Here is a 57114-nt window from a genome sequence, read left to right as displayed (position 1 = left end):
GCATTATCGCCCCATTGGCGTAGCCGGCCTGATTACCCCCTGGAACTTCCCCATCGGCATGATTGCCAAGAAGCTGTCTGCAGCCTTGGCGGCGGGTTGCCCGTCGGTGATCAAACCGGCCAGCGAGACGCCGTTGACCATGATTGCGCTGTTCGCGCTGATGGACAAACACGTCGACCTGCCAGACGGTATGGTCAACCTGGTTATGGGCAAAGCCAGCGTGATCGGCAAGGTGCTGTGCGAAAGCCCCGATGTGCCCATGCTCAGTTTCACCGGTTCCACGGAAGTGGGCCGCAAGCTGATACTGGATACGGCAGATCAGGTGAAGAAGCTGGCCCTGGAGTTGGGTGGCAACGCGCCCTTTATTGTCTTTGACGATGCGGATCTGGATGCCGCAGCCGATAACCTGATCGCCAACAAGTTCCGGGGCGGCGGCCAGACCTGTGTCTGCGCCAACCGGATTTTCGTTCACGAGAAAGTGGTGGATGAATTCGGTCAGAAACTTGCCGACCGGGTCAATCGCATGACCGTGGGTAATGGTTTGACGGAAGACGTTGACCTCGGCCCGCTGATCAACAAAGCCGGGTTCGACAAGGTCAAGCGCCACGTGGAAGACGCCCTTGAGCGGGGTGGTGAACTGGTGGCTGGCAAAAAACCGGCAGACCTGGGGGATGGCCACCTGTTCTTCCCGCCGACAGTCATTTCCGGGGTGACCCGGGACATGTGCTGCTCCCGCGAGGAAACCTTCGGGCCGCTGGTGCCCATGGCCACCTTCCGCACTGAGGACGAGGTTATCGATGCCGGTAACGACACCGAATTTGGCCTGGCGTCATACGTGTTCACGGCCGACGCGGAGCGCGCCCAGCGGGTGGCCGCCGGGCTGCGTTTTGGTCATTGCGGCTGGAATACCGGTACCGGCCCCACGCCGGAAGCGCCGTTCGGGGGCATGAAGGCGTCCGGTACTGGTCGCGAAGGCGGCCTGGAAGGCCTGTTCGAATTCGTCGAAGCCCAGACCGTCCCGCGCGGTTTCTAGGGTTCCGGCGTCAACAGGACCTTAACGGAATCATCCACCAGGGTGGAATCGAGATAACCGATACTGCCCAGGGTGGATGACACCACGCTCTTCATGCTGTTCGCCGAGGATACCTCCCTCGGCGGATGGCCCTTCCCGGTCAGAACCTGCCGCGACCAGAACGACTTCAGCCAGGCGTCATTGCGCTCGGTGATCAGGTCATTGAACTCATCCCGCATGCTGTTGCCCGCTGGAAGCTGGAACGCCACCACGCGCTGGCCGTCAGGCATTCGTGAGCTGCGGTTCAGGTAAATGTCCTTCACCTGCTGCACGGAGATGGAATCCGGGCCACCGTGGTGGCCGATGATCACCAATTCTGCCCGCGAGACACTGCTCAACAGGCATAACGCGATGAGCAGTGCGGGCACGGATACGCGTCGAATCGCCATGGTGTTCCTCCTGATCAAAATGCGGCATCAAGCCGGACGGTGTATACGTCGGTGCTGTCGAATCGGCCGCCGGGATTGCCGGCCAGGGCATCCAGCTGGTTGCCAATCAGGCCACCAGTGGTTTTGCCAAAGCCCCGGGCGTGGGTCCAGTCCACCTTCATGGCAACCGAGGTGGTCATGTCCCAGCGGAATCCCAGGCTGTAGGCCTGGCGACGTACGTCCAGTACCTCCAGTGGTGTGCCGTCGCGCTCGTAGTTGTCCTGGCTTTCGACCCAGGAGGCCGTGATATAGGGCGTGACTTCCTTTACCCGGTAGCCGAGAGTGATGTAGGCGGAGTCGGTGTCCTGGTAAAAGCCGTCCACCTCAACCCGTGTCAGTTCCGACATCAACAGCCAGCTGCCATCGTCATAGGACAGGCCCACTCCCATGAACTCGGTTTTCTCTTCGTCGCCCAGCGGTGGTGTTCCGCCGATGGTGGCTTCTGCATGGGCGTACACGCCACGGAAAGTCCACAGGTAATTGATCCAGTTGGCGGTCAGGCCGGTGATATTGCGCAGTTCCACGCTCACGCTCCGGCCGAGGGAATCGGCATCGTCGTCCAGGTGGCCGGCAAAAGCGCGGGCCTGGATAGAGGAACTGGAAAGGTTCAGCGTGTAGGCCGCATCGGCACCCAGGTAGCTGCGGACCGGCACCGGATCGTAGACCGCCTCCGGTGGACGTGCCCAAGGCTGGCCATAGCCGATTTCCAGAGTCTCGGACTCCATAAACAGCGGCAGGCGCATTTTACCGGCTCTCAGTTCGGAGCCATTGGCGAATTGGTGTCGCAGGTAGCCCCATTCCAGTTCGGTGTCCCAATCCTCGTTGCCACGGGACACCAGCTGCATTACCGCGTCGGTGTTGCGGCCCAGGGCAAAGGTGGTCTGCAGGCCAAACAGGCTGAGTGTTTCAAGGTCGGATTGTTCCGTTGCCTCGTCGTAGCCGGCGTCATTATTGGAACGGGTATAGCCGGTGCTGAAAAAACCGTTAAGGCGAACCTTTTCCAGGCTGGATTCGGTCATCTGCTTTTGCATGGAATCCAGCCGTTGTTCCAGCTGGTCAATTCGCTGGCTGTCATCGGCCATGGAGGGAAACGACAGGGTGGCGGTCAGTGCAAGGGACGTAAAGGTAACGCGGGCAGTGCTTCGGTATACGGAGTACATCGTACATCATCTCCTTTGATGTCTGGTCGCAAGATGCGGGCGCCTTCCTGGCTTCAGGGGACTTATGTCTTGCCCCTGCAAATTGTCTGGTGCGGGAAAACGGTGGCCAGCGGAGGAACTGAAGGTTCTTCCGGGCAACCCGCGGCGGCGAGTATACCCAAGTTGACGACAGTTTCATAAAAAGTGTTCACATTTTCTGTATCGGCACCCTACATGTGTGCGGTAAACCCAATACACCCCCACCCGGCAAACCCTCCTTTCTCCTGTTATAATTCCGCACCTGTTCATTTAACCAGTAGCGACCGGATCTCTATGGATGTCTCCCACATTATCGACGCCCTGAACGACGCCCAACGTGAGGCGGTGACGGCCCAGAATGATCATTTGCTGGTGCTGGCCGGTGCTGGCAGTGGCAAGACCCGGGTGCTGGTGCACCGGATTGCCTGGCTGATGCAGGTGGACGAAGTACCGCCGACGGGCATCCTCGCGGTGACCTTCACCAACAAAGCGGCGAAGGAGATGCGCTACCGCATTGAGCAGATGATGCACATTCCGGCCCGAGGCCTCTGGTTCGGCACCTTTCACGGCATTGCCCACCGGTTGCTCAGGGCGCATTATCAGGACGCAGGCCTGCCGGAGAACTTCCAGGTGCTGGACAGCGACGACCAGTTGCGCCTGATCAAGCGCGTGATGCGTGAACTTGAGATTGATGAAAGCCGCTGGCCGCCGAAGCAAGCCCAGTGGTTTATCAACGGCCAGAAAGATGAGGGGCTGCGAGCGGAACATATCCAGGAAAACCCCGGCGACCATTTCACCAGCACCATGCTGACGGTCTACCGCCAGTACGAAAAGCTTTGCAACCTGAGCGGACTGGTGGATTTTGGCGAGCTGTTGCTGCGCTCCCACGAACTGTGGCTGTATCGTCCGGAACTGCTGAGCCATTACCAGAGCCGTTTCCAGCAGATCCTGGTGGACGAGTTCCAGGACACCAACACCATCCAGTACGCATGGCTGCAGATTCTGGCCGGAAACCGGGTGCCGCTGACGGTGGTGGGGGACGACGACCAGTCCATCTACGGCTGGCGGGGCGCGAAAATCGAAAACATCCAGCAGTACCAGCGGGACTTTCCCAACGCCCGTATGGTGAGACTGGAGCAGAACTACCGCTCTACCCAGATGATTCTGAAAGCTGCCAACGCGGTCATCGCCAACAATCAGGGGCGCTTGGGCAAGGAGCTGTGGACTGATGGAAAAGATGGTGAGCCCATCAGCCTGTATGCGGCTTTCAACGAGCAGGATGAAGCCAACTACATCGCTGACACCATCAGCAGTTGGGTTAGTGAGGGCAACCTGCGCAGCGAGTCGGCGATTCTTTACCGCTCCAATGCCCAGTCCAGGGTGCTGGAAGAATCCCTGATCCGACAGGGCATTCCTTACCGGGTTTATGGCGGCCTGCGATTCTACGACCGCCAGGAAATCCGCAACGCCATCGCCTATCTGCGTCTGGTGCACTATCGCCGGGATGATGCAGCGTTCGAGCGCGTGGTGAACATTCCCGCCCGCGGAATTGGTGCCAAGAGCCTGGCGGACATGCGGACGTTCGCCACTGAGCGCAGCATCTCATTGTGGGAGTCTGCCGAGCGTTTGCTGGAGGCTGGGCAGGTAAAGGGCCGTGCCAAAACCGGTTTGCAATCCTTCATGGGCATCATCGAACGCCTGACGGAAATGGTGGACGACGCGTCCCTGCATGGGCTGATGAAGAGCACCCTGGAACTGAGCGGCCTCAGGGATTATCACGCCAACGAGAAGGGTGAGAAAGGTCAGGCGCGGGCAGAGAACCTGGACGAACTGGTGAATGCCCTGTCGGACTTTGAAGCGGAGGAGGGGGTTGATCCGTTATCCGAATTTATCGCCCAAGCGGCTCTGGATGCCGGCGAGGCCCAGGCCGAGGTCAACGAAGACTGCGTCCAACTGATGACCCTGCACTCTGCCAAGGGCCTGGAATTTCCGCTGGTGTTCCTGGCGGGCGTGGAAGAAGGCCTGTTCCCTCACAGTATGTCTCTGGAAGAGCCGGGGCGGATGGAAGAAGAGCGGCGCCTGGCTTACGTGGGCATCACCCGGGCCATGCAAAAGCTGGTGCTTACTTACGCCGAATCCCGCCGTTTGTATGGTCAGGAGAAATTCCACGCGCTGTCGCGCTTTGTTCGCGAGATTCCCGGTGACTGCATCCAGGAAGTGCGGCTGCGCAACACGGTCAGCCGGCCAGCCATGATGGCCCGGCCCAATGAGGGCCTGTTCAGCCAGGAACCGGACGTGGGCACGGGGTTCAGCTTGGGCCAGCGGGTACGTCATCCCAAGTTTGGTGAGGGCATTGTGATGAACAGCGAGGGCAGTGGTCACCACACCCGGGTGCAGGTGAACTTTGACGAAGGTGCAAAGTGGTTGGTTCTGGCGTATGCACCTCTGGAAGCCTGCTGATGTCCTGTCATCAACCTGCGGATCGCTCCCTTTCAGGATTGTGATCCGGGATTAGTCCGGTAGCGCGGCGACCACCATGATTTCAACTTTCCATTCCGGTTTGGCCAGCCGTGCTTCGACACAGGCCCTGACCGGTGTTCGTCCTGGTGTTACCCAGGCATCCCAGGCACTGTTCATGCCGGAGAAGTCGGCCATGTCTGCAACCCAGATTGTTGCGCTGAGCAGGTGCGCCTTATCGGTTCCCGCCTCTGCCAGCAAGCTGTCGAGTCCATCCAGAATCTGTTGAGTCTGGCCCTGGGCGTTGGCACTGGCGTCGGTGGCAACCTGTCCGGCGGTATGAACGGTGCCATTGTGGATAATGACCTGACTCATGCGAGGGCCTGATCCAAGGTATCTGATTGTCATCGTACTCTCCTGTCTAATGTTGGCGATGTTGGGTGAAACCATCGATAAAAGCCGCCAGGTTAATACCCAGCGTGTCGGTTGGATATCCTCCTTCCTGCACCAGAATACAGGGGTGGGGCAGGGCCGCGAGTCGGGCGCCGATGTCGAAAAAATCGGAAATCTCGAGGGCCAGGCCGGCCAGAGGATCATCCTTGTGGGCGTCCAACCCGAGCGCGACGACGATGGCTTCAGGCTGGAACATCCTCAGCCCGGAGATCAACGTCTCGAGGCCAAGCATGAATGCGGTGCCATCACTCCCCAGTGGCAGGGGGACGTTAAGGTTACAGCCCAGCCCGTCTCCGGTGCCTTGCTCGCCGCTACTGCCCCAAAAAAAGGGATAGAACACTTCGGTGTCCGCATGCACGGATCCGGTCCAGACGTCGCCTCGCGAATAGAAGATGTCCTGTGTGCCGTTGCCGTGATGCAGGTCCACGTCGATGATCGCAACGCGGTCCAGCCGTTCCCGCAATACCGAGGCGGCCAGAGCGGTATTATTGATAAAGCAAAATCCTCCCGCGCTTTCCGGACCTGCATGGTGGCCAGGGGGGCGGCAAAGAGCGTAGGCATCGCCCTGTCCGGTTTTGACAAATTCGGCGGCGATTTCAGCAGTCGCTGCGCTGGCACGAATGCCCTGATAGCTGGTGGGGCCAATCGGACACGCCATGTCATGCAAATGCCAGCCAGCCTGTGCGACCGGGTGTGAAGTATAGCGCTGCCCGCCTCCGGTGGGGTGCACATTGGGGGTCACCACGTCAGATGCACCGGGCAGGTCTTTCCAGCGTTGATGAATAGTCTGCAGGAAGGTCAGATAGCGGGCCGTGTGGATCCGCTGCAGCCGCTGGTCCAATGAGTCCGATCCTCCACCGTTGTGTGTGTTCACCTCGTGCCCCGATGACTCCAGAGCAGCCAAAAGCCGGTCGGCGCGACCGGTGTGCTCCGGCGAGGGCGTTGGCTCACCCCGCACCAAAAACGTGCTTGGCGAGTGAGCTTTTTGTTCGGAAGAATAGAAAAAGTGCATTAATAATCCGTCCTTCAGTCCAGGAGTGAGGGAATCCAGGTGGAGAGCGTCGGGAACTGTGCCAGCAGGACAATAACAATCAGGAACGACAGATAGAATGGCCAACTGGCAATGATCGTGCGTTCATAGGGCACCTCTGCGATCCGTGCTGCGGTCATGAGCGTCATCCCTACCGGGGGAGTGGCATTGGCCACATTAAGTGTCACGATCATAACGATGGCAAAGTGCAGCGGATCGAAGCCAAGATTGACCATGGCCGGCACGATGACGGGCGCGACCACCACCAGGGCAGGCAGTACATCCATCACGGTGCCGATCAGAAGTAACAGCAGGCAGACCAGCAGAATCTGGATCAGGGCGACGTCGCTGAATGCGGTAATGGCTTCCGCCGCATCACGGGCAATACCCGAGCGGGTCACAAACCAGCTCAGGACCGCAGACGTTGCCAGCAGGAAGAACACCACACCGGATAGCCGCACTGTGGTCACCAGAGAATCCCATACCTTGCGCCAGGTGAGATTCCGGTACACCACAAAGCCGATGAAAATGGCGTACACCGTCGCAAAACCGGACGCTTCCGTGATGGTTGTGGCGCCGGTCAGAATGCCGCCCAGGATGATCACGGGTATGAACAGTGCAGGCAGGGCGCTCAGGAAGGCGATCAACGCGGCCTTCAGGGACGACCCTGCCATGCGCGGGTAGCGACGCTTCCAGGACAGAACAATACTGGTCCCCAGCAGCACGGCGGCCAGAAGCACGCCGGGCACGATGCCACCTGCAAACAGATCGATCACCGAGATATCTCGCAGCATGGAGGCGTAGACCACCATCACGACACTGGGCGGAATGATCGGCCCGATAATGGACGAACAGGCGGTGATGGCAGCGGCGTATTCGGCGTCGTAGCCCTGTTTTTTCATCTCCGGGATCATGATCTTGCCGATGGCAACGGTGTCTGTGATGGCAGCGCCGGTGAGGCCGGCAAAAAACAGCGAGACTGTCACGTTGGTGTGAGACAGCGCACCGCGAATCCGGCCGAGCAGGGCGTTGTTGAACGTGATCAGCTTTTGCGTCAGCCCACCCTGGTTCATCAGTTCGGCGGTGAAAATGAAGTAGGGCACGGCAATCAGTATGTAACCGGAGACTCCGGAAAACATCCGGTCGGCAACGATACCCAGCAGCCGCTCACCGCCGAGCATGAAGCTTCCGGCCATGCCGGAAACAGCCATAACAACGGCAACTGGTGCACCGATCAGCAGGATGGCAACGAAGACAATGATGGCAGCGGTCATGACGTGGTCTCCCGTGAGTCACCCGCCAGCGCCTCTTCAATGGCAGTCTCGTGGCCGGTGAAATGTTCGAGCAGCGTAAAGCCGTGGCACAGGTGAATCAGCATGATGGCGCCGGTCAGTGGTACGGCAATGGTGGTCCACTTGTAGGAGATCTGAATATGGGCAGATACCATGTAGGACTGGCGGGCGTTGCTGAAGAATTCCCAGCCGTACCAGATCAGCGCAAGGGCAAATCCCGCCAGTATGATGAGGCAGGCAATCGCTGCCACCCTGACCAGGCTTTTTGGCAAGGCCCGCATCAGTAGTGTCATGGCAACGTGTTCACCGGAGCGCAGGGCCACGGTGGATGACAGCAGTCCAATCCAGGGCAGAAAAAGCCGGGCCAGAGAATAGGTCCAGCTGAGTGCCTGATCTGTGAACAGCGTGTAGAGAAAACCGATAAACGAAATTGCCAGCATGCCCAGGATGCAGGCAATACAGACGATGGTAACGGCCTGATTGACGCCATCACTGAGCGTTCTCAGGCGATTGAGCGCAGAGTTCATGCCGTGCCTCCGGAGGTGGGTCGGACAGTGGCCTCGCCAGATCCGGCGAAGCCACAGTCAGGGTTATTTTCCGTAGCGGGCAAAATCCTGCTGTTTCAGATCCTCGCCAACACGGTCGACTTCAGCCCACAGATCGTCGACCAGCTTTTCCTTGATACCGAAGTCGTTCACGATCCACTTTTTCCAGGCCGGGCGTGCGATGTCAGCCATGCGCTGGCGCTCAGCCGTCGGCATCAGGTAGCACTCCTCAAACACTTCGCATGATTTCTGCCAACTGGCGGTGGCGAAGGCACCGGACGCCCCGTGGCTCATGCTGATGGCTTCGCGTGCCGTCTGAACAACGATGCGCTGGTATTCGTCAGGCAGTGACTGGAACCAGGTTTCGCTGACCATCCAGCTGGCACTGTTGTATACGTGGCCGGTGAGCGTGGTGTAGTCGGTCACTTCGTTGAAATTGAACGTAGTGTTGAGCACCGGGGCATTGAACTGCCCGTCTGCCAGGCCGGTCTCCAGAGCGGTGATCAGTTCCCCCCAGGGCAGTGGCGTGGCGGAGGCACCCAGAGCGCTCATCATGGCAACGTGAGCCGGGTTCTCTTCAACGCGGATGTTCAGGCCCTTGAGGTCGTCCACGGTCTTGATCAGTCGCTTGTTATTGGTGAAGGCAACGAAACCGCCACCATCATCGAAGGTACCCAGGTAACGCATGTCGGCGTCATCAATGGTGCCACTCATAAAATCGGCGAACCATTTGCCATCAAAGAAGGACCAGGCCTGACGCCAGTTATCGAACATGAACGGGGTGGTGACAACCTGATACCTGGGATAGAACGACGACATGGCGCCGGAGGTAAGAATAGTGGATTGCAGTGCCCGGCCACCACTTTGTACCTGCGAACCGGTTTCCACTTCTGAGCCCAGCTGACCGCCGCCAAAAATGTTCACTTCAAGTTCGCCGTCGGTGCGGGTTTCAACCTGATTCTTGAAATGTACGAGGGCGGGGTATATGGAGTTGTTGTTGATGTTTTCGGGAATCAGCGTGGCGATGGCCATTTCGTATTCGGCTGCCTGAGCCAGACCCGACTGAAGACTGAGGCTAAGGCCACCAGCCATCAGCAGTGACTTCCATCCAATACGATCTTTCATACTTTTCCCCCTGAACACGATTCTTGTTGGTGTTATCAGACTCACGTCTCTTTTAACTTTATGACGCTTGAACGAGGGGTGCTTGCCCGGTTGTCAGATGGTTTTGCCTGAGAATCAGGCACACAATCCGCGTATTCTGATCAGGAAGGGGGTGGAGTCAGGTGCGCAGGTGTGAGGGTGCATTACCAAAATGGCGCCGGCAGGCTCTGGAAAAGCTGCCCTGGTCCCGAAAGCCGACCTTTTCGGCAATGACGCTGAGTTGCAGGTCGGTGTGGGTTAACAGGCTACGGGCTGTTGCCATGCGGCGGTTCATCACGTAAGCCATGGGGGTCAGCCCAGTGTAATCGCGGAATGCCTGGTAGAAGTAACCGGGACTAAGGAAGCACAGTCTAGCCAGGTCGTCGACACGAATGTCATGGGCCAGATGCTGGTCAATGTGTTCGTCGATCAGATGCAGGCTCTGGTCGCACAGGCGACCCGTATGACGAACCTGCTCCGGGTTTGGTGGTGCAAGTGGATGATCAAACTGACCAAGGTAGATCGAACGCAGGATCAGAAGCGCAATTTCGTCGTGTAATCCCGGCTGTTTACCTGCCTGATCCGCGAGCGCTGAACCCATCTGTTGCAGTGGAGGAGGCACTTTGTAAAAGGCCGGTTTTTCAAAAAGACGTTCGACATCATCACTGTGTGTGAGCAGGGGCAAGCGGTTGGTGGGCAGGTTGATCACCAGAGTGTTGTTGGCGCCATCTCCGATGTAATCATGATGATAGCTGGAGGGAATCAGGCAGCCGGTATCACCGGTAATCCGATTGCCCCGGCCTTCAATGCTCAGCTCCGTGGTACCGCAGGTCGCGAAGATCAGCTGGTGATAGTCATGGGAGTGTGACACCCACTCTGGCTGCAGGGTGCACGCCTGTAAACTGACGATAGACATGGTGATTCACGTTTCCCTGAGAAGGTGACCGCCTCACTGCGCCTCACTGAGAGGACTCAACGTTTTCAGTGATCGACTATTCGAGTAGCTATCAAGGATAGACTACTCCATTTTCGATCTGAACAAAAATCACTCAATCTGGCGGCTGTAGCTGAGTGATCCTATCGGCCGCCGGCATGGCTCTCTGTGCGATAAATCTGGGCTTTTCCTGAGCCTCAGGCAAATATCTGCTGAGGCTCAGGCAAGCAGTCAACCCGGAATTTGACTAGTCTGAAACGAAAAACGGCCCGAATGAACCGATGTTGTCGGTGCACAAAACCGGAAGTTCGGGTGTTCAATCGTCTGCTGAAAGGTGTCGCATGGTAAAACTGGCTGCGGATGATGCCGTGCCTGCCAGTTCCACAGGGTTTTACTGGCATGAGCGCTGTTTCTGGCATGACCCCGGGGCCATCGGGGTGTTTTCGTCTCTGGCAGAGTTCCAGCAGCCGCAGGCGGCTTCGGAAAGCCCTGAGAGCAAACGCCGGCTCAAGAACCTGCTGGAAGTGTCGGGGTTGATTGATGAGTTGGTGGTTACCAAACCGCGGCCAGCCTGCCGCGAGGAACTTGAGTACTTCCATACCTCACGCTATCTGGACGAACTCGAACGCGGTGATCGTTATGGTGGCGGAGACGCCGGCGACTGTGCGCCCTACACCGCCGGAAGTTTACTGGCGGCCAAACAGTCAGCAGGGCTGGCAATTGCTGCGGTAGGCGACGTGGTCTGTGGGAAGTGTCGCAATGCTTATGCGTTGTGTCGCCCTCCAGGGCATCATGCCGAGGCGGATTGCGGGCGCGGTTTTTGCCTGTTGGGTAACATTCCTGTCGCGATCAAGTGTGCGCGGGCACGCGGACTGGTAAATCGTGTCGCTGTGCTGGACTGGGATGTACATCATGGCAATGGCAGTCAGAGTGCGTTTTATCAGAACCCGGATGTTTTCACGGTGTCGATCCATCAGGCTGGGAACTATCCGCTGGAGACAGGAACGTTTGCAGAGCAGGGGGAGGGGGCAGGTTGTGGAACCAATCTCAACCTGCCGCTGCCCCCGGGCTGTGGTATCGGTGCCTATCGCTATTCTATGCAACAACTGGTGCTCCCCGCCCTGGAGGCTTTCCAGCCTGACCTGATTATTGTTGCCTGTGGTTATGATGCCTGCGGAAAAGATCCGTTGGGCTCAATGCTGCTCAACAGCAGTGCGTATGCCGAGATGACGGGCCAAGTCAAAGCTCTGGCGGAGCGTGTCTGCAATGGCCGTCTGGTGATGGTCCATGAAGGCGGCTATTCGGAAGGTTACGTGCCCCTGTGCGGTCATGCGGCAATATCAGCCTTGTCCGGCAGTAATACCCGGGTGCCGGACCCGCAGGACGCTGAAATTGCCGCCTGGGGCTACCAGGAATTGCAGCCTCACCAGCGTGTGCTAATTGACGGCTGGCGAAGTGACTGGTGCGGTGCGACTGGAGGATAAACATGCAATCGATCAGTGATCGCGATGGTTGGTTCTGGCTGGATGGGGAGTGGCTGGAGTGGCGTGAGGCACGAGCACACCTGCTCACTCATACGCTGCACTATGGCATGGGGTGCTTTGAGGGCGTTCGTGCCTATGAGGGGGCAGGCGGCACCCACCTGTTCCGAGCCGATGCCCATATAAGGCGCCTTCTGGACAGTGCCCATGCCCTGGATATCCCGGTGGATTACACGTCTCGGGCACTGATTTCAGCACAATGTGAAGCGCTGCGGCGTAATTCACTGGGGGATGCCTATCTTAAACCGACGGTTTTCCTCGGTGCAGAGGGTATGGGGCTACGCGCGGCCGGGTTGACGACCCACATAATGATTCCCGCCTGGCACCTGGCGCATTACATTGCGCCTGACTCCGCCGAGCAGGGTCTTCGTGTGCTGACCTCATCGTGGAGCCGGCACCATGTCAATATCAGCATGTGCCGGGCCAAGACCAATGGCCACTATGTCAATTCAATGCTGGCACTCAATATGGCCGTTAAGGCAGGTTTCGATGAAACCCTGATGCTTGACCCGGAAGGTTATGTTGCAGAGGGTTCGGCTGAAAACGTGTTTATTGTCCGTGACGGTGTGCTGCATACCCCGGCTGTGACTTCGTGTCTGCAGGGCATCACCCGTGACTCTGTCATAACACTGGCGCGCGAACGTCTGGGGATGGAAGTTCAGGAGCGCCAGATCACACGCGACGAAGTCTATATCGCCGATGAAGCCTTCTTTACCGGCACCGCTGCGGAAATTCTGCCGATTCGCGAACTCGACGGGCGGAGCGTCGGACGAGGCGGAAAGCGACCGGTTACCCGCCAGTTGCAAATGCTCTATGGGCGATTGGTGCGCGGCGACCTGGGAGACGACCTCGTTGCCTACCAGGACTGGCTGCAGGTGGTGTAATCCTTGATTCAGCAGACTCATGACAGGGGCTGATTGACACATTGTGATATGTCCGCGGCTCCAGCCCCGAAATCAGGCCGGAAACCGCCCCCGGGTTTGATTGGCAATTCGAACGAGAACTAGCATCAACGGAACCTCAACCAGAACGCCAACCACCGTCGCCAGCGCCGCCCCCGATTGCAGGCCGAACAGAGCAATGGCGGCCGCGACTGCCAGCTCAAAGAAATTACTGGCGCTAATCATGGCCCCGGGTGCAGCGATGCAGTGACGGACGTTCCAGAGCCGTGCCCAGCCGTAGGCCAGGAAGAAAATCAGGAAGGTCTGCACAATCAGCGGCACGGCTATCAGCACGATATGCAGCGGATTGTTCAGGATGACATCGCCCTGGAACGCAAACAGCAGTACCAGGGTGAAGATCAGCGCTGCCGGCGTGACCGGTCCCAGGCGTTTCATGAACACCTCGTCGTACCAGTCTTGCCCCCGCTTTGCGATCAGGACGCGGCGAGTAAGGTAGCCGGCGGTCAGGGGAATGACAATGTACAGCACCACGGAGAGGATAACCGTGTTCCAGGGTACCTGAATGTCGGAAATGCCCAGCAGGAACACCACAACGGGCGCGAAGGCGAAGAGCATGATGATGTCGTTCAGGGACACCTGCACCAGGGTATAGGCGGCATCGCCTTTGGTGAGATAGCTCCAGACAAACACCATGGCGGTGCAGGGCGCCGCCCCCAGGAGGATTGCGCCGGCCAGATACTCACTTGCCAATCCGGGGGCGATCAGCGGCTCGAACACCACCATCAGGAAAAACCAGGCAATAGCGAACATGGTGAACGGCTTGATCAGCCAGTTAGCAATGGTGGTGATGGCCAGACCTTTTGGCTCCTTGCGCACGCCCACCACTGCGCTGAAATCGATCTGGGCCATCATCGGGAAGATCATGGCCCAGATCAGAATGGCGATGGGGATCGACACCTGTGCGTATTCAAAGCGGGACAGGGTTTCCGGAACCGCAGGTGCCAGTTGCCCAAGGGTCACGCCAGCGATGATCGCAAGCGCTACCCAGATCGAGAGGTATTTCCCGAACAGATCCATGCCTCCGCCGGAGTCTTCGATTGTGGTTTCTGCGTTGCTACTCATGACTTCTCTCTTACATGGACCGTTGATTGACGCGTTTTGAGACTTCAGCGGCGCTTTCCACCCGCTCGGAATAGCGGTCCGTTAGAAAGTCGCTGCGGTCCCGTATCAGCAGGGTGAACTTCACCAGCTCCTCCATGACATCCACGATACGGTTGTAATAGGGCGAGGGCTTCATACGGTTATTGTCGTCAAATTCCATGAACGCCTTGGGTACCGACGACTGGTTGGGGATTGTCACCATCCGCATCCAGCGCCCCAACACCCGCAACTGATTCACCGCATTGAACGACTGGGAACCACCACACACCTGCATCACCGCCAGGGTCTTGCCCTGGGTAGGGCGTACGCCGCCGATGGATAGGGGAATCCAGTCGATCTGGGTTTTCATGATGCCAGTCATAGCGCCGTGGCGTTCCGGCGAGCACCACACCATGCCTTCCGACCACTGGGCCAGTTCCCGCAATTCCTGAACTTTTGGGTGCGAGGCGTCTTCAGCATCGGCAAGGGGTAGACCGCGCGGGTCGAATACGCGGGTTTCCGAACCCATGGCCTCCAGCAGCCGGGCAGCTTCCTCAACAGCTAACCGGCTGAATGACCGCTCCCGCAGTGAGCCGTACAGCAACAGTATCCTTGGACGATGTGAAGAAGGCGGAGTTGCAAAAACCTGTTCCTCAGTCGGTTTGCGGAACTGGTCAGGGTCGATATTGGGGAGGTCACGGGTGCTCATTGTAATGAAAGGGTCCTTTACTCGTTAAAATCTTCCGGATAGTATGCAATAAAATAGATATGCATGAAAACGAATATATGGGAATTTGCATATGAAGCGCCACGTTTTGTTCGTCTGTACCGCCAACAGTGCCCGATCATTGATGGCGGAAGCCTTGCTAAGGGAGCTGGCCGGTGACCAGTTTGAAGTGGCGAGTGCCGGAACCGAGCCTGACAAACCCCATCCAATGGCGTTGCAGGTGCTCTCAGAGTCGGGCTTTTCCGTCGATGGTTTGCAGAGTAAATCGCTGGCAGGCGTTGAAAGTGAGCATTGGGATTACGTGATCACCCTGTGTGAAAAAGCCGCCAGCGAGTGTGGCAACGTCTGTCAGCCCGCCCAGCAAATCGCCTGGGACTTCCCGGACCCGGTGCCAAGTGGGCGCCATGCCACCTTCGCACTGACCCTCAAGGAAATCCGCGAGCGCATTGGCCTGTTTACTCTGGTGCACAGGAAAGAAACCGGTATGAAGCCGGTGAGCTTTAACCCGGTAACGGTGTTCAAGGCGTTGGGTGACGAGCTTCGCCTGGCTGCGCTGATGCTGGTTCGGCAGGAAACGAAACTGTGTGTGTGTGAACTCACCGCCGCCCTCGATATTTCCCAGCCCAAGGCCAGCCGGCACCTGGCCACCCTGCGGGAGGCGGGCCTGCTGGATGCTGAGCGTCAGGGTCAGTGGATGTACTATTCCCTGAATCCCCGGATGCCGCAGTGGCTGTCGCGGGTCCTGAATGAAACCGCCGATAGCAATCCCGCCCTGATCACCTCGGAACTTGAGCGGCTTTCAGCCATGCCCGACAGGCCGGTTGTGCGGTGTATTTAATGGATAACGCTTTCTGGAGCACATCATGAGCAAGATCAAAGTCGGAATAAATGGATTCGGTCGAATTGGTCGCCTGGCCCTGCGGGCAGCGTGGCAGTGGCCGGAGATGGAATTTGTAGCGATCAACGATCCGGGCGCCGATGCGGAGACGCTGGCGCATCTGCTGAACTTCGACAGTATTCATGGCCGCTGGGACCGCGAAGCGGGTGTGAACGGCGACAGTATCGTTATCGACGGTAAATCGGTTCGCGTCACCCGCAATAAAACCATTGGGGAGACCGACTGGTCTGGCTGCGATCTGGTGATTGAAGCCAGCGGCAAAATGAAAAAAGTGGACGTGCTCCAGGCGTATCTCGATCAGGGCGTCAAGCGCGTGGTGGTGACCGCTCCTGTGAAAGAGGCAGGGGCCAAAAACATTGTGGTGGGCGTGAACGACGGCATTTTTGACCCGGCCAATGACCGTATTGTCACTGCTGCTTCCTGCACCACCAACTGCCTGGCGCCGGTGGTGAAGGTCATCCACGAGAAGCTGGGTATCAAGCATGGTTCCATCACGACGATCCATAGCTTGACCAACACCCAAACCATCATCGATGCGCCCCATAAGGACCTGCGGCGGGCCCGTGCCTGTGGCAGTTCCCTGATTCCGACCAGCACCGGTTCCGCCACCGCGATTATCGAAATTTTTCCGGAGCTGAAGGGCCGTCTGGATGGCCATGCCGTGCGGGTGCCACTGACGAATGCCTCGCTGACCGACTGCGTATTCGAGGTGGAAACACCCACGGATCGCGATACCGTAAATCAGTTGTTAAAAGAGGCTGCTGAGGGCGATCTGAAAAACATTCTGGGCTACGAAGAGCGCCCGCTGGTGTCCATCGATTACCAAACCGACCCTCGCTCCTCCATTATTGATGCACTCTCCACCATGGTGGTGAATGGCACCCAGGTGAAAATCTACGCCTGGTACGACAACGAATGGGGCTACGCCAACCGCACCGCAGAACTGGCGCGCCGGGTAGGCTCTGCCTGATATGACTGCTGCCATCCGACAGTACCTGGTCATCACCGGCAATTACTGGGCCTTCACCCTGACGGACGGCGCCTTGCGGATGCTGGTGGTGTTGCATTTCCATCAGCTCGGCTATTCACCGCTGGAAATTGCCCTGCTGTTCATCTTCTACGAGTTCTTCGGGGTGGTGACCAACCTGGTGGGTGGTTACCTGGGCGCTCGCATGGGGCTGAACCGCACCATGAATATCGGGCTGTTCCTTCAGATTGCCGCTCTTGCCATGCTGGCGGTGCCGGCGGCCATGCTGACGGTGCCTTGGGTGATGGCGGCTCAGGCCATCTCCGGTATCGCCAAAGACCTGAACAAGATGTCCGCCAAGAGCGGCATTAAGCTTCTGGTGCCAGATGAGCAGCAGGGCACTCTGTACAAATGGGTGGCCATCCTCACCGGATCGAAGAACACCCTGAAGGGCGTGGGCTTTTTCCTCGGTGGTGTGCTGTTGATGGCTGCTGGGTTCCAAGGCGCGGTTGTTATCATGGCGGTAGCCCTGAGTGTGGTGTGGCTGGCCAGCCTTTTCCTGTTGGGGCAGGACCTGGGCAAGAGCAAGGCAAAGCCGAAGTTTCGCGAAATTCTGTCCAAGAGCCGGGCCATCAACGTTCTGTCTGCCGCGCGTATGTTCCTGTTCGGTGCCCGGGATATCTGGTTTGTGGTGGCTCTGCCGGTTTATCTGCACACCGTGTTTGGCTGGGATTTCTGGAAAGTGGGCGGTTTCATGGCCGCCTGGGTGATCGGTTACGGCTTTGTCCAGACCATCGCGCCACGCATTACTGGGAATATGGAAGGCAAACAACCCGCGGTGCTCTGGGCGATGGCCCTGGCGCTTATCCCCGCGGCTATCGCGTCTGGTCTGATGGTGGGCTGGACGCCCCAGGTGGTGATTATCGGTGGCCTGTTTTTGTTCGGTGTGCTGTTTGCCATCAACTCCTCGCTGCACAGCTACCTGATTGTCAGCTATGCGCGAGGGGATGGTGTCTCGCTGGATGTGGGCTTCTATTATATGTCGAACGCTGCCGGGCGCTTGCTGGGAACGATCCTGTCCGGCTGGGTGTACCAAGCCTACGGGCTGGAAGCCTGCCTGTGGATCTCTGCCGGGTTGGTTGCCGTAGCGGCACTGCTCTCAGTGCTGCTACCCGACAGGCGAGCGGTCTCCACCGCCTGATCAGGCGGTCTGGGCCGGTACTTCACGGATGCGGCCATGCTCGTCAATGGCCACATAGATGAATAGCCCCTCTGTGACCTTGCGGGCGGTTTTGGCTGTGCGGTCCAGGGTCCAGACCTCAATGTTGATTTTCATGGAGCTGCGTCCCACTTCCACCAACTCACCGTAACAGCCAACCTGGGATCCCACCCGCAACGGTGAAAGAAACTCCATCCTGTCCATGGCCACAGTGGCGTTGCGGCCCTGGGAAATCCGGCCCGCGAGCGTTGCCGCAGCAATGTCCATCTGTTTAACCAGCCAGCCGGCGAACACATCGCCGTTGGGGTTGGTGTCTGAGGGAAGGGGGATTACCTGGATTACCAGTTCGCCCCGGGGCGTGGGTTTGTCGTCATCAAGCGCCGTCATGGATTCAACCTTATCAGTTCGGAATTGTTTTAGTACCCCGCATGTTAGCGGCCTGCGCCGCGTCTGCAAGAAAAATTGAACGTCCTGTTCTATATTTCAGTGGCTGTAACAAAGTTGTCATAGAGTGCCTTTATTGTTCACACATCGGTGAAGCAAACCCGACAATAAAGTCAACGTGACAAATGGAGACTCAACGTGATCAAACTTAGAACAGCCCTTTCAACTGTGGCACTGGCCGGTAGCATCGCCGCCGTGTCGACTCCTGCCATGGCGCGCGACACCATCAGCATCGTCGGTTCCTCTACTGTTTATCCGTTCGCGACGGTTGTGGCTGAGCGCTTTGGTTCTTCAACTGACTTCCCGACTCCGAAGCTTGAGTCAACCGGTTCTGGTGGCGGCCTGAAGTTGTTCTGCGCCGGTATCGGCACCCAGCATCCGGACATCACCAATGCGTCACGTCGCATGAAGACGTCTGAGTACGATCTTTGCCAGAAAAACGGTGTAAAAGACATCACCGAATTCCGCATCGGTTCTGACGGCATCGTGATTGCCAGCTCGCAGAAAGCCGATAACCTGGACATCACCCTTGAGCAGCTGTTCCTGGCCTTGGGCAAGCAGGTTCCTTCACCGGACGACGAGACCAAGCTGGTTGATAACCCCTACGAAAATTGGAGCGACATTGACTCCAGCCTGCCAAACGTTGCCATTCGTGTGATGGGACCGCCTCCGACCTCCGGTACCCGTGATTCCTTCAACGAGCTGGCCCTGCAGGGCGGCTGTGAAGATCTGCCAGCGGTTGCCGACATGAGCGAAGACGACATGGAAGGCGTGTGTCAGAGCGTTCGTGAAGATGGCGCGTTCATCGAAGCCGGCGAGAACGATAACCTGATCGTTCAGAAGTTGATCGACGACAAAGGCCTTTACGGTGTGTTCGGTTACAGCTTCCTGGAAGAGAACGCTGACCGTCTGCAGGCTGCGACGCTGAACGGCAAGGTACCGACGGCTGAAGCCATTGCGGCAGACGAATACCCGGTTGCCCGTTCACTGTTCTTCTACGTCAAGAAAGCCCACGTTGGTGTGGTTCCGGGTATCGCGGAATACGCCGAGTTCTTTGCGAGCCCGAACGCCATGGGCAAGAATGGCTACCTGAAGGACGTTGGCCTGATCGTTCCTCCGCGCGACGCGCTGATGAAGCTGCAGGACAAGGCATCCAACATGCCTAACCTGGCCAAGGAAGAACTGATGTAAGCCAGTCGACAAGGTGTTGACTGACAAGGGTGCGGGTCTTTGAAAGGCTCGCGCCCTTTTGCACGTCTGGAGAGTGGCATGTGCGTACCGCTTTCCAAATGATTACACTTGTGGTCCTTTTTAGCTTGTTACGGGAATTTTCATGCAACCGGCCAATCTGCTTTTACTGACCATCGTGCTGTCGATGGTTGCCTACGGCTTGGGCTATGCCCGATCGCGGTCACTCGCGATGCCGATGGGGGGCATTCGTCATCTCAAGTCCTTGCCCTTCTATTACGGGGCGCGAGCGGCTTTGTGGTGCGGCATTCCCGCGCTGCTGGTGCTTGGGCTCTGGGCAGCGTTCCAGGGAAAGGTTATCCAGACCCTGATTATTGGCTCCCTGCCACAGGAAATGTTGCCGTCGTCCGAGGGCGAGGCGAGTCTTCTGTTGAGCAAAATCAGCAACGTGGCCAGTGGTAGCCTGCCTCCGGGATTTGCAGAAGCACCGATTGTCGAAGCTGCGGAGCGACTGAAGGCGCTGAGGGAACAGAGCCGGATGTTCATGACCACCCTGGTGGTGTCCGTATCAGTGCTGGCGGGGTTCCTGGGCTGGCTCCGGGTTCGCCCGGCACTGAATGCCCGAACGCAAGTGGAGTCGATTCTCAAGTGGCTGTTCTTCGCCTGTGCCGCCCTGGCGATTCTGACCACCATCGGAATCATCTTCTCCGTCGCGTTTGAAACCTTCCGGTTCTTCCAGAAGATTCCGTTCACCGAGTTTATCTTCGGCTCCCAGTGGAGCCCGCAAACCGCATTGCGAGCAGATCAGGTGGCAGCCCAGGGTGCCTTTGGCATGATCCCGCTGTTCACCGGCACGCTGCTGATTTCGGCGATTGCCATGCTGGTTGCCGTGCCGGTGGGATTGCTGTCGGCGATTTACCTCTCGGAGTACGCCAACAAGAAAGTACGCGGTGTGGTCAAGCCATTGCTTGAGATGCTGGCGGGTATCCCGACGGTGGTCTACGGCTTCTTTGCAGCACTTACCGTCGCGCCGTTCATCAGTAACTTCGCGGCCTCTCTGGGTATCGATGCGTCGTCCCAGAGTGCGCTCGCCGCTGGCGGGGTCATGGGCATCATGATCATTCCGTTTGTGTCTTCGCTGTCGGACGACGTTATCAACGCGGTACCGCAAACCCTGCGTGACGGCTCCCTGGCTCTGGGCGCTACCCAGTCGGAAACCATGAAGAAGGTGATTTTCCCGGCGGCACTGCCCGGCATTATGGGCGGGGTGCTGCTGGCGGTCTCCCGTGCCATTGGTGAAACCATGATCGTAGTCATGGCCGCGGGCCTCGCGGCGAATCTGACGGCCAATCCACTGGAAACCGTCACTACGGTTACCGTACAGATTGTCACCCTGCTGACCGGCGACCAGGAATTCGACAGCGCCAAGACCCTGGCGGCCTTCGCCCTCGGCGCGATGCTCTTCCTCGCTACCCTGTTGCTGAATGTGGTGGCCCTGAAAATCGTTCGCAAATATCGGGAACAGTATGACTGATCAACGTTCACAGGCGGAGCTCGTCCGCCAGTCACTCAAACGGCGTTACCGCAAGGAGCGCCGGTTCCGGGCCTACGGCATACTGGCGATTGCGATTGCGCTTTCCGCCCTGGTGGTGCTGTTCGTCGACATTATTGGTAAAGGCTACACCGGCTTCACCAAAACCACGATCACCATGGAAGTCGAGCTCGATGGTGAAATGATGTACCTGGACGACGCCACGGACAAAAAGCAGATCAAGATGGCTGATTTTGTGGAGCCATTGGTGCAGGCGATGATCAAACAGGTGCCGGGTGCAACGGAAGAGAACAGGGATGCCGTCCGTGATCTGCTTAACCCCTACGCGTCCAATGAGCTGCGTGACATGCTCGAGCAGAACCCCGAGTGGCTTGGAACCACCCAAACACTGACTGTTCTGGCTCACACCGACGTGGATGTCTACGTGAAGCATGCAGGTGACGACGCCTATTCCATCAAGCTCAGTGACCGGCAACAGCGCTGGGTGGATCAGTTGGTGGAAAATGAGGTTGTGCAGACGTCCTTCAACGATGTGTTCTTCAGCAGCGGCGATTCCCGTGATCCGTCCCGCGCCGGTATTCTTGGAGCGATCGTCGGGTCCTTGCTGACCATGCTGGTGACACTGGTGCTCTCGTTCCCCATCGGGGTTGCGGCTGCCATTTACCTGGAAGAGTTTGCACCCCAGAACAGGCTCACGGATTTCATTGAAGTGAACATCAATAACCTGGCTGCGGTGCCGTCGATTATCTTCGGTTTGCTGGGCCTGGCGGTGTTCATCAACCTGTTCGGCATGCCTAGATCGGTGCCGGTGGTGGGCGGTCTCGTACTGACGCTGATGACCCTGCCAACCATCATCATTTCCAGCCGGGCGGCCATTAAAAGCGTACCGCCGTCAATCCGGGAGGCTGCCGAAGGTATTGGTGCCTCCAAAATGCAGGTGGTGTTACACCATGTATTGCCGCTGGCCATGCCGGGAATGCTGACCGGTTCCATTATCGGCATGGCGCAGGCACTGGGCGAGACCGCCCCCCTGTTGCTGATCGGGATGGTGGCGTTCATCGTTGATGTTCCGGACGGCTTTTTCGATTCGGCGACGGTACTCCCGGTTCAGGTCTTCCTGTGGGCGGGCAGCCCGGAGCTCGCCTTTATAGAACGTGCGTCAGCAGCCATCATGGTATTGCTGGCATTCCTGGTTAGCATGAACGCACTGGCCATTTGGCTTCGCAAGCGCCTTGAGCGTCGGTGGTAAGGAGATAAGCGATGAATACGATGAACCCAACGATTACCAAAGAAGCCGATCATCAAGAGGTTGAGGCGGTTGCTCCGGTGCGGGAGCAGCCCGAGGAAACGATCATTGAGGAAGGCAAAACGGTGGGAGAGCCTTTTGCCGACAATGCCAAATTCAAGCTTCGCGATGTCAATGTTTCCTACGGTGATACCCGGGCGATCAAGAACATCAGCCTGGATGTGGCGAAGAACGAGGTCATTGCCTTTATTGGACCTTCAGGGTGCGGCAAGTCCACGTTCCTGAGGTGTCTCAACCGGATGAATGACAGCATCGAAATCTGCAAGGTGACGGGGTCACTTCAGTTGGACGATCAGGACATCTATGACCGTCGCCGCGACGTTGTCGAATTGCGTGCGCGGGTGGGCATGGTTTTCCAGAAGCCAAACCCGTTCCCCAAGTCCATTTATGACAATGTGGCCTATGGCCCCCGGATTCATGGCCTGGCCAATCGAAAATCCGATCTTGATGACATCGTCGAGAACAGCCTGCGCAAGGCGGGGCTGTGGGGCGAGGTCAAGGACCGTCTGGATGCGACAGCCACCGGAATGTCGGGCGGCCAGCAGCAGCGTCTGTGCATTGCGCGCGCTATCGCGGTGAGCCCGGAGGTTATTCTGATGGACGAGCCTTGCTCTGCACTGGACCCCATTGCAACCGCGAGGGTGGAAGAGCTGATGGCGGAAATGTCGGAGAGTTACACCATCGTGATCGTGACCCACTCGATGCAACAGGCAGCCCGTGTATCGAATCGAACGGCGTACTTCCACCTGGGGCATCTGGTGGAAGTAAACGAAACCAACAAGGTGTTTACGTCGCCCGAGCACGAACTCACCGAATCCTATATCACCGGCCGTTTCGGTTAACGCCGGTATTGTTGAACACTGGAGAACACAGTCATGCCAGATAAAAAGGACGATGTTTACGGCGATCACATTTCGCACAAGTTCAATGACGAACTGATGGCCCTGAAGAGCGAGTTTCTTGAGATGGGCGGCCTGGTGGAGTCCCAGGTCGACCGTGCGATTACCTCACTGGTGGAAAATGATGGCCACCTGGCGGACGAGGTCCGTGCCACGGACAAGAAAGTCGATCAGATGGAAATCGACCTCGACGAGGAAGCAACCCTGATTATCGCCCGTCGCCAGCCCACCGCGCGTGATCTGCGGTTGGTGATTTCGGTGATCAAGATGGTGGCGGACCTGGAGCGGGTTGGTGACGAGGCCAAGAAAATCGCCAAGTTTGCCATCAAGCTGTCAGAGGAAGGTCAGGCGCCTCGTGGGTACGTGGAAGTGCGCCACATTGGCAATCATGTTCTTAGTATGTTGCACGATGCCCTGGACGCCTTTGCCCGTCTCGATTCTGAGCAGGCGCTGCGGATCATGAAGGAAGACAAGCGGGTAGACGAGGAATACCAGGCGGCCACGCGGACGTTGCTGACGTTCATGATGGAAGATACCCGTAACATTTCCCGCTGTATGTCGGTGATGTGGATTCTCCGCGCCCTGGAGCGGGTGGGGGATCACGCCTGCAACATTGCCGAGAATGTGATCTTCATGGTCAAGGGTGAGGATGTTCGGCATACGCCGGTGGAGGAAGCTGAGAAGGTCGTCGGGCGCTGAGTTCGTAGCCTTCTGGTGCGGGTGTTCCCGCAGGGCAGGAGGCACCGTTCAGGACACCCCCGTGAATACGTCCATGTAGGGCTCGGTCGCGCCATCCCTGGCGCTCCACGGTCCTGAACAGTGCCTCCCGCCCGGCTTCGTAAATATCTCAGATATCGCCGGCGCTCAAGGCGATCAGCCTTGTTTCAATTTATCGGTATACGGCGGCCAACCGAGGGGCTTGCCGGCCAGCAGGTGCAGGTGGATGTGGAATACCGTCTGGCCTGAATTTTCGCCGCAGTTCATGACGACCCGATAGCCATCGTCGGCGAAGCCCATCTCCTTCGCCAGCTTGGCGGCAACCCAGTACAAGTGGCCCACCAACTCCCGGTCTCCTTCCTCAATATCGTTGATTGTTGCGATTTCCTTTTTCGGGATAATCAGCAGGTGCACCGGTGCCTGTGGGTTAATGTCCTTGAACGCCAGGCTGATGTCGTCTTCGTAAACGATGTCCGCCGGGATTTCCCGGTTCATAATCTTGGTGAAAATGGTTTCTGCCATGATGATTCCCTGTTGATGAGTTGAGGCTTGTGAAACGCTTTACAGTTGCTTCATCCCCGGCAGCCGCTCCGCCAGTTGGCGAATCAGCGGGGGCAGTTCGTCGTCGATGCCCATAGCGTATTTGGCCACCCGGTTTCTGGCAAATGGCATTGCTTTCGTGGCGCCCAGGCCCAGATTGCGCAACAAGTGCAGAGGCGGCGTGCGGTTGCTGAACAGGTGGTAGAACACGTCCATCGCCATCATCATACGGCGGTTGGCCGGGCGGCGTTGTCGCTCGTATTTGGTCAGCCACGCCGGATCGGCCAGGTCGCAGCCTGCGCGTTTGGCCTCGCGGATGACGGTCTGCAGGCAGAGGGCGTCCTGGAAGCCCAGGTTGACGCCCTGGCCAGCCAGCGGGTTGATCGTGTGGGCGGCGTCACCTGCCAGCACGACACGATTGTTCACATAGGTTTTGGCGTGCTGGCGGGCAATCGGGAAGCTGGCTTTGGCTTCAATGTGCGTCAGCAGAGGTAATTCCGGCGGGAAGGCGTTCTGTATTTCTGCCATCAACGCACGGTCGTCCAGCGATTTCAGGCGCGCTAGTTGCTCCGGCGAGTCATACCAAACCAGAGAGGCCCAGCTTTCGCCATTGCCCGCGGAATGCAGCGGCAGGAAAGCTCGTGGGCCGGACGGGTAGAAGCCCTGCCAGGTGATGTCCTCAACCGCGCCCTGGTAGCGAACCGAAATGACCATTGCCTGTTGCTGGTACTGGTCCCGGGTTACGCCGATGCCCGCCAGTTCCCGGACGCCGGAGGCCGCGCCATCGGCGCCCACCACCAATTGGCACTCGAGTTCGGTGCCGTCCTCCAGGGTCACAGCAGCGTGGTTGTTGCCGTTTTCGAGGTGACTGACGGCGTTGTCGGGAAACAGGGAAACCGAGTGCAGAGCCGCGGCGCTGTTCCACAACGCCTGCTGGGTAATGCGATTCTCCACGATATGCCCCAGGTGTCGGGCGGACAGATTGCTGGCGTCAAACACCACATCGGCGACCTTGCGGGGCAGCAGGTTGCTGAGTGGGTGGCGGGTCTCGTCCCATACCGCCAGGCGGGCGTAGGGTGTGGCACGCATGGCGAGCATGCTGGGCCAGACGTCAAGATCGTTGAGGTAGCGCTCACTGCCGGCGCTGAGGGCTGACACGCGGATGTCTGGAGGCAGCGAGGGATCGAATTCGGGGGCGGAGCCACGGTCAACCAGGGCCACGCGGAAGCCACTGCGGCCAAGTCCGGTCGCGAGGGCAGCACCGACCATGCCGGCACCGACAATCACAATATCAAAGGCTTGAGTCATAACGGGTTCCTGTCTGGTACGCCCAGTTTACGCGATGGGCGCATCCAGACAAGCCGTCCGGATCAAGCCTGGGCCGGTTTTTGGTGTCAGTAACCGGCCAGGTTGGCGGTGGGGCTGCCGGTCAGGGACTCAGCCCTGCGGGCGCGGCCCTTGAGCCAGGCTGGCTTTTGCGCGCCTGGTTTTACAAATCCCTGCTCCAGCACCATCGGATGCACGAGTTCCAGGAAATCTGACGTTTTCATGTGGATGGATTCGGTGTGGCTGCCAGCGGCAAAGGCGAGTTCCGGTTGCCGGGTCAGAGCCTCTGCGCAATACACGGACATATCAAACAGGTTGCCGAATGGCGGCATGGCGCCCACTTCGCACTCGGGGAAGCGGTCCTGAAATTCCTGTTCGTCCGCAAGATCGACAAAATCGGTATCCAGGATGTGGGTCAGTCGGTCCCAACGGATACGCCAGGTAGCGGGCATGACCAGCATGGCCATTTTGCCATCCAGTTCAATAATGACGGTTTTCACCACCCGGTCGCCGGCGATTTTGACGTGATGGGCGAGTTGCTGGGCGGAAAACGCAGGGGGGTGAGACAGGCACATGTATTCCACGCCTGCCTGATCAAGGTATTCCTTCAACTGCTGTACCGGCATAGTGACAACCTCCTACCAGCAATGACAGCGGTACTGGAACCGGTGATATTCCTGAACCGGTTCCGGTGACTGGCGGTGACGCCGCTAATGCGACTGCACCGCCATTACTGGTCAGCTTAGTTGAGGCTGTACAGAATGCGAGTAACAGTGTGTGTTAATGAGATACCAATCACTCGGATTTGTAGACATGCACATCCCGCTGTGGGAACGGAATGGTAATGCCCTCGGCGTCGAACGCCTTCTTCACTTTCTCGTGCATGTCCCAGTAGTACGGCCAGAGGTCATCGGTGGCGACCCAGGCCCGGAACATCAGGTTAACGGAGTTGTCGCCAAGACTGCCCACGCAGATACGGGGTTCCGGATCCTTCAGTGAACGTTCGTCCTCGTCGAACAGGCGCTTCAGAATGGCCTTGGCCTTGTCGATGTCGTCGTCGTAGTGAATACCGAAAGTCATGTCACAGCGGCGCTTGTCGTAGATGCTGACGTTCACCAGGGTGGCGTTGGACAGGCTGCCGTTGGGAATGACGATGCGGCGGTTATCGAAGGTATTTACCACCGTGTAAAGAATCTGAATCTCCGCGACGGCACCCAGGTAGCCCTGAGCTTCGATGGTGTCACCGACTTTGAATGGCTTGAAGATCAGAATCAGTACGCCGCCGGCAAAGTTGGCCAGGCTACCCTGCAGCGCAAGGCCGATGGCAAGGCCAGCAGCACCAATAACAGCGATAAAGGACGTCGTAGCGATGCCGATCATCGACGCGACGGAGATCAGCAGCATCACCTTGAGGATGGCGCTTATCAGCCCACACAGAAATTTGTTGAGTGTCGGGTCTTTTGCACCCAGCTTTTTATCGAGAACCCCGATGCAACGATTGATCAGCCAGAGGCCGAGTACCAGCGTGATGATGGCCAGGACGACCTTTGGGGCGTAGGTCATGATCAACGAGAGTGCCTGGTCCCATAGCTCCGAGGCATTAATGTCGGTTCCCAGAAGATCTTCCATTCAGTGACTCCTTGTTCGGTAGTAGTGGCTTATTACTTTAAATATGACAGGGACAACGGCTGTTCAATTGATATTTGCCTGCGTTTTGTTATAGCAGAGGTTTGTGGCAAACGTACAACATGCGCGTCCAGTTTGGGTGGGAGCGTTGTACGTTGTAAATCAACGACTGGCCCACCCGATGATGGTTTCCGGCCCGCCCTTCACAATAATGCGGCCTTCCTTCTGGCTGAGCTGGTAGTCATACATGGGGTCGTAGTAGTCCTGCAACAGTGCCTCGATCCATTCATGGTGCGCACCGGTCTCCCCGGTTCGGTGCTGGCGGTCGAGGGCATCCTCCATCATCTGCCGTAGTCGGCTATGGCGCTCACCGCCGAGGCGTTTCCGGATTCTGTCGAGGGCGCTGAGAAGGTAGTCGCGAAAGTTGAGCCAGCCTGCTTCTGTGCCGTCGCGTTCCACGTAGTCGGCCGTCATCTGGTCAACATAGTCTTCGCGGATGATTCGTACTCGCTCCTCGATCGGTTGATCCAGCACCATCAGGGGTGCTGCTGCCATTCGGTTTCTGAGGCTTTCCGGCAGGGCGCATCGGCCCACCAGTCTGCTTTCATCTTCCAAATACACCGTCCCGCCGACGTGATGATGGGCCTTGAGCATGGCCACGGCCAGGCGGTTTTCGAAATCAATCTGTGACGGTTGGGACGTTACCTGACGACCGAAGCTGGAGCCACGATGGTTTGCCAACCTTTCAAGGTCAACAGGATTGGGCAATTGATTCAGCACGCGGGTTTTGCCGGTGCCGGTGCGGCCGCTGAGAATAACGAACTCGGACGATGCCGTGAGGGCTTCCAGGCTGTCGATCAGGAAGCGGCGCATGGCCTTGTAGCCACCCTGGATGAGCGGAAACTCGATGCCAGAGTCTTTGATCCACTGCTGGGTCAGCCGCGAACGCAGGCCGCCGCGGAAGCAGAACAGGTAGCCGTTCGGGTTTGTGGCGGTAAATCGCTTCCAGGCTTCGATGCGTTGCGCCTTGAGATCCCCGGAAACCAGTTGGTGGCCCAGTTCAATGGCCTTGTCCTGACCTTTTTCCTTGTAGCAGATACCGACCCTGTGGCGTTCCTCGTCGTTCATCAGGGGCGCATTGATAGCATTCGGGAAGCTGCCCTTGCAGAACTCGATCGGGGCCCTTACGTCCATGAGCGGAACGTCGTTCAGGAACAGGGAGAGATAGTCGCTGGTATCAGGTCTGGACGGCATGGCAGGTTTGGGTTCGTACGGGAAATGAGGCAGCAGTATAACGAACATGCTGGTTTTTTGCTCGCCTGCGGGTGTGCCGCCGCGCCGCTGCCGCTACAATGCGTGCCTTGCCATGCCTGTGTTCCGGAGTAACCATGACCCCCGACATTCTAGATCAGCATCTTGGAAAAACCCTCAGCCGGGGGCAGGTTGCCGTTACAGCCCCGGCGGGTTGCCCCGACATCGTCCTCTACCTGTTCGACCCAGGAGTACTGGAAGGCCCGCTAAGCCATGAAGAGGCGCAGGCGGTGGTTGCTGAGCCGGCGTACTGGTCGTTTTGCTGGGCCAGTGGACAGGTATTGGCGGCCTATATCCTCGCACATCCACATCTGGTGAAAGGCAAAAAGGTGTTGGATTTTGGATCCGGTTCCGGGGTGGTGGCTATTGCTGCCGCAATGGCCGGGGCGAGGGAGGCCATCGCCTGTGATATTGACCAGGCTGCACTGGATGCGGCAGCGGCGAACGCCAGGTTAAATGGCGTGTCGGTGACCCTGAGCGCCGATTGGGCAACGCGGCCGAGCGATGTGGACGTTGTGACCGCGGCGGACGTGTTGTATGACCCGGAAAATCGCCCGCTGCTGACCGAGTTCAGGCGAGCCGCGCCTTTGGTGATACTGGCGGATTCTCGCTTGCGGAACCTGGGTGACGACCAATACCGGCAGCAGGGCGTAATCGAAGGCCGCACCTGGCCAGACCTGAATGAATTTGAGGAGTTTAATCGGGTGCGGGTGTACCTGGCAGGCCAGAGCTCGATGACCTGAGAGCGGGCGAAAAAAAGGGCAACCTTTCGGTTACCCTTTTTCGGAACAGGTGTCGCGTCCCTGCGCTGTTGGCAACTACCTTGTTGCCGATTTCCCTTGCCAGTCCCTGGTGCCGGCGTCCGAGCCGGCGATCCGAAGAGGTCTCCCTTAAGCGAGCCATCCCTGTGTCCCTGCTTCTCCCTGCATCCAATTGCCGGGGTGCATCCAGTGCGTCGTCCATTTCCCTGTCATCCTTGATGTAAACACTATACCAACCGCAGTTTTACAAACATGTGAACTGTGCACGCCAGAGCAGCTGTGCTGGTGGTGGTTCTGTTATAAGTTCTTTAATATCAGTTAATTGAGATATCGGCGGGTATTCCTGTCGGAGAAACCTACGCTATGTCGCAGCAAGATCTTACGAGTTTGTAGGATATATCTCACACAAGTTCGGGTTGATGTCTCAAGTCCGGTGGGTGGTGCTTTATTGACGGCTGTTGGCGTGAACGATGGGACGGTCGTTTTGCGTGCGTGGCCTTATAAATCCGGGACACGGTAGTAGCCCGATAGCAATGCCTGCAGCGTCGGCGAGAATATCGGCAATGGCAAAGGTGCGGTAGGGTAGCTGGGCCTGGACAAGCTCAATGCCCAGCCCGAACGCCAGCAGGCCGATGACAATCCACAATTTCCCCAAGCCCGGCCAGGCCAGCCGGGTAACCACCGCCAACTGCAAGAATGCCAGCAGGTGATTGACTTTGTCGCTGGCTGCCGAGGGAATCGGGTAGGGTTGGCTGGTGGTTGCAAGGTAAATGATGGCGGCGGCCGAAAGAACCAGTATTGCCCGCCAAAAAGGCTGATACTCGAGCAGAATCAGAATGCGTTGCCTCAGGAATGCCATGGTCACCGTCGGGCTGTGGTGGAGTTTGCAACATGATATGCTTTGCGCCCCGTCACTGTCATCGAAGCTGAGGTGCTGCGAGGTATGTTGAAAGGTAATTTTTTCCGCGGCCTGGGTTACCTTGGAGAAGGGTTCCGGCTGATACGGCAGCCTGGACTGAGATTGTTCGTTGTTATCCCCCTGGTTATTAATATTCTGTTATTCGGCCTACTGTTCTACTTTCTGGCTGAACTCTTTGCAGCGATGATTGCCACAGCCATGAGCTGGTTACCGGATTGGGCGTGGCTACAAAGCCTCGACTGGTTGTTCTGGATTCTCTACGGCGCCGTCATCCTGTTGATGTTGGCTTACGGGTTCGTGATCCTGGCGAACCTCATCGGCTCGCCCTTCTACGGTTACCTCGCGGAGCTGACGGAAAAGCACCTGACCGGTCAGGAGGTCAGCACCGATGATGGTTGGAGCCAGATCATACGGGATATTCCCCGCTCTCTCTGGCGGGAGGTGCAGAAAATCCTCTACTACCTGCCCAGGGCCATTGGCCTTTTCATCATCGGTGTTATCCCGGTGGTCAATCTGGTGGCGGCCGTGCTGTGGTTCGTCTTCAATTGCTGGATGATGTCGCTGCAGTACGTGGACTACCCGGCGGACAACCATCGGGTCAGTTTCCCGGCCTTGCGGCGGCTACTGGGTGACACTCGCCTGTCGGCCCTCGGGTTTGGCCTGCCGGTGGCATTGGCGGCCATGGTGCCGGTGCTGAACCTGGTGGTGGTGCCTGCCGCGGTTTGTGGTGCCACCGCCTATTGGGTGCGTGAGAACGGTCCCTCGAACACAGACGTATAAAGCAGTTACGGTGATTTAAATCTGTCGGAGGTTTCTTGGATACATCGGAATTTGTAATTGGTCAGCGCTGGGTCAGCCACAGCGATACCGCGCTCGGCCTTGGTATTGTCACGGACATCTCAGGCCGCCGTGTAACGCTGGGTTTCCCGGCGGCGGATGAGGAGCGCACCTACGCCATCGACAATGCTCCGCTGTCGAGGATCATCTACCAGATTGGCGAGGCTATCGAAACCTTCGATGGCGAACGTTACATCGTGAGGGCCGTGGAGGATATCGGCGGTGTGCTGATGTACCACGCCGATGACGGCGGAGAGAACCTGATCCATGTTTCCGAGGTAAAACTCAGCAGTTCCGTGGACTTTTCCGCCCCCCACCAACGGCTGTTTGCCGGCCAGTTTGATCGCAATGGTGCGTTTCGCCTGCGGATGGCCACCGCGCAACACCTTGACCGGTTACGTGCATCCTCGGCTCAGGGCCTGATCGGTGCGCGCACGCAGCACTTGCCACACCAGATTTACATTGCCCACGAAGTGGCAACACGTTACGCCCCCCGGGTTCTGCTGGCGGACGAAGTGGGGTTGGGCAAAACCATTGAGGCCGGCCTGATCCTTCACTATCAGCTGCACACCAGTCGTGCCCGTCGGGTGCTTATCGTGGTGCCGGATTCATTGATGCATCAGTGGTTGGTGGAAATGCTGCGGCGGTTCAACCTGCGATTCTCGATCATTGATCGCAGCCGGTATGAGGCCATGGAGGATCTGGAGGGGTTGTCGGAAGAGGATGACGACCTGACCGATGCCGATGAAAACCCGTTTGAGAGTGAACAGCTTGCACTGTGCAGCCTGGATTTCCTGATGACCAGCGAACAGGCCCAGGCGGATGCCATTGCCGCCGGTTGGGACCTGATGGTGGTGGATGAGGCCCATCACCTGGCCTGGAGCCCGGAGGTGGCGAGCCCTGAATATCGGCTGATTGAGCAGCTTTCAGAAGCCAGCAATGGCTTGTTGCTGTTGACCGCAACCCCGGAGCAGGTGGGGGTGGCCAGCCACTTCGCTCGCTTGCGGTTACTGGACCCGGCACGCTTTCACGATCTGGAGACTTTCCGGGAAGAGGAAAAGCAGTACGAAGTGATCAATGGGGTGGTTTCCCATATCCGAGAGCAAGGCATAACCGCTGTCTCCGACACGGATCGGAAAGCCCTCGAGGGCTGGCTGGGTGATGAGCTGGAAGGTTTGATGGCGTCCCAGGAGCCGGCACAGGCCGTGGTTGATGCATTGCTGGACCGTCACGGTACCGGTCGTGTGCTGTTCCGGAACACCCGCGCCGCCATCAAGGGGTTCCCGGAGCGCCATCCGCTACCGGTTGCGTTACCCTGCCCGGAACTCTACCAGCAGGGAGATGTTTGTCAGGGGGTAGCCGGGTTAACGCCCGAAACGGCTGTGGACGAAGAACAATGGCTGGCGGAAGATCCCCGTGTCGCCTGGCTGGAGAAGACCCTGACCGGCCTGAAGCCGGCCAAGGTGGTGGTGATCTGTGCCCACGCTTCGACCGCCATGGCTCTGGAGCACTACCTGCAACTGCGTGCCGGTATCCGCAGCGCTGCCTTCCATGAACATCTGAGCCTGATCGAGCGGGATCGCGCCGCAGCTTACTTCGCTGATACTGAACAGGGCGCCCAGGCACTGATCTGCTCGGAAATCGGCAGTGAGGGGCGCAATTTCCAGTTCGCCCATCACCTGATCCTGTTCGATCTGCCCGCCAACCCGGACTTGCTGGAACAGCGCATCGGCCGGCTCGACCGGATTGGCCAGACCGACACCATCGACATCCATATCCCCTACCTGCAGGGAACGGCCCAGGAGGTCCAGTACCGTTGGTTTGAGGACGGCGTGAACGCGTTCAATGAAAGTTGCTCTGTGGGTGTCGCTGTCCACGATCATGTGGCCGTGCAGTGGCAGGCCGTCATTGATGGTGCGACGGACGACCTGCCGGCGCTGGTGGATGCTTCGCGGGCCGAGGCCGAGCGCCTGCGTACGTTGCTGCGCAACGGCCGCGACGCGCTCATCGAGCTTAACTCCTGCCGTCCGGACGTGGCGGAGGCGTTGATCAGCCAGATCGAATCCGAGGAAGAATCCGCCCAGGTACGTGACTATATGATCGAGGCCTGCGATATCCTCGGCGTTGATGTCGAGGATCATTCCGAGCATGCCGACGTGCTGAGGCCGGGCGAGCAATACCAGGCCGGACACGTGACCGAGCTGCCGGAAGACGGCCTGACCGTTACCTGGAGTCGTCAGCAGGCTCTTGAGCGCGAAGACATGGCCTTCATGAGTTGGGAGCATCCGCTGGTGACCGGTATCATGGAATCGGTCACCAGTTCCGGGCTGGGCAAGGCGGCTTTGGCCAGTATGACGGTCAAGGCGCTGCCACCCGGCACTCTGTTGCTGGAGGCCCTGTATACCGTGCATTGCCCGGCGCCTGAATCGCTGCAGTTGTCCCGGTACCTGCCGGTCTCGCCGTTGAGGCTGCTGGTGGATGTGAACGGACGTGACTTGTCGGCAACCCTGCCTCATGACCGGCTCAACGACATGTGCTCGAACATCCGCAGGCGCACCGCTCAGGCCATCGTGCCGCAGATTCGCCCGCAGGTGGAAACCATGGTCGATCATGCCGAACGCCTTTCCGAGCCGCACCTGGAGCCCCTGAGAGCGTCGGCCCTGGCCCGGGTCAGAGACGTGTTCGGCCCGGAAATCCAGCGTCTTGAGGCGATGAAGAAGGTCAATCCGACCATTCGTAACGACGAAATCGACTTCTTCCGTAAACAGTTGGACGCCGCAGAGACGTTACTGGGGCAGGCCAGCCTGTCCCTGGAAGGCATTCGCGTTATTGTAACTGCCTGATGGTGAACCAGTTGCTGGTCAGGATTCATCTGATCAGGTAGGTTGAACGTAACAGAATGTAGTTTTTGACATTCAAAACCACGGACGACAGAGAGTATCCATGATGACTTTCATACTGTTTCTTGCTGCTGTTACCGGCCTTCTTGTTGTGATGCGCAAGGAATCCGGTGCCAAACCCGCTATCGGGGTGATGGTGGTAACAGGCGTGCTTTCGCTTTTCCTGGCGTCGGGATTGCTCGCGCTCATACTGTTTATCGGCGCCGCCGTTACCGCCGCTGCAGGTCTGCCGGGATTTCGCCGGAGCTGGCTGACCCCGCGGGTATTCGCCATGTTCAAGAAAGTGGCTCCCAAGGTGTCCGAGACCGAAAAGGTGGCCCTGGAAGCGGGGACCGTCAGTTGGGATGGCGAGCTGTTTACCGGGCGTCCCGACTGGCACAGCCTGCTGATCAACCGCAACACGGGCCTGTCTGAGAAAGAGCAGGCCTTTGTGGACAACCAGTGTACCCAGGCCATTTCCATGTGTAACGCCTGGGACCTGGCCGTTGAACGTGCTGATCTGCCGGCGGATTTGTGGGAGTTCCTCAAGAAAGAGAAATTCTTCGGCATGATCATTCCCGAGGAATACGGCGGCCTGCACTTCTCCGCCAAGGCCCAGACAGCGGTGTTGCAGAAGCTGGCGGCCAACGAAATGCTGATGGTCACCGTGGGCGTGCCCAACTCCCTCGGCCCTGGTGAGCTACTGGTCAAGTACGGCACCGACGAACAGAAGAACCACTATCTGCCCCGGTTGGCGGATGGTCGCGAAATTCCCTGCTTCGGCCTGACTGGCCCCCGCGCCGGTTCCGACGCCACCTCGCTGCCGGACACCGGTGTGGTCTGCAAGGGCGAGTTCGAGGGCAAGGAAGTGCTGGGCCTGCGTCTCAACTTCGAGAAACGCTGGATTACCCTGGCGCCGGTTGCGACTGTGGTTGGTCTCGCCTTCCGCATGTTCGACCCCGACGGGCTGCTCGGTGACACCAAGGACTATGGGATTACCTGTGCGCTGATTCCCCGCAATACCAAGGGCATGGAAATCGGCCGCCGGCATTGTCCCATCGGCACACCATTCATGAACGGCCCCATCAAGGGCACCGACGTGTTCATTCCGCTGGATTACATCATCGGTGGCCAGGAAATGGCCGGGCAGGGCTGGCGCATGCTGGTTGAGTGTCTGTCCGTCGGACGCTGCATCACCTTGCCATCCGGCGCGGCCGGAGCGGCTGCCTACTCAGTGGGCACCGCTGGCGGCTTCACCCGCATCCGTCGCCAGTTCAATACCCCGGTGGCAGACATGGAAGGCGTGCAGGAGCCTCTGGCCCGCATTGCTGCCAAGACCTACATCGCCCAGTCGGCAGTGAATCACACCGCGAACATGATCGACAAAGGCGAAAAACCGGCGGTACCGTCGGCGATTCTCAAGTACCACCTGACCGAATTCCAGCGCGGTGTCCTGACCGACGCTATGGATGTGCATGGTGGTAAGACGGTCACCCTTGGCCCCCGCAACTACCTGGGTATCGGCTTCAGTGGTGCGGCGGTTTCCATCACTGTGGAAGGCGCCAACATCATGACCCGCAGCCTGATGATCTTCGGTCAGGGTGCAATACGCTGTCATCCCTATGTACTGAAGGAACTGGCGGCCAAAGACAACGATGACATCGACGCGTTTGACGATGCCTTTTTCGGCCACGCTGGCCTGATCTTCGGCAACGCTGCTCGTGCGTTCACCCAGGCTCTGGGTATCGGCAAACCCGACGTGCCGTTTGACCACAATGCACGCAAATACGCCCAGGGTGTGGCCCGCTTTAGCGCCGCCTTCGGCCTGTGTGCCGACGCCGCGATGACCACGCTGGGGTCGGAACTGAAAATGCGTGAGCTGATTTCCGCCCGCCTTGGTGATGTGCTGGCCAATCTTTACCTGGCCTCCATGGTGCTCAAGAACTGGCATGAAACCCAGCCGGTTGACGGTGAGCGCGACCTGATGGAGTACAGCATGGCGCTGTTGCTGAACCGAGCGGAAACCGCCATGGAAGAATTCCTCCAGAACCTTCCTAACCGCCCGGTCGCTATGGCCTTGCGTGCCATCACCATGCCCCTCGGCCGTCGTTGGGACCAGCCCCATGATGATCTGGCCCGCAAACTGGCAAAAGCCATCTCCACCGATACCCCCGTGCGGGAGAAGCTGTTGGCCGGAGCCTGGACGACGGCTGGCGAAGGCAAGGGTGCGGTTGAGAATCCCATTGCTCAGTACAACTATTTGCTGAAGGATTACGACAAGGCCGAACAGCTGTATCGCAAAGTCACCAAGGCGTATGCCAAGGGCCAGTTGCCGATGGACGCGCTGCATCCGGAAGAACGCTTCGAAGCCGCACTGGAAGCGGACATCTTCACCAAGGAAGAGGCCGAGTTTATGCGCGAGTACGAAGCCGTGGTCCTGGAAATGCTGACCGTCGACGACTTCCCGTTCGACGAGTTTGCTCGTAACAAAGACACGCTGATCGACCACAACCCGGCCTGACAGAGGGTATAGGGGTTTGGATTGAGGATGCCGGATGGCAACATCCGGCAGACACCAAATCATGAGGTAATTTGGGAATGTGGCTATCAATCCTGGCCGTAAGCGCCGGAGCCGTCATCGGCGCTAACCTGAGATGGGCACTGGGCCTTTGGCTCAACAGCAGCTACCACGCCATTCCCTACGGCACCCTCGCCGCCAACCTCTCCGGCGGCTGGCTTGTTGGCCTGCTTATTGGCTATTTCGTTCATGGCACCTCGTTGGCACCGGAGTGGCGCCTGTTTGCCATTACCGGCCTTTGCGGCGCCCTGACCACCTTCTCCACCTTCTCCCTGGAAATGCTTTCCGCTATCCAGGAAGGCAAATGGAGCATGGCTCTGGCTGGAATTCTGGCCCATGTTGTTGGCTCTATCCTCATGACAGCACTGGGAATTTACACCTTCGGGCTGGTCCGGGGATGATGGGTAACACTACGTACGGAATAAATGAAAAATACGCTTGGCAATCCCAAAAACAAAGAGTAGAGTTATTTACGTAGGAAAGATTCAGTAAAGCTTTCATGAATAAGACGTACCTCCGCAGTTAGTAGTGACCGTCCTGTTTTTGATTCCGCGAATTCTGTATTTCCGTAAACGCTGATCAGGCATCACGACGATGGCCTGGCGGCAAGATAAAATGATTGATTTCAGGAAGTTTAAGTATGTCTACTACTACCGGCACTGTTAAGTTCTTCAACGAAGCAAAAGGCTTTGGCTTTATCACTCGTGAAGGCGGCCCGGACGTATTCGTTCACTACAGCGCAATTCAGGGCAGCGGCTTCAAGACCCTGGCAGAAGGCCAGCAGGTTGAGTTCACCGTTACCCAGGGCCAGAAAGGTCCTCAGGCGGAAAACGTTACTGCTATCTAACGGATAGTAGGGCACCGCCAGAAAGGCAGCCTCGGCTGCCTTTTTTTGTGGGTGGATTTTGTGATTCCCACCCGAATGTGACATCTTTTATCCCCTGCCGTCGGGCGATCGCCCAACCTTAGTTTGCTCAGGGCCTGCTATGTTGAACACCCTCAAAGCTGTCTGGATCCTGTTTTGGGCTGCACTGCTCACGCTGATCCTGTTCCTGCCTATTGTTATCGCCGCACTTGCCGGCCGCAATGGCAACGCCGCCTTTCACGGCACCCAGGTATACGCCTGGTGCATGCTTAGACTCACCGGAATCCGCCTTGAAGTCAGCGGACGCGAGCACATCGACCCGGCCCAGCGCTACGTTATCCTCAGCAACCATGCGTCCTATTTTGATCCCCCGGCCCTGGTGCTGGCATTGGGGCTGCAATACCGCTGGGTGATCAAGAAAGAGCTGCGTAAGGTGCCACTGTTTGGCCTGGCGCTGGAGACCTCGCGTAACCTTTTCATTGACCGATCAAAAGGCAGTGATGCGCTGGAAAGTATCAAGCGCGGCGTCGCCCAGTTGCCCGAAGGCACCAGCATCCTGATGTTTCCCGAAGGCACCCGATCCTGGGATGGCAAACTGCTGCCCTTCAAGAAAGGCGGGTTCGTCATTGCCCGCGACGGCGAACTACCCGTTCTACCGGTGACGATCCGGGGCTCCCATGACCGACTCCCCAAGGGAACCGCGGTATTCTCGCCAGGTTTGATCGAGATTATTGTTCATCCGCCGGTAGCCACCGCCGGACGTGAGGTGAGGGAAGTTCAGGAAGAAGTGAAGGGCACCATAGAAGGTGCCCTCTGAAGGGCAACGATCAGTCGCCGAAAACGTCTTCGTAGAGCCGCAGGGTGCCCTCCCAGGAACGTTTTGCAGCCTGCTCGTCGTAGGCGATGGGCATATTGAATTCCTCGGCGACCTTATCCGCTCCCGGATTGGTGAACGAGTGCATGACACCGGGAAAACTGACCAGCGTTAGATCGGCCCCGGCATCCTGCATTTCTTTCACCAGACCGGACACCTGATCCGAGGGCACCATCTTGTCCGCACCACCGGTGTAGACGTGAATCCTGGGCTGAACCTTGCCGGCTTCGGCTTTGATGGGGCTGCCCAGCGCGCCGTGATAGCTGACTACGGCATCCAGATCCACACCCAGGCGTGCCATGTTCAGTACCACGGCACCGCCAAAGCAATAACCCTGGGCGGCAATCCTGCTGCCGTCGACACTGTTGTGCTTCGCGAGCAACTCCTTGGCGGCCATGAAGCGAGCCTTAACCTGATCAATATCCTTGGTCGCCTCCTTCATAAAGGCCTGCGCATCTTCGGGATGTTCGGCGAGTTTGCCGGAGCCATACATATCCAGCGCAAACGCCGTGTAGCCGGCCGCTGCCAACTTTTCCGCCTGCTCACGGGCAAACTCATTGTGCCCCCACCATTCGTGAACCACCAGAACGCCTGGGCGCTTGCCTTCGGCTTCGTCGTCGTAGGCCATGTAGCCGGTAAACGTTTTGCCGTTTACGGTGTACTCCACGGTTTCTGTCTGCATGTCGGCTGTCACCTGTCCACTTGCCAGGGTAAGGGCTACTGCGAGTGAGAGCGGCGCTGCCGCCAGGGCATGCCTGTATCTGTTCATTGGTTCCTGCTCCGTTTGGGTCGATTGCGTGGATTGCTTCGGGTTTTACGCCGAGGCCCATTAAACCGATGCATTCAATTGCTACTGCCGGTGTCAGACCTTTTTACTACACTTTACCCGATGAGACATCGTTTACCCGACGGATTCAAGGGGTCAGGCATGAAGATAGGCGTACCGAAGGAGATCAAGAATCACGAGTACCGGGTGGGAATGACACCGGCGGCGGTCCATGAGCTGTGTGGCCACGGCCACAGTGTTTGCGTTGAGACGAATGCTGGTGCTGCCATCGGCTTCACGGACGATGATTATGTGAAGGCCGGGGCCGAGATTCTGGAAAACGGAACGGCGGTATTCGAGGCAGCCGACATGATCGTCAAGGTCAAGGAACCCCAGGCGGAAGAGCGAGCCTTGTTGAAGTCCGGCCAGACCCTCTTTACCTACCTGCACCTTGCGCCGGATCAGGCCCAGACCGATGACCTGGTAGCGTCAGGGGCAACCTGTATTGCCTATGAAACAGTCACCGACAGCCACGGGCGGCTGCCGCTACTGGCCCCTATGTCGGAAGTGGCGGGGCGGATGTCGATTCAGGCTGGTGCCCACTGCCTGGAAAAATCCCTCGGCGGTCGAGGTGTGCTGCTGGGCGGTGTGCCGGGTGTGAGCCCTGCGCGGGTAACTGTGGTTGGCGGTGGTGTGGTGGGTCAGAACGCTGTCGCTATGGCCATTGGCCTGGGGGCCCATGTAACGGTCCTCGACCGCAATATGGACGTACTGAGAAATCTTGACCATCTCTATGGCAACCGCATCAGCACGTTGTTCTCAACCGCCGCGACCCTGGAGGAAGCGGTGATCGAGTCGGATCTGGTCATTGGCGGCGTGCTGATTCCCGGAGCGTCCGCACCCAAGCTGGTGACCCGTGATATGGTCAGCCGTATGCCCGAAGGCAGTGTTATCGTGGATGTAGCCATTGATCAGGGCGGTTGTACTGAAACTTCGAAACCCACCACGCACGATGCGCCTACCTACGTTGTGGATGGGGTGGTGCACTACTGTGTCGCCAATATGCCGGGCGCGGTGGCAAGAACCTCCACTCTGGCGCTGAATAATGTAACACTGCCGTTTATCGTCGCCCTGGCCAACAAGGGACCGGAAAGGGCGATGAAGGACGACCCCCATCTGCGCAACGGCCTCAACGTGTTTCAGGGCAAGGTCACTTTCCGCGAGGTGGCGGAATCCACCGGCTATGAATTTGCAGATCCTGACAACCTGCTCTGATAGCAACGTCATTCAAACAAGGAGATTTCATGAAACTGATCGGTTCCACCACTTCCCCCTATGTTCGCCGTATCAGGCTGCTACTGGATGATAGTGACCATGAATTCGTGAACCTCGACATCTATGGTCAGGGCAGGGATGAGCTCCGGCGCAACAACCCGGCGCTGAAGATTCCCATGCTGATCGACGACAATCAGGAGGTGTACGATTCCCGGGTAATTGCCCGCTACCTCAGCGAAAAGCAGGGCATGGTGCCGTTGACCTGGGACCAGGAAAACCAGCTGACGCTGATTGACGCTGCCAACGATTCTGCGGTGATCCTGCTGCTGTCGGCCCGTTCGGGCATCGATACCAACGAAGACCTGATGTTTTTCAACCTCCAGCGTGAACGCATCATGATGACGTTCAGAACCCTGGCGGCCATGGTGGACGATGGCCAATTCGCCCAATGGAACTACCCCGCCATCTGCCTCTATTGTCTGGTGGACTGGATCGAGTTCCGGGACCTGGTGGATTTTGCCGGCATTGAGAGTCTGCTCGGGTTCAGGGATCAGCATCGTGATCAGCCGCTTGTCGCCGCTACTGACCCGAGAAAAGCGTAAGGTTTTGTCGGGAAGTGATTGGCAATAAAAGACAAGGTGGCTTTAACACTTGCGTTTCTAGGCTATAGTTGAGGGTAGCGTGGCCTGATCTTTCCAGGCCCGTGAGGCGTATCCATTCAACCAATAATAAAATTACCTCAAGGGGGTAAAGCCATGCTCCTGAATCACGCATTTGGTCTGTTCACCCATCCCGATGCCGAGTGGGCCGAGATCCGCAAGGAACACGCACCTCCCCGGCGGCTCTATGTTGCCTATGTGCTGTTGCTTGGCGCGATAGCGCCGATCTGTGCCTACATTTCCACGGCTCACATCGGTTGGACGGTGAGCGGTGAGCGCGTCATAAAGCTCACGGAAGTCAGTGCGATACAGCTAAGCGTTCTGACCTATCTGGCCATGCTGGTGGGGGTGTTTGCCCTGGGGTTCGCCATCAACTGGATGGCTCGGACATATGGCGCCCATGAAGAAACCGTTCCTTCCAATGGCATTGCGTTGGCGGCTTATTCCTGTACGCCGCTGTTCCTCGCCGGTTTTGCGTTGCTCTATCCGGTGCCCTGGTTCAATGCCCTGGTCTTCCTGGCGGCGGCCTGTTATGGCGCCTGGCTGATGTACGATGGCCTGCCGATTGTCATGGGCATTCCCAAGGACCAGGCGGTGATGTACGCCGGTGCCCTGTTGACCGTGGCGCTGGTCATTCTGGTGTCAACCCGCGTGGGTTCCGTCATCCTCTGGAACTATGGCCTGGGGCCGGTCTTCGTCGAAGGGTAGCGGCTTTGCCCGGCCTGTCGTGATTTGCTATTCAGGATGTCGCCATCCGTCATCCTGTCGTTACACTTTGGCGCTACCTTTTACCTGACCACTAAACTAGGGCAGGGAAAGGTATGAAACGATTGAGCCGCAGGGACTTCCTGAAAGCATCCGCTATGGGCATGGGCGCTGTTGCCATATCCACAGGGCTGGCCGGATGCATACTCGACAGCAGCGACAAACGTGATATCCGCTTCTCCCAGGGTGTTGCCAGTGGCGACCCCCTGCAGGATGGCGTGATCCTCTGGACTCGTGCCGTACCGGACGACGATTCCGGGCGGGACGTGGACATCGCCTGGGAAGTTTCTACCGACGCTGACTTCCGGAGCATGACTCATTCCGGTCGCTCGCGCGCCTCGGCTCAGCACGACTACACCTTCAAGGTGGATGTTCGGGGCCTGATGCCAGGTCAGCGCTATTACTATCGTTTCCGCACCGCCAGAAGCACCTCCCCGACCGGTATGACGCAGACCCTTCCTGAAGGCTCGGTGAGCCAGGTGAGGTTCGCGGTGGTGTCCTGCTCCAATTACCCCGCCGGCTACTTCAACGTGTATCGGGAAATCGCGGGCCTGGATAACCTGGATGCCGTGTTGCATCTGGGGGATTATCTCTATGAGTATGACAGCGACCCGGATAGCTATGGCGCGGCGCAGGCAGAAGCCATGGACCGTACGTTCCCTGCGTCGAATAACCGTGAGCTCATTACTCTGGAGGATTACCGCCATCGCTACGCGATTTACCGGGGCGATGATCATTTGAGGGAGTTGCACCGCAAGGTGCCGTTCATCACGGTCTGGGATGACCACGAAGTAGCCAACGACACCTGGAGGAACGGGGCTGAGAACCACAACGCCGATGAGGGTGATTTCAGTGACCGTAAACTCGATGCCCTGCGGGCCTACTTTGAATGGATGCCGATCCGGCCGGTCACGGACGGAGACCAGGAAACCATCTCCCGCAGCTTCCGCTTTGGCGACCTGGTGGACCTGCACATGCTGGATACACGGATCATCGGCCGCGACGAGCAACTGGCTTACACTGATTACCTGACCCAGGATGGCATTGACGCGGCCCGGTTTGCTGCAGATGTAGGCGACCCGAACCGTACCATGCTGGGTGCGGAGCAGCGGCTTTGGCTTGAGAATGCGCTGGCAACTTCAACCGCCACCTGGCAGGTGCTGGGGCAGCAGGTGTTGATGGGACGGATGACGCTGCCCGCGGAGCTGCTGGCCGGCATCATCAACCCTGACCCATCTGTGTTGCTGCCCCTGTTCGCGGAGCTGGCTGGCCTCAAGGGTCGCTACCTGGCTGGAGATCCCTCGTTGACCGACGAGGAAATTGCCCGGATTGAAACCGTGCTGCCCTACAACCTGGACGCCTGGGACGGCTACTACGTGGAACGAGAGGTGATCCTGGAAACGGCGAGGCAACTACAAAAGAACCTCGTGGTACTGGCCGGGGATACCCACAACGCCTGGGCCAGCAACCTGAAAACCGGCAATGGTGACCAGGTGGGTGTGGAGTTCGCCACGCCGGGGGTTTCTTCCCCCGGTCTTGAAGACTATCTCCAGTTGCCTGAAGCGACCATACCCGATGCCGAGGCGGCTATTGAGCTTCTGGTGGACGATCTCGACTACCTGAACGTGAACCAGCGGGGCTATATGCTGGTGACATTTACACCCGACGAGGCGAGGGCGGACTGGCGCTTCGTCAGCACCGTCAAAGACCGTAACTACGAGATTGTCAGTGGTCGCAATGCTGCACGGCAGACCTTGCCGGGGCCGGGCAACCGTTCACTGGTAACGCCCGGTTGACGGCATCTGTAAACCCGCTGCCGAATGATTCAGGCGGCGGGTTCGAACTGCCGTTGCAACCACAGTTTGATGTCGTCGGATTCGTACAGCCACTGATCCTTGCCGTCATCCTGCCGAATTCGCAGGCAGGGCACCTTGACGTGACCGCCGCCGGCTTCCAGCTCTGAGCGGCGTTCGCCGTCATGCTGTGCGTCACGGGTTTCGATGTTGAGGCCCAGGCGCGCAATTTCCTTACGGACCTTGATGCAGAACGGGCAAGCCGTAAACTGGTAAAGCGCGAGGTCTTCGCAGGCACTGTCCACCTTTGCCTGTGCGTCAGGCGTGCGCGTGATGCCCTTGGGTGTGCTCAACTTCTCGCTGATCAGCATGAAGGGGGTCAGGATCAGCCGAAGGGTACGGAAAAAATAGCGGATGATGATTCTCATGGACTCGATACTGCTCCAGTCGATGGGGTGGATTTCGTTGCAGACCAAACCGGATAGGGAATGCCCGACAGCCTGTTCATGCAATAAGCGTGTGCCAGAAGCAGGCAAACGCCAGCCATCAGGACGGGCAGTTGTGCCGGATCAGGCATCAGGCCGAGTGATACGATAAGCGCAGTGGCTCCGGCCGGCGGATGCACGACACGGAATAGTACCATCAGGCAGCCGGTCAGGCCGAGGGATAAAGCCGAAGCGCCGACCCTTGGCAGATCGACTCCGTGTAAAAATGCGGAGGCCTGGTCCTGTAGACCAAAAATATGAAGACTGAACAGCCCCATCAACGCACCGATGAGGTGGCCGCAAAAGGTATTGCGCGGAGAGGCCGGTTCCGCGAGCGGAACGTGGAACAGTATAAACGCCGTGGCGCCCAGCGACGGGAATATGAAGGCTTCCTGAGTAACCAGTGCGATAAAGGAAACAAGCGCGATACTCAGTGTGCCGTTGATCAGGCTAAACCCCGCCATTACAGTTCGGCGGCTGTATCGGTTCGTCAGCTGTTCAAGATGAAACACCTTTAGCAGACCACTGGCTAACTGCCAGCGCAGTCGTTCGTTTCTGCGTCCCATTGCTCTCTCGTTAACCTGAATTATTTGCACCAAAAAGGTGCGTGATAGTAAGCCCTGACCCTGCACAAGGCAAATCGCTATTTCCGATAACCGTGAGCGACTGGCAAAGGTTCACTGATGCTTCTGAGCAGAAGGGCGTAAGGTATTGCCTGGGGCGTTGTATTGCTGTCGCCGGGCGTTTCTGACAGTCTTTTGTTAATGACAGAAACAAGGCCGGGCTAACCGGACATTCAGGAGAGCACAGTAATGACAGAAGACAAACGCCGCCGTTATTCCGCGCCCGTGGTCGACGGCCTGGGCAAGTCGGCAAGCCGCGCCATGTTGCGGGCCGTGGGGTTTACCGATGAAGATTTTCGCAAACCCCAGATCGGTATTGCCTCGACCTGGAGCAACCTGACGCCCTGCAATATGCACATCAACCAACTGGCGGAGGAATCCGCTGCTGGTGCCGACGAGGCCGGGGGCAAGAGCCTGACGTTCAACACCATCACGGTATCGGACGGCATCGCCAACGGCACCGAGGGTATGAAGTACTCTCTGGTGTCGCGGGAAGTCATTGCCGACTCCATTGAAACCGTGGCTGGTTGTGAAGGTTTTGATGGCCTGGTTGCCATCGGCGGCTGCGACAAGAACATGCCCGGCTGCATGATGGGTCTGGCGCGGCTGAACCGGCCGTCGGTATTTGTCTATGGCGGCACCATCATGCCCGGCGAGAATCACACCGACATCATCTCTGTGTTCGAGGCGGTGGGTGCCCATGCCCGAGGTGATCTGGACCTGATTGAGGTCAAACAGATCGAGGAAACCGCGATTCCGGGCCCAGGCTCCTGCGGCGGGATGTACACCGCCAACACCATGGCCTCGGCGATCGAAGCCATGGGCATGAGCCTGCCGGGCAGTTCTGCCCAGAACGCTATTTCCGAGACCAAGGCGGCAGACTGCAGGGCGGCGGGCGCGGCGGTGCTCAACCTGCTGGAGAAAGACCTGAAGCCATCGGACATCATGACCCGTGAGGCGTTCGAGAATGCCATCACCGTGGTGATTGCCCTGGGTGGCTCCACCAACGCGGTGCTGCACCTTATTGCCATGGCCAGTACCGTTGGCGTTGACTTGTCGCTGGATGACTTCGTGGAAATCGGCAAGCGGGTTCCTGTGCTGGCGGACCTGCGCCCCAGCGGTCACTACATGATGTCAGAACTGGTGGCCATTGGTGGTATCCAGCCATTGATGAAGATGTTGCTCGACCGTGGCATGCTCCATGGCGACTGCATGACGGTCACCGGCCAGACACTGGCGGACAACCTGAAAGACGTGGCTCCGTACCCGGCAAGCCAGGACATCATTCATGCCTTTGATGACCCCATCAAGGCGGATAGTCATCTGCGTATCCTTTACGGCAACCTGGCGCCCACTGGTGCGGTGGCCAAGATCACCGGCAAGGAGGGCACTCATTTCACTGGTCGTGCACGGGTGTTCCAGTCTGAGGAAGAGGCCCAGGAGCGGATCATGGACGGCACTGTTGTGGCCGGGGATGTGTTGGTGATCCGGTTTGAGGGGCCCAAAGGCGGCCCGGGCATGCGGGAAATGCTGACGCCTACCTCGGCCATCATGGGCAAGGGCCTGGGCAGCGATGTGGCGTTGATTACCGATGGGCGTTTTTCCGGTGGCAGCCACGGTTTCGTGGTTGGTCATATTACACCGGAAGCCGCCGAAGGGGGCCCGATTGCGCTGGTGGAAAATGGTGACACCATCACCATTGATGCGGTGGCTAACCGTATTGAGCTGGATGTTTCGGAGCAGGAAATGGAACGCCGCCGACAGGCATGGACGGCACCGGCTCCCAGGTTTACCCGCGGGGTGCTGGCCAAGTACGCGCGTACCGTAAGCTCCGCCTCGGAAGGCGCAGTGACGGACAAGCCCTGAGTGCGTCAGGGGCAGGCCGGTTCAGGCTTGCCCCAAAAAAAGCCCTGCCCGTAGAGGTCCGGGAATTGCTGTAACCAGCGCACCACGGCCTCATCTTCAACACCTTCAACCACCACATCCAGGTCCAGTGCTTCACCCAGCTCCAGGGTCGCACGGAAGATTCGCTGGCGCGTAGGGTGGTCGAGAATGTCTTTCAGGAAACTGCGATCTATCTTGAGCTCATCCAGTTCAAAGCTCGCCAGTGTGCCCAGTGATGAATGGCCGGTCCCGAAATCGTCCATGGCAATTCGGAACCCTTTTCGGTTCAGGGTGTGAATCATACGGCGGGAAGCCTCTGGATCGGTCATCATCGCGGTTTCCGTAATCTCCAGTATCAGGTCTTTCGCCTGAATGTTGTGACGGGTGATGATGTTGGTTACCTTCTCCTCGAAGCCAGCATGAGTCAGGTCCGTGGCGGAAATGTTGACGGCGATGGCCAGCTCGTCGCCGTAGCGGGCTGTCAGGTGGGGGTATTCGCTGCAGGCCCGTTCAATGACCCAAAGCGTCACAGGATAGATCACCCCCACCTGTTCGGCCTGGGGAATCCACTGGTCTGGTGGTACATACCCGAACTCCGGGTGATGCCAGCGTATCAGGGCTTCCACCGAACGAACTTTGGCGTCTCGAATGCGCACTTTGGGCTGGTATTCCAGCCACATACTGTTGCGGGCGAGTCCGTTTTCCACCTCCAGCATTAACCGTTGTTGCTGGTCTTGCCGCTCGGTTAGGGCCGGGTCGTACCCAGGGAGTCCCCGGCTGTCGTTCGCTGATGCGGCCCCCGCGGAAGAGAGCAGGCTGGCGGCTCCGGTTGTCAGGATGACCGAGCCTGCGGCAGCGCCAAGGAAGAACGCGGACTCCGCAAAGCTGGTGCTCGGCGCCCAACCCGTTGTATGTAAAAAAGAGATCACGGCCCCGACCAGTATGGCGAGGAAGGCAAGCCCATAATAGCGTGCAAGGACGTGCTGACGAATCTGGCTCAGAACCACCAGCAGGATAAACGCGCCACCAGCGAGGGCCAGGCCGAGGAAAGACGCTTCGCCAACACCCGGAATGTTCACCGGCGTCGCCAGTAGATGCAGGAAAGCCAGCAGACTGATGACGTGAATGATTCGCCGGGAACGACGGCCCAGCGGCAGGAAGTGCGGCGTGAATTCACACAGTGCGATCAGGCACAGCGGCAGACTGATGTGCAGCAATGCGTTGTACTGCGGCTGGTCGGGCCAGATAAACCAAAGGCCAAACTGTTCCAGAACCAATTGGCAGTGCAGGACACCGGCCATGAACACACTGAGCCACGCGAGGCCGGGCCGCTGTAGCATAAACACAACTGCCAGGTTGAACAGCAGTGCAAACGCCAGAATCCCGCCGATAAATACTTGCCGTACCAACGCCATCAGGTCCTGAGGCAAACCCGTTTCCAGGCTCGATAACCAGTGGACGCTGCCCAGTGCCTGGGGAGTCAGCAACGCAAGCAGCCATCCGTAGGCAATGGCAAAGATCAACACGATCAGGGGTAGCCAGCGGTAGAAGCCATTGCTCGCATCAAAGGGCAGGGGCGTACTGGCGATTTTCTGCGTCGTTTCGGGTCCGGTTGAATCCATTCGCTTGGTTGTCCTGCTCGTTTCCCGGAGGGCTTGTTACACTATGGTTACCTTGTGAAATATTGTGTAACAATATGATTTCAATGTAATTTTACGCGATTTTATACGGTTTTGCATTTGATGTTTTAAACGCCTGAATGAATTCTGTGTCCGATCCCGTTAATACTTTTACCCTGGCCTACCCGGAGCCAGCCGCCAATTTGGCTGGTATAGTGAAAGGCTGACACCGTAATGACACATAACAAGGTTTGACCAATGATCCGAACGGCCATTGTCCTGGCGCTGACAGTCCTGTGTTTGCTCAACGTTTCCCGGGCGATGGCGATCGAGAGGTCCGAGTTGCAATTGGCATCCGTTAACGCAGCTGTGGCCTATGCCGACGATGAGGGGCTGGTTTACGGCAAGAATGCGGATCGACGGGTGCCCATCGCGTCCATCACCAAATTGATGACTGCGCTGGTGGTGATGGAGTCCGGCGAGCCCCTGACCGAATGGCTGGACTTCCGGGAGCGCCATATTCCCGCTCCGGCGAATGCCTATACCCGTATTCGTGTGAGCTCCGAGCTCAGACGCTCTGACGTACTGCGTATTGCACTGATGTCGTCAGAGAATTTTGCGGCCCATACCCTGGCAAGACACCATCCCGGTGGGTATGACGCCTTTATCGAAGCGATGAATGCCAAGGCCGTTGAGTTGGGAATGCTGAAAACAACCTTCGTGGATCCCACTGGGTTGTCGGTTGACAATCGTTCCACCGCGGCGGATCTGGTTCGCCTGGTCAGGGCGGCCAGCCAATACCCACAGATACGGGAGTATTCCACCACCCGCTATTTCACCGCCCAGTTCCGCCAACCCAGATATCGACTGGCGTTCGGGAATACCAATGTCCTGGTTCATCGTGACAGTTGGGGCGTGGGGATCAGTAAAACGGGCTATCTGTCCGAAGCTGGCCGTTGCCTCGTTATGCTGTTTGAACTGGATGGCAAGCCGTTGGTAACGGTGCTGCTTGATTCTCTGGGCACCCGTTCACCGATGGGGGATGCGGGCCGGATCAAACGATGGCTGACCACCGGCGCCGGTGGCAGTGTTGCTGCGGCCGCGCGTGCGTATGAGCGGAAAAAGAACGCAGCTTATGCCGCTTCGGATGGTGCATCCGTGAGCGTGAACTGACCTCTGGCGAATCGGGAACGCAGCGTATGATTGAGATATTCACCACCGGTGGCACCATCGACAAGGTGTATTTCGATGCCAACAGCGAGTTTGAGATTGGCGATAGTCTGATTGCGGAGCTGTTGGCGGAGTCCAACATCCATGACGGCTATACCCTGCACGGGTTACTGCGCAAGGACAGTCTGGAAATCACGGACGGCGACCGGGAGGTCATCAGAACCGCCGTCAGTCAGTGTAACGCCGAGCGCATACTGATCACCCACGGTACCGATACCATGCCGGAAACCGCCAGAGAGCTGCTGTCGGTGAAAGGGAAAACCATTGTGTTGTTTGGCGCCATGCAGCCGGCACGTATGCGCCGGAGTGACGCGGTTTTCAATATCGGCTATGCATGGGCGGCGGTCCAGCTATTGCCTCACGGGGTTTATATCGCCATGAACGGCGAGGTGTTCGAGGCAGGTTCCGTGCGCAAAAACCTGAAGGCCCAGCGCTTCGAACGCACCTGATCAGCCCAGGCTGTTCACTTCCTCCGTGGTTAGTTCCCGGTATTCTCCCGGCGCCAGTGAGTTGTCGAGTACGAGGGGGCCGACACGCCATCGGTGCAATCCCGTCACATGGTTACCCACCGCCGCCAGCATTCGTTTGACCTGGTGGTAACGCCCTTCCGACAACGTCAGGTCAATTTCCCCGGCATTGAGTAAATGGACATCGGCAGGTCTGGTTGGCCGCGACTCACCGTGCAGTAATACACCCTGTTGCAGTTGCGTGATGGCGAGGTCATCAATGGGTTCGGCGAGCGTCACCCGGTAGGTCTTGGGGCATTTCACCCGGGGCGATGTGATGCGGTGTGACCATTGGCCATCGGTGGTCAGCAGCAGGAGCCCGGTGGTGTCGGCGTCCAGCCGCCCGGCGATGTGGAGCCCGTGGCGGACATCTGCGGGCAGCAGGTCCAGCGCCGTGGGCTGCTGACTGTCGGTGGTGGCACTGATGACCCCGGCAGGCTTGTGCAGCATCAGGTACCGCTCTCCTGGCAGTGACAGCGGCTGGTCATCGAGGGAAACCCGGGTGTCTGCGGCCACCGGAGAAGCGGATTTGCGACAGATCTGCCCGTCCACCCGGATTCGGCCTGAACTGATGGTTTTTTTCGCATCGCGGCGCGACAGCGTGGTCGCGTTGGCAATGAAATAATCCAGGCGCATGCTCAGGTACACCCTTCTCCTGGCGGCGGCAGCGTTAGGCTGGCAAGGCACAGTACCTCCGCAGAACCCGTCATTCGCGACCAGAGCACGCCGAGGAGTTCCCCGCCAATCGCCGGACGCTCCAGCTGTGAACTGGGCTCTGGCTCAAGACTGTCGCCATGGTACTTGGCGAGTATGAAGGTGAAGGGATGCGCCCCGGGGATACCCAGGCGGATATCGGTGGCCGTGAGCTGGTCGCCGTCCATGTCGTAGTGCAGGAAACCACGCGTAAACCAGTCCAGTCGCTGGCCTTCTGGTAATGACGTGGCGGCCTTTGCCAGGCGGGGTTCGCGGGGAAAGTGTTCCACCGTAACGGGGCCGTCGCCATCCAGGAATCCGGTCACGATTTCCACCCGTTTTTCCTCACCCACAACGGTCACTCGCCACAGCACGGTATTGAAAGGCATCGGCTGAACCAGCCGTGGGGCCTCTTCCAGGCCTTCCTTGGCCAGCGTGGGGCCAACCCGTTCCTGGATGATTTGTTGCGCCGTTGCGCTCCACCCGAGATAAAGCGTTGAAAGGAGCAGGCCGGCCATGATGGCGCTGGTTTGTGGCCCGCGGATGAGGAACGCCGTGATGCCGATCAGTAACGGCAGGGTATAAAGCGGGTCGATGATGAAAATGCTGCTGATGGCCACAGGTGGCCCTATAGGCCAGAACAACTGGGTTCCGTAGGTGGTAAAGGCATCGAGCAGAGGGTGCGTCATAAGCACAAGCGCGGTGAGCGCAAACCAACGCCCGTAGCCGAGATGGGGGCGCCACTGATGGAGTGCAAAAGCCAGCAATACGGACAGCGGCAGCAGGACAAACAGCGAGTGGCTGAATCCGCGGTGCTGGGTAAAGTTGGCGACCGCCGTGCCGTAATCAATGATGACGTCCAGATCGGGAAGGGTGCCGAGAACGGCACCGACCAGCAGGGCTGAACGGCCAAGGGTTTTTCCGGCAACGGCACCGGCCAGCGAGGCGCCCAGTGCCGCCTGGGTAATCGAATCCATCGGGATAACACCTTGTCATTTAAGTCCGGCAGGTATTATGCGCGGAATCGGTTGTCGGATCACGCCCCAGATGGTCGGCAGATGGCTGTCAGGTATCACTCCCGGACGTTTCAGACGTCAGGTCTACCCCCAAGGCATTGAGAACCGTGTCGCCGGGATAGCCGTCGGCAACGAGGCCATTTTCTGACTGGTAGCCGCGAATAGCCGACCGCGTGTTGGGGCCAAGGATGCCGTCCGGTTTCCCGGTATCAAATCCCTGCTCGTTCAACGCTTTTTGCAGGGTAAGGATGTTGTTCCGTGACAACGCTGGCATATCCTCCGGTGGCGGGTTCTGCAGTTTACCGGCACCGGCGATGCGGTCCGCCAGATGTCCAACCGCGATAGCGTAGAATTCAGAGCGGTTCCAGCCCATGATCACATTAAAATTCTTGTAGGCCAGGAATGCAGGCCCCCGGTGCCCGGCCGGGACCACCAGCGCGGCTTCGATGGGCTCGTTCGCCAGTTTATTGCCGAAGGCGTCGGTTACGCCCAGGGTGCGCCATTTTTCCAGGGGTAGTCGGCGGCCGTCCGCCATGCTGTAATCGAACCCCTGGGGCAGAAGAACCTCCCGCCCCCAGCGGTAGTCGCCATCCCAGCCGAGATCCTGTAGAAAGTGGCCAGCTGACATCATCGCGTCCGGCAAGCTGTTCCACAGGTCGCGCTTGCCATCGCCGTCGCCATCCACCGCATGGCGCAGGAAGACGGTTGGCATGAACTGCACATGCCCCATGGCGCCTGCCCAGGAGCCCTCCATCTGCTCGGCGGGTATCGCGCCCTCGTCAATGATTCTCAGGGCTGCAATCAACTGTTCGGTAAAGAATTGGCTGCGCCGTTCGTCGCACGCCAGGGTGGCGAGGGAGCTGGGCACCGACATCTTGCCAAAGTAGGAACCGAAGTTGGTTTCCAGGCCCCAGAACGCCACGAGATAGGGGGCGGGCACGCCGGTTTTCCGGGTGACGCGTTCAAGCAGTGCTTCGTGTTGGTCCAGCAACTCCCGCCCGCGGCTTACCCGGTCGGAGTTGACCCTGCGGTTAAGGTAGTCCGCAAAGGTGGTGGTGAATTCGGGCTGGCGGCGGTCGAGCTCTATCACTCGCTCCAGGTATTCTGCGCCTGCCAGCACTTCGCCCGCCGTTTGTGATGACACACCCGCCTCGATGGCCTGGCTTTCCAGGTGTTCGATGCACTGGGGGAAACGGTTTTCCAGGTCGGCGTCAGCGGCCGCGGACACGGACGCACTGCTCAGGACGAACAATCCGCTGAGTGAAAGGTGTCGAATCGTCCGTTGGCTCTTTGATGTCCCTGTGAATATGCTCGGCACGCTAAACCTCGGTCTGGAGTGGATGTTTCTGGCTCATGGTAGCCTGTTTTTGTGGCCCTGAAACACTGTTGTTACCGGATTCCGGTGACAATTCTTTAACCTGGTGTTCCACACCGCATCGGATGTGTCGTCTTTTTGTAGTCCTGCTATTCCCCACCATCGGCTTGTTCTATAGTTTGCAGAACGATACGACAACTTTCTGAAAGACAAAAGGTCCGAAAATGGCAACGCTGAAGGCGCTGGTGGTGGATGACGCCAGCTTTGTGAGGGATCTGGTCAAGCGAACGGTGCGTCAGCGTTTTCCAGTGATTGACACCACGGATGCCCAGAACGGCCGCCGGGCGCAATCACTGATGTCGCGCACAACGTTTGATCTCATCCTCTGTGACTGGGAAATGCCGGAGATGTCGGGTCTGGAGCTGTTGCAGTGGATGCGCCAACAGCCACAGTATGAAAAAACGCCCTTCATCATGATCACCAGCCGTGGTGACAAGGATCATGTGGTTGAAGCCGTCAAGGGGGGAGTCTCTGAGTATCTGGGGAAACCCTTCAGCCCTGAGGGCCTGAGCAATAAGATCATCAAGGTGATGGGGCGCCGCCTCAAGGACGCCATGGATCGCGGCGGGAAGTCCATGGCCGGGCCGGCGGAAGCGTTTCGCGAATCCGCCAGCCTGCTGACCCAGAAGCGGGAAGCTGCTTCTCCGGCACCAGTCCGTGCCAGCAAGTCGTCCACGTCCTCTGCCTCCGGGTCGACAGCCAGGCCGCCAATGAGCGTGGCGTCGGTGCGTTTTTCAGACAGCACTCTGCGCTCAGTCGTCAAGGACATCACCCTCACGGAAGTGCGGGTGATCGCCAAGCGGGACCAGCAGTTTCCGGGCATCCTTGATCAGGCTGTGGTGGATATCGAAGTGTCCGAAGGGCAGGTAGCGCGGCTTAATGGTTACGTCCACCAGTTGCAGGCGGTGGACAAACGCCAGGACACGGATTTTGTGGGCGTGACCATCCGATTTGTGGACGAAGACCCGAAAAAGCTGGAAGACCTGTCCCGTTTTATCGCCCGTTTCCGCAGCGGCGGTTAGCCACGAAAGCTATCCCAATCAGGACGCGGTCTCAGGAAGCCTTTCCGCCAATCGTTCCCGGGGGAAGTGGCAGATGAATTCGCTGCCGTCGCCAATCCGGCTTCGAATTTCCAGGTTACCGTCATGGTTGAGCAATACATGCTTGACGATCGCCAGCCCCAGGCCGGTGCCACCGGTCTCCTTGTGTCGGCTGGGGTCGGCGCGATAGAACCGCTCGGTAAGCCGTGGGATATGAACCGGGTCTATACCGATACCGGTATCTTTCACTGACAGATGCCCGCCGTCGCGGTCTGTTTTCCAGATGATGGTGATGAGTCCACCGGCAGGTGTGTACTTCACGGCGTTGAAAATCAGGTTGGAGAAGGCGCTGCGCAGTTGGCTTTCGTCGCCCCTCAGCAGATGGCGATCGCCAATGCTGACGTTGAATTCGTGGCCCTGTTCGCCGCTGAGGGCCTTGGCGTCGTGGCAGATCTGCTGGATCATCGCCTGTAAATCCGTGACCGCATCGTTGATGGTTTGCTCGCCGGTTTCAATTCTGGACAGCAATATCAGGTCGGTAATCAACGCTTCCATGCGCGAGGACTGCTGCGCCATGGTGTTGATGGCGCGCCGCCATTTGGGCGGCAGGTCGTCGGCGTTGTCCACCAGGGTTTCCAGGTAGCCGCTGATCACCGTCAGGGGTGTTCTCATCTCATGGGAGACGTTGCCAACGAAATCCCGTCGCATCTGTTCAAGCTGGTACAGGCGGGTTACGTCCTTGGCCACAATCAGGCGGTCGTCGTCGCCAAACAGGCTGATCTGGATTTGCAGGTGAATGTGCGGTTTTGCGGGTGAGTTCAGTTCCAATGGTTCCCGGTAGTCGCGGGAGTCGAAGTAGGCCTTGAACGCGGGGTTGCGGATCAGGTTGTGAATAAACTGCCCGCGGTCCGAACTGCGACGAAAGCCCAGAAGATGCTCCGCTGAGCCGTTCCACCACTCCATGGCGCCCCGCGAGTCGGTCATGATCACACCATCCCGCATGGCGTTGGTGGACTCCTGGACCCGGTTGATTTGGGCGCGAAGTTTGTCCTGGGTGCGTAGGTGGTTCTGGTGAAGCCTGTGTAGGCCGTCGAAGATGTCGCCCCAGAGACCAACACTCTGAGGGGCTTCGTCACTGCCGCTGGGATTGCCGAGCCAATGGTACAGACGTTTGGCCTGGGCCAGAGTCCACCACAGGTAAGCCAGCAGCCCTGCCGTCAGCCCGTAGAGGGGCTCGCCAAAGAAAAGCCCGACGGCCGTGCAGGCTATCAGGAGCGTGATAATCCATCGCAGGTACTTTGACCAGTTGTGTTGCATTACAGCTGCCCCTGAATCAGTTCCGGGCCCTTTTCGGGGTAAAGGGCGCCGGTTGTGGTTATGCTGCTCTGGTTGAGAACCGGTAGCCGGTGCCACGCACTGTCTGGATCAGGTGATCATATTGGTCGCCAAGGGCTTTGCGCAAACGGCGTATGTGAACGTCGACGGTTCGCTCTTCAACATAGACGTTCCCACCCCACACCTGATCAAGCAGCTGGGAGCGAGTATAAACCCGTTCCTGGTGTGTCATGAAGAACTGCAGTAACCGATATTCCGTGGGGCCGATGTTCAGTGCGCCGGTTTCCGTGGTGACCCGGTGGCCGACCGGGTCCAGGGTCAGGCCATCCACTTCGATCGGAGTTTCCACGCCGGGCGGCGTGGTGCGGCGCAATACGGCTTTCAGCCTGGCCACCAGCTCCCTCGGCGAGAAGGGCTTGGTGATGTAGTCATCCGCACCCACTTCCAGGCCCTGGATCTTATTGTCTTCCTCGACCTTGGCCGTCAGCATGATGATGGGGATTTCAGCCGTTGCCTCTTCTTTTTTCAGGCGCCTGGCCAGTTCCACGCCGCTGGTGCCTGGCAGCATCCAGTCAAGGAGTATCAAGTCGGGCTGTTTGTCAACGATCAGGGCATGCGCTTCGCGGGCATCCGCTGCCTCAAGGTAGTCGTAGTCGGCCATTTCGAGGGCCACAGCGATCATTTCGCGGATGGGTGCCTCGTCATCGACGATCAGGACAGTTTTTCCAGTCATGAGCATTAACCTGTGTCATACCGAGTATTGTTGCTGCCTCATTACAACCGGGTAGTGTTACAAGTATATGACAGTAGCAGGCTGTGACTGGATTTGTTCGACTAACTGATGATCCGGTCAATCAACAGACCGGTGAAAACTGCAAAGCCCGCCCAGTTATTGTTGAGAAAGGCCTTGAAGCATCCGTCGCGTTCGCGGAAGCGGGCCAAGTGCTGCTGGAAGACAAACAGGCACGCCATGGCGACGAGCCCGAGGTAATAGAAAACGCCGAGCTCGGCCTGCTGTCCCACGAGGATGAGAATCAGCACCACCAGGGCCTGCAGGATTGCGATAACCGCCCGGTCGGCGTCTCCGAACAGAATGGCCGTGGATTTGATGCCAATCCGGATGTCGTCATCACGATCCACCATGGCGTACAGGGTGTCGTAGGCAACGGTCCAGAGCACGTTGGCGGTAAACAGCAGCCAGGCCAGTTTTGTGACCTCACCGGCCTCGGCGGCCCAGGCCATGGGAATGGCCCAGGAAAAGGCGGCCCCAAGAAACAGTTGCGGCAGATGGGTGTAACGCTTCATGAACGGGTAGATGAACGCCAGTACTGCACCCCCGAACGACAGATAGAGAGTCAGCGTGTTGGTGAACAGCACCACCATCAGGAAGGCTGTCACGCAGAGGCCCGCGAACAGGGCGACAGCTTCCCAGGCTTCAATGCGACCGGAGGTCAGTGGGCGGTCTTTGGTGCGTTTGACGTGTCGATCCACCTTGCGGTCGG

Annotated in this window: 54 protein-coding genes (2 of these 54 only partly in view); 27 read left to right on the top strand and 27 right to left on the bottom strand. The window is 58.3% G+C overall.

Going from position 1 to position 57114, the window contains the following annotated elements:
- Positions 1-1033, top strand: partial view of an NAD-dependent succinate-semialdehyde dehydrogenase gene (locus B3M52_RS14850; RefSeq protein WP_286749804.1) — the 3' portion only. Its footprint begins 422 nt before the window's first position; 1033 of the gene's 1455 nt are visible here — the last part of the coding sequence; its start codon lies off the left edge, out of view; it ends in the stop codon at positions 1031-1033.
- On the opposite strand, the gene B3M52_RS14845 is transcribed toward B3M52_RS14850, so the two are convergent.
- Positions 1030-1461 carry a phosphate ABC transporter substrate-binding protein gene (locus B3M52_RS14845; protein WP_286749802.1) on the bottom strand — a complete coding sequence of 144 codons (432 nt, stop codon included), beginning with the start codon at positions 1459-1461 and terminating at the stop codon, positions 1030-1032. The genes B3M52_RS14850 and B3M52_RS14845 overlap by 4 nt on opposite strands.
- 14 nt (positions 1462-1475) lie before the next feature.
- On the bottom strand, positions 1476-2660 hold the full coding sequence (locus B3M52_RS14840; RefSeq protein ID WP_286749801.1) for a hypothetical protein: 1185 nt from the start codon (positions 2658-2660) through the stop codon (positions 1476-1478).
- Positions 2661-2972: 312 nt separating this feature from the next.
- On the opposite strand from B3M52_RS14840, the gene uvrD reads away from it, so the two are divergent.
- On the top strand, positions 2973-5138 hold the full coding sequence (gene uvrD / locus B3M52_RS14835) for a DNA helicase II (protein ID WP_286749800.1): 2166 nt from the start codon (positions 2973-2975) through the stop codon (positions 5136-5138).
- 51 nt (positions 5139-5189) lie between these two features.
- Here uvrD and B3M52_RS14830 read toward each other — a convergent pair whose 3' ends face one another.
- From B3M52_RS14830 to B3M52_RS14805, 6 genes are all read right to left on the bottom strand, one after another.
- Positions 5190-5543 (bottom strand): RidA family protein, encoded by a 354-nt coding sequence (locus tag B3M52_RS14830; RefSeq protein ID WP_286749798.1) that lies wholly within the window; start codon positions 5541-5543, stop codon positions 5190-5192.
- A 13-nt stretch (positions 5544-5556) separates the two neighbouring features.
- Entirely contained in the window at positions 5557-6600 is a 1044-nt protein-coding gene (locus B3M52_RS14825) for a histone deacetylase family protein (RefSeq protein WP_286749797.1), read from the bottom strand.
- Between the two features lie 14 nt (positions 6601-6614).
- Positions 6615-7892, bottom strand: coding sequence for a TRAP transporter large permease (locus B3M52_RS14820; protein ID WP_286749795.1), 1278 nt, complete (start codon positions 7890-7892; stop codon positions 6615-6617).
- The gene (locus B3M52_RS14815; RefSeq protein ID WP_286749794.1) at positions 7889-8437 is read right to left on the bottom strand and encodes a TRAP transporter small permease; all 549 of its coding nucleotides are present in this window, start codon (positions 8435-8437) and stop codon (positions 7889-7891) included. Before B3M52_RS14815 ends, B3M52_RS14820 begins: the two co-directional genes overlap by 4 nt.
- 63 nt (positions 8438-8500) lie before the next feature.
- Positions 8501-9580: a TRAP transporter substrate-binding protein DctP gene (gene dctP, locus B3M52_RS14810; protein ID WP_286749793.1), complete on the bottom strand. Its 1080-nt coding sequence runs from the start codon at positions 9578-9580 to the stop codon at positions 8501-8503.
- Positions 9581-9737: 157 nt separating this feature from the next.
- Complete coding sequence (locus B3M52_RS14805) at positions 9738-10514, bottom strand: AraC family transcriptional regulator (protein WP_286749791.1); 777 nt, start codon at positions 10512-10514, stop codon at positions 9738-9740.
- Between the two features lie 359 nt (positions 10515-10873).
- Between B3M52_RS14805 and B3M52_RS14800 the strand changes: the two genes are divergently transcribed.
- Together B3M52_RS14800 and B3M52_RS14795 are read left to right on the top strand one after the other, a co-directional pair.
- Complete coding sequence (locus tag B3M52_RS14800; protein ID WP_286749790.1) at positions 10874-12016, top strand: class II histone deacetylase; 1143 nt, start codon at positions 10874-10876, stop codon at positions 12014-12016.
- A gap of 2 nt (positions 12017-12018) precedes the next feature.
- The gene (locus tag B3M52_RS14795) at positions 12019-12957 is read left to right on the top strand and encodes a branched-chain amino acid transaminase (protein WP_286749789.1); all 939 of its coding nucleotides are present in this window, start codon (positions 12019-12021) and stop codon (positions 12955-12957) included.
- 72 nt (positions 12958-13029) lie between these two features.
- On the opposite strand, the gene arsB is transcribed toward B3M52_RS14795, so the two are convergent.
- Positions 13030-14097, bottom strand: a complete 1068-nt coding sequence (gene arsB / locus B3M52_RS14790; RefSeq protein ID WP_286749787.1) for an ACR3 family arsenite efflux transporter — start codon at positions 14095-14097, stop codon at positions 13030-13032.
- Between the two features lie 10 nt (positions 14098-14107).
- The gene (arsH, locus tag B3M52_RS14785) at positions 14108-14824 is read right to left on the bottom strand and encodes an arsenical resistance protein ArsH (RefSeq protein ID WP_091644623.1); all 717 of its coding nucleotides are present in this window, start codon (positions 14822-14824) and stop codon (positions 14108-14110) included.
- A gap of 91 nt (positions 14825-14915) precedes the next feature.
- Here arsH and B3M52_RS14780 point away from each other — a divergent pair, with 91 nt between their 5' ends.
- The 3 genes from B3M52_RS14780 to arsJ are packed head-to-tail and all read left to right on the top strand — an operon-like array spanning position 14916 to position 17908.
- Complete coding sequence (locus tag B3M52_RS14780; protein ID WP_286749785.1) at positions 14916-15680, top strand: metalloregulator ArsR/SmtB family transcription factor; 765 nt, start codon at positions 14916-14918, stop codon at positions 15678-15680.
- A gap of 25 nt (positions 15681-15705) precedes the next feature.
- Complete coding sequence (locus tag B3M52_RS14775) at positions 15706-16710, top strand: ArsJ-associated glyceraldehyde-3-phosphate dehydrogenase (protein WP_286749783.1); 1005 nt, start codon at positions 15706-15708, stop codon at positions 16708-16710.
- A gap of 1 nt (position 16711) precedes the next feature.
- Entirely contained in the window at positions 16712-17908 is a 1197-nt protein-coding gene (gene arsJ / locus B3M52_RS14770) for an organoarsenical effux MFS transporter ArsJ (protein ID WP_286749781.1), read from the top strand.
- Here the strand turns inward: arsJ and B3M52_RS14765 are convergent, their stop codons facing one another.
- Positions 17909-18313, bottom strand: a complete 405-nt coding sequence (locus tag B3M52_RS14765) for an acyl-CoA thioesterase (RefSeq protein WP_286749780.1) — start codon at positions 18311-18313, stop codon at positions 17909-17911.
- A gap of 195 nt (positions 18314-18508) precedes the next feature.
- On the opposite strand from B3M52_RS14765, the gene B3M52_RS14760 reads away from it, so the two are divergent.
- The 5 genes from B3M52_RS14760 (at position 18509) to phoU (ending at position 24014) form a co-directional block, all read left to right on the top strand.
- Positions 18509-19561 (top strand): substrate-binding domain-containing protein, encoded by a 1053-nt coding sequence (locus B3M52_RS14760; protein ID WP_286749778.1) that lies wholly within the window; start codon positions 18509-18511, stop codon positions 19559-19561.
- A gap of 142 nt (positions 19562-19703) precedes the next feature.
- Positions 19704-21092: a phosphate ABC transporter permease subunit PstC gene (pstC, locus tag B3M52_RS14755; protein ID WP_286749777.1), complete on the top strand. Its 1389-nt coding sequence runs from the start codon at positions 19704-19706 to the stop codon at positions 21090-21092.
- Positions 21085-22359, top strand: a complete 1275-nt coding sequence (gene pstA, locus B3M52_RS14750) for a phosphate ABC transporter permease PstA (RefSeq protein WP_036210703.1) — start codon at positions 21085-21087, stop codon at positions 22357-22359. The genes pstC and pstA overlap by 8 nt, the downstream gene beginning before the upstream one ends.
- An 11-nt stretch (positions 22360-22370) precedes the next feature.
- On the top strand, positions 22371-23258 hold the full coding sequence (gene pstB / locus B3M52_RS14745) for a phosphate ABC transporter ATP-binding protein PstB (RefSeq protein ID WP_036210707.1): 888 nt from the start codon (positions 22371-22373) through the stop codon (positions 23256-23258).
- A gap of 33 nt (positions 23259-23291) precedes the next feature.
- Positions 23292-24014, top strand: a complete 723-nt coding sequence (gene phoU, locus B3M52_RS14740; protein WP_075194180.1) for a phosphate signaling complex protein PhoU — start codon at positions 23292-23294, stop codon at positions 24012-24014.
- Positions 24015-24188: 174 nt separating this feature from the next.
- Here the strand turns inward: phoU and B3M52_RS14735 are convergent, their stop codons facing one another.
- The 5 genes from B3M52_RS14735 to mnmH all read right to left on the bottom strand — a co-directional run bounded on the left by B3M52_RS14735 (position 24189) and on the right by mnmH (position 28778).
- Positions 24189-24554 carry a histidine triad nucleotide-binding protein gene (locus B3M52_RS14735; protein WP_036210713.1) on the bottom strand — a complete coding sequence of 122 codons (366 nt, stop codon included), beginning with the start codon at positions 24552-24554 and terminating at the stop codon, positions 24189-24191.
- Positions 24555-24593: 39 nt separating this feature from the next.
- Positions 24594-25880 carry an FAD-dependent monooxygenase gene (locus B3M52_RS14730; protein ID WP_075194181.1) on the bottom strand — a complete coding sequence of 429 codons (1287 nt, stop codon included), beginning with the start codon at positions 25878-25880 and terminating at the stop codon, positions 24594-24596.
- An 86-nt stretch (positions 25881-25966) separates the two neighbouring features.
- A complete protein-coding gene (locus B3M52_RS14725; RefSeq protein ID WP_075194182.1) occupies positions 25967-26524 on the bottom strand; it encodes an aminoacyl-tRNA deacylase in 558 nt (185 codons plus the stop codon).
- A gap of 169 nt (positions 26525-26693) precedes the next feature.
- Positions 26694-27527: a mechanosensitive ion channel family protein gene (locus tag B3M52_RS14720; RefSeq protein WP_036210722.1), complete on the bottom strand. Its 834-nt coding sequence runs from the start codon at positions 27525-27527 to the stop codon at positions 26694-26696.
- A 159-nt stretch (positions 27528-27686) separates the two neighbouring features.
- Positions 27687-28778, bottom strand: coding sequence for a tRNA 2-selenouridine(34) synthase MnmH (gene mnmH / locus B3M52_RS14715; protein ID WP_075194468.1), 1092 nt, complete (start codon positions 28776-28778; stop codon positions 27687-27689).
- Between the two features lie 134 nt (positions 28779-28912).
- On the opposite strand from mnmH, the gene B3M52_RS14710 reads away from it, so the two are divergent.
- Positions 28913-29578, top strand: coding sequence for a class I SAM-dependent methyltransferase (locus B3M52_RS14710; protein ID WP_075194183.1), 666 nt, complete (start codon positions 28913-28915; stop codon positions 29576-29578).
- A 463-nt stretch (positions 29579-30041) separates the two neighbouring features.
- Here the strand turns inward: B3M52_RS14710 and B3M52_RS14705 are convergent, their stop codons facing one another.
- Positions 30042-30455: a VanZ family protein gene (locus B3M52_RS14705; protein WP_075194184.1), complete on the bottom strand. Its 414-nt coding sequence runs from the start codon at positions 30453-30455 to the stop codon at positions 30042-30044.
- An 84-nt stretch (positions 30456-30539) separates the two neighbouring features.
- On the opposite strand from B3M52_RS14705, the gene cysZ reads away from it, so the two are divergent.
- The 6 genes from cysZ to B3M52_RS14675 all read left to right on the top strand — a co-directional run bounded on the left by cysZ (position 30540) and on the right by B3M52_RS14675 (position 38491).
- Positions 30540-31295 carry a sulfate transporter CysZ gene (gene cysZ, locus B3M52_RS14700; RefSeq protein WP_036211891.1) on the top strand — a complete coding sequence of 252 codons (756 nt, stop codon included), beginning with the start codon at positions 30540-30542 and terminating at the stop codon, positions 31293-31295.
- 35 nt (positions 31296-31330) lie between these two features.
- The gene (gene rapA / locus B3M52_RS14695; RefSeq protein WP_075194185.1) at positions 31331-34195 is read left to right on the top strand and encodes an RNA polymerase-associated protein RapA; all 2865 of its coding nucleotides are present in this window, start codon (positions 31331-31333) and stop codon (positions 34193-34195) included.
- A gap of 103 nt (positions 34196-34298) precedes the next feature.
- Positions 34299-36752, top strand: a complete 2454-nt coding sequence (locus B3M52_RS14690; RefSeq protein WP_198324923.1) for an acyl-CoA dehydrogenase — start codon at positions 34299-34301, stop codon at positions 36750-36752.
- 77 nt (positions 36753-36829) lie between these two features.
- Positions 36830-37210 carry a fluoride efflux transporter CrcB gene (crcB, locus tag B3M52_RS14685; protein ID WP_036210736.1) on the top strand — a complete coding sequence of 127 codons (381 nt, stop codon included), beginning with the start codon at positions 36830-36832 and terminating at the stop codon, positions 37208-37210.
- A 239-nt stretch (positions 37211-37449) separates the two neighbouring features.
- Positions 37450-37656, top strand: a complete 207-nt coding sequence (locus B3M52_RS14680; protein WP_007154967.1) for a cold-shock protein — start codon at positions 37450-37452, stop codon at positions 37654-37656.
- 139 nt (positions 37657-37795) lie between these two features.
- The gene (locus B3M52_RS14675; RefSeq protein ID WP_075194187.1) at positions 37796-38491 is read left to right on the top strand and encodes a lysophospholipid acyltransferase family protein; all 696 of its coding nucleotides are present in this window, start codon (positions 37796-37798) and stop codon (positions 38489-38491) included.
- A gap of 10 nt (positions 38492-38501) precedes the next feature.
- Here the strand turns inward: B3M52_RS14675 and B3M52_RS14670 are convergent, their stop codons facing one another.
- Positions 38502-39317: a dienelactone hydrolase family protein gene (locus B3M52_RS14670; protein ID WP_036210742.1), complete on the bottom strand. Its 816-nt coding sequence runs from the start codon at positions 39315-39317 to the stop codon at positions 38502-38504.
- Positions 39318-39476: 159 nt separating this feature from the next.
- On the opposite strand from B3M52_RS14670, the gene ald reads away from it, so the two are divergent.
- The 4 genes from ald to B3M52_RS14650 all read left to right on the top strand — a co-directional run bounded on the left by ald (position 39477) and on the right by B3M52_RS14650 (position 43809).
- Positions 39477-40589 carry an alanine dehydrogenase gene (gene ald / locus B3M52_RS14665; RefSeq protein ID WP_075194188.1) on the top strand — a complete coding sequence of 371 codons (1113 nt, stop codon included), beginning with the start codon at positions 39477-39479 and terminating at the stop codon, positions 40587-40589.
- A gap of 29 nt (positions 40590-40618) precedes the next feature.
- Positions 40619-41191: a glutathione S-transferase family protein gene (locus B3M52_RS14660; protein WP_075194189.1), complete on the top strand. Its 573-nt coding sequence runs from the start codon at positions 40619-40621 to the stop codon at positions 41189-41191.
- A gap of 153 nt (positions 41192-41344) precedes the next feature.
- On the top strand, positions 41345-41956 hold the full coding sequence (locus tag B3M52_RS14655; protein ID WP_036210751.1) for a Yip1 family protein: 612 nt from the start codon (positions 41345-41347) through the stop codon (positions 41954-41956).
- A gap of 113 nt (positions 41957-42069) precedes the next feature.
- The gene (locus B3M52_RS14650) at positions 42070-43809 is read left to right on the top strand and encodes an alkaline phosphatase D family protein (RefSeq protein ID WP_075194190.1); all 1740 of its coding nucleotides are present in this window, start codon (positions 42070-42072) and stop codon (positions 43807-43809) included.
- Positions 43810-43838: 29 nt separating this feature from the next.
- On the opposite strand, the gene B3M52_RS14645 is transcribed toward B3M52_RS14650, so the two are convergent.
- Complete coding sequence (locus B3M52_RS14645) at positions 43839-44234, bottom strand: glutaredoxin family protein (RefSeq protein ID WP_036210756.1); 396 nt, start codon at positions 44232-44234, stop codon at positions 43839-43841.
- Positions 44231-44857: an HPP family protein gene (locus B3M52_RS14640; protein WP_007154975.1), complete on the bottom strand. Its 627-nt coding sequence runs from the start codon at positions 44855-44857 to the stop codon at positions 44231-44233. The genes B3M52_RS14645 and B3M52_RS14640 overlap by 4 nt, the downstream gene beginning before the upstream one ends.
- A 246-nt stretch (positions 44858-45103) precedes the next feature.
- Here B3M52_RS14640 and ilvD point away from each other — a divergent pair, with 246 nt between their 5' ends.
- On the top strand, positions 45104-46780 hold the full coding sequence (ilvD, locus tag B3M52_RS14635; RefSeq protein WP_041332496.1) for a dihydroxy-acid dehydratase: 1677 nt from the start codon (positions 45104-45106) through the stop codon (positions 46778-46780).
- Positions 46781-46785: 5 nt separating this feature from the next.
- On the opposite strand, the gene B3M52_RS14630 is transcribed toward ilvD, so the two are convergent.
- On the bottom strand, positions 46786-48420 hold the full coding sequence (locus B3M52_RS14630; RefSeq protein WP_075194191.1) for an EAL domain-containing protein: 1635 nt from the start codon (positions 48418-48420) through the stop codon (positions 46786-46788).
- Between the two features lie 255 nt (positions 48421-48675).
- On the opposite strand from B3M52_RS14630, the gene pbpG reads away from it, so the two are divergent.
- A complete protein-coding gene (pbpG, locus tag B3M52_RS14625; protein ID WP_126811353.1) occupies positions 48676-49590 on the top strand; it encodes a D-alanyl-D-alanine endopeptidase in 915 nt (304 codons plus the stop codon).
- Positions 49591-49616: 26 nt separating this feature from the next.
- Entirely contained in the window at positions 49617-50096 is a 480-nt protein-coding gene (locus B3M52_RS14620) for an asparaginase domain-containing protein (RefSeq protein ID WP_036210766.1), read from the top strand.
- Here the strand turns inward: B3M52_RS14620 and B3M52_RS14615 are convergent, their stop codons facing one another.
- The 3 genes from B3M52_RS14615 to B3M52_RS14605 all read right to left on the bottom strand — a co-directional run bounded on the left by B3M52_RS14615 (position 50097) and on the right by B3M52_RS14605 (position 53114).
- Positions 50097-50789, bottom strand: coding sequence for a pseudouridine synthase (locus tag B3M52_RS14615; protein ID WP_075194192.1), 693 nt, complete (start codon positions 50787-50789; stop codon positions 50097-50099).
- Between the two features lie 2 nt (positions 50790-50791).
- The gene (locus tag B3M52_RS14610) at positions 50792-51823 is read right to left on the bottom strand and encodes a metal-dependent hydrolase (RefSeq protein ID WP_075194193.1); all 1032 of its coding nucleotides are present in this window, start codon (positions 51821-51823) and stop codon (positions 50792-50794) included.
- Positions 51824-51911: 88 nt separating this feature from the next.
- Complete coding sequence (locus B3M52_RS14605) at positions 51912-53114, bottom strand: lytic murein transglycosylase (RefSeq protein WP_227664841.1); 1203 nt, start codon at positions 53112-53114, stop codon at positions 51912-51914.
- Positions 53115-53401: 287 nt separating this feature from the next.
- Between B3M52_RS14605 and B3M52_RS14600 the strand changes: the two genes are divergently transcribed.
- On the top strand, positions 53402-54259 hold the full coding sequence (locus tag B3M52_RS14600) for a response regulator (protein ID WP_075194194.1): 858 nt from the start codon (positions 53402-53404) through the stop codon (positions 54257-54259).
- A gap of 18 nt (positions 54260-54277) precedes the next feature.
- Here B3M52_RS14600 and phoR read toward each other — a convergent pair whose 3' ends face one another.
- The 3 genes from phoR to ubiA form a co-directional block, all read right to left on the bottom strand.
- Entirely contained in the window at positions 54278-55594 is a 1317-nt protein-coding gene (gene phoR / locus B3M52_RS14595) for a phosphate regulon sensor histidine kinase PhoR (RefSeq protein ID WP_036210779.1), read from the bottom strand.
- Between the two features lie 58 nt (positions 55595-55652).
- The gene (phoB, locus tag B3M52_RS14590; protein ID WP_007154985.1) at positions 55653-56345 is read right to left on the bottom strand and encodes a phosphate regulon transcriptional regulator PhoB; all 693 of its coding nucleotides are present in this window, start codon (positions 56343-56345) and stop codon (positions 55653-55655) included.
- A 101-nt stretch (positions 56346-56446) separates the two neighbouring features.
- Positions 56447-57114, bottom strand: partial view of a 4-hydroxybenzoate octaprenyltransferase gene (gene ubiA / locus B3M52_RS14585; protein ID WP_075194195.1) — the 3' portion only. The gene runs 220 nt beyond the window's last position; 668 of the gene's 888 nt are visible here — the last part of the coding sequence; its start codon lies beyond the right edge, outside the window; its stop codon occupies positions 56447-56449.

Source organism: Marinobacter sp. UBA2688, assembly GCF_002352785.1.
In the GTDB taxonomy this organism is placed as follows: Bacteria; Pseudomonadota; Gammaproteobacteria; order Pseudomonadales; family Oleiphilaceae; genus Marinobacter; species Marinobacter salarius.
Note: the sequence above shows the minus strand (reverse complement) of the source record. Positions and strands in the feature narration are given on the sequence as shown.

Coding starts and splice junctions, on each gene's coding strand:
- B3M52_RS14830 (WP_286749798.1), bottom strand. CDS start 5,543: ATGACAATCAGATACCTTGGATCAGGCCCTCGCATGAGTCAGGTCATT.
- cysZ (WP_036211891.1), top strand. CDS start 30,540: ATGTTGAAAGGTAATTTTTTCCGCGGCCTGGGTTACCTTGGAGAAGGG.
- B3M52_RS14710 (WP_075194183.1), top strand. CDS start 28,913: ATGACCCCCGACATTCTAGATCAGCATCTTGGAAAAACCCTCAGCCGG.
- B3M52_RS14675 (WP_075194187.1), top strand. CDS start 37,796: ATGTTGAACACCCTCAAAGCTGTCTGGATCCTGTTTTGGGCTGCACTG.
- ilvD (WP_041332496.1), top strand. CDS start 45,104: ATGACAGAAGACAAACGCCGCCGTTATTCCGCGCCCGTGGTCGACGGC.
- B3M52_RS14805 (WP_286749791.1), bottom strand. CDS start 10,514: ATGTCTATCGTCAGTTTACAGGCGTGCACCCTGCAGCCAGAGTGGGTG.
- B3M52_RS14610 (WP_075194193.1), bottom strand. CDS start 51,823: ATGGATTCGATTACCCAGGCGGCACTGGGCGCCTCGCTGGCCGGTGCC.
- B3M52_RS14845 (WP_286749802.1), bottom strand. CDS start 1,461: ATGGCGATTCGACGCGTATCCGTGCCCGCACTGCTCATCGCGTTATGC.
- B3M52_RS14670 (WP_036210742.1), bottom strand. CDS start 39,317: ATGAACAGATACAGGCATGCCCTGGCGGCAGCGCCGCTCTCACTCGCA.
- pstA (WP_036210703.1), top strand. CDS start 21,085: ATGACTGATCAACGTTCACAGGCGGAGCTCGTCCGCCAGTCACTCAAA.
- B3M52_RS14840 (WP_286749801.1), bottom strand. CDS start 2,660: ATGTACTCCGTATACCGAAGCACTGCCCGCGTTACCTTTACGTCCCTT.
- B3M52_RS14795 (WP_286749789.1), top strand. CDS start 12,019: ATGCAATCGATCAGTGATCGCGATGGTTGGTTCTGGCTGGATGGGGAG.
- B3M52_RS14690 (WP_198324923.1), top strand. CDS start 34,299: ATGACTTTCATACTGTTTCTTGCTGCTGTTACCGGCCTTCTTGTTGTG.
- arsH (WP_091644623.1), bottom strand. CDS start 14,824: ATGAGCACCCGTGACCTCCCCAATATCGACCCTGACCAGTTCCGCAAA.
- B3M52_RS14800 (WP_286749790.1), top strand. CDS start 10,874: ATGGTAAAACTGGCTGCGGATGATGCCGTGCCTGCCAGTTCCACAGGG.
- crcB (WP_036210736.1), top strand. CDS start 36,830: ATGTGGCTATCAATCCTGGCCGTAAGCGCCGGAGCCGTCATCGGCGCT.
- B3M52_RS14825 (WP_286749797.1), bottom strand. CDS start 6,600: ATGCACTTTTTCTATTCTTCCGAACAAAAAGCTCACTCGCCAAGCACG.
- pbpG (WP_126811353.1), top strand. CDS start 48,676: ATGATCCGAACGGCCATTGTCCTGGCGCTGACAGTCCTGTGTTTGCTC.
- mnmH (WP_075194468.1), bottom strand. CDS start 28,778: ATGCCGTCCAGACCTGATACCAGCGACTATCTCTCCCTGTTCCTGAAC.
- ald (WP_075194188.1), top strand. CDS start 39,477: ATGAAGATAGGCGTACCGAAGGAGATCAAGAATCACGAGTACCGGGTG.
- B3M52_RS14620 (WP_036210766.1), top strand. CDS start 49,617: ATGATTGAGATATTCACCACCGGTGGCACCATCGACAAGGTGTATTTC.
- B3M52_RS14660 (WP_075194189.1), top strand. CDS start 40,619: ATGAAACTGATCGGTTCCACCACTTCCCCCTATGTTCGCCGTATCAGG.
- B3M52_RS14735 (WP_036210713.1), bottom strand. CDS start 24,554: ATGGCAGAAACCATTTTCACCAAGATTATGAACCGGGAAATCCCGGCG.
- B3M52_RS14820 (WP_286749795.1), bottom strand. CDS start 7,892: ATGACCGCTGCCATCATTGTCTTCGTTGCCATCCTGCTGATCGGTGCA.
- phoU (WP_075194180.1), top strand. CDS start 23,292: ATGCCAGATAAAAAGGACGATGTTTACGGCGATCACATTTCGCACAAG.
- B3M52_RS14655 (WP_036210751.1), top strand. CDS start 41,345: ATGCTCCTGAATCACGCATTTGGTCTGTTCACCCATCCCGATGCCGAG.
- B3M52_RS14705 (WP_075194184.1), bottom strand. CDS start 30,455: ATGGCATTCCTGAGGCAACGCATTCTGATTCTGCTCGAGTATCAGCCT.
- B3M52_RS14775 (WP_286749783.1), top strand. CDS start 15,706: ATGAGCAAGATCAAAGTCGGAATAAATGGATTCGGTCGAATTGGTCGC.
- B3M52_RS14640 (WP_007154975.1), bottom strand. CDS start 44,857: ATGGGACGCAGAAACGAACGACTGCGCTGGCAGTTAGCCAGTGGTCTG.
- B3M52_RS14780 (WP_286749785.1), top strand. CDS start 14,916: ATGAAGCGCCACGTTTTGTTCGTCTGTACCGCCAACAGTGCCCGATCA.
- B3M52_RS14720 (WP_036210722.1), bottom strand. CDS start 27,527: ATGGAAGATCTTCTGGGAACCGACATTAATGCCTCGGAGCTATGGGAC.
- uvrD (WP_286749800.1), top strand. CDS start 2,973: ATGGATGTCTCCCACATTATCGACGCCCTGAACGACGCCCAACGTGAG.
- B3M52_RS14615 (WP_075194192.1), bottom strand. CDS start 50,789: ATGCGCCTGGATTATTTCATTGCCAACGCGACCACGCTGTCGCGCCGC.
- B3M52_RS14645 (WP_036210756.1), bottom strand. CDS start 44,234: ATGAGAATCATCATCCGCTATTTTTTCCGTACCCTTCGGCTGATCCTG.
- B3M52_RS14630 (WP_075194191.1), bottom strand. CDS start 48,420: ATGGATTCAACCGGACCCGAAACGACGCAGAAAATCGCCAGTACGCCC.
- B3M52_RS14765 (WP_286749780.1), bottom strand. CDS start 18,313: ATGACGGCGCTTGATGACGACAAACCCACGCCCCGGGGCGAACTGGTA.
- B3M52_RS14650 (WP_075194190.1), top strand. CDS start 42,070: ATGAAACGATTGAGCCGCAGGGACTTCCTGAAAGCATCCGCTATGGGC.
- pstC (WP_286749777.1), top strand. CDS start 19,704: ATGCAACCGGCCAATCTGCTTTTACTGACCATCGTGCTGTCGATGGTT.
- pstB (WP_036210707.1), top strand. CDS start 22,371: ATGAATACGATGAACCCAACGATTACCAAAGAAGCCGATCATCAAGAG.
- B3M52_RS14725 (WP_075194182.1), bottom strand. CDS start 26,524: ATGCCGGTACAGCAGTTGAAGGAATACCTTGATCAGGCAGGCGTGGAA.
- arsJ (WP_286749781.1), top strand. CDS start 16,712: ATGACTGCTGCCATCCGACAGTACCTGGTCATCACCGGCAATTACTGG.
- B3M52_RS14730 (WP_075194181.1), bottom strand. CDS start 25,880: ATGACTCAAGCCTTTGATATTGTGATTGTCGGTGCCGGCATGGTCGGT.
- B3M52_RS14680 (WP_007154967.1), top strand. CDS start 37,450: ATGTCTACTACTACCGGCACTGTTAAGTTCTTCAACGAAGCAAAAGGC.
- B3M52_RS14600 (WP_075194194.1), top strand. CDS start 53,402: ATGGCAACGCTGAAGGCGCTGGTGGTGGATGACGCCAGCTTTGTGAGG.
- B3M52_RS14815 (WP_286749794.1), bottom strand. CDS start 8,437: ATGAACTCTGCGCTCAATCGCCTGAGAACGCTCAGTGATGGCGTCAAT.
- phoB (WP_007154985.1), bottom strand. CDS start 56,345: ATGACTGGAAAAACTGTCCTGATCGTCGATGACGAGGCACCCATCCGC.
- dctP (WP_286749793.1), bottom strand. CDS start 9,580: ATGAAAGATCGTATTGGATGGAAGTCACTGCTGATGGCTGGTGGCCTT.
- phoR (WP_036210779.1), bottom strand. CDS start 55,594: ATGCAACACAACTGGTCAAAGTACCTGCGATGGATTATCACGCTCCTG.
- arsB (WP_286749787.1), bottom strand. CDS start 14,097: ATGAGTAGCAACGCAGAAACCACAATCGAAGACTCCGGCGGAGGCATG.